General features: G+C 60.7%; 56 protein-coding genes, 4 pseudogenes and 2 other annotated features (1 of these 62 running past the window's edge). Of the genes and pseudogenes, 39 read left to right on the forward strand and 21 right to left on the reverse strand.

All coding sequences use genetic code 11. From position 1 onward, the window contains the following. Positions 1-352 precede the first annotated feature (352 nt). The 11 genes from JW805_20670 to JW805_20720 all read left to right on the forward strand — a co-directional run bounded on the left by JW805_20670 (position 353) and on the right by JW805_20720 (position 12,607). Complete coding sequence (locus JW805_20670; GenBank protein MBN2974408.1) at positions 353-1,318, forward strand: hypothetical protein; 966 nt, start codon at positions 353-355, stop codon at positions 1,316-1,318. Continuing rightward, positions 1,311-2,555: a hypothetical protein gene (locus JW805_20675; protein MBN2974409.1), complete on the forward strand. Its 1,245-nt coding sequence runs from the start codon at positions 1,311-1,313 to the stop codon at positions 2,553-2,555. Before JW805_20670 ends, JW805_20675 begins: the two co-directional genes overlap by 8 nt. Next, positions 2,552-3,562: a Gfo/Idh/MocA family oxidoreductase gene (locus JW805_20680; protein ID MBN2974410.1), complete on the forward strand. Its 1,011-nt coding sequence runs from the start codon at positions 2,552-2,554 to the stop codon at positions 3,560-3,562. Before JW805_20675 ends, JW805_20680 begins: the two co-directional genes overlap by 4 nt. Next, on the forward strand, positions 3,559-4,281 hold the full coding sequence (locus tag JW805_20685) for an acylneuraminate cytidylyltransferase family protein (GenBank protein MBN2974411.1): 723 nt from the start codon (positions 3,559-3,561) through the stop codon (positions 4,279-4,281). Before JW805_20680 ends, JW805_20685 begins: the two co-directional genes overlap by 4 nt. Positions 4,282-4,361: 80 nt before the next feature. Next, positions 4,362-5,081, forward strand: a complete 720-nt coding sequence (locus JW805_20690) for an SDR family oxidoreductase (GenBank protein ID MBN2974412.1) — start codon at positions 4,362-4,364, stop codon at positions 5,079-5,081. Positions 5,082-5,120: 39 nt separating this feature from the next. Then, positions 5,121-6,152 (forward strand): N-acetylneuraminate synthase, encoded by a 1,032-nt coding sequence (neuB, locus tag JW805_20695; GenBank protein ID MBN2974413.1) that lies wholly within the window; start codon positions 5,121-5,123, stop codon positions 6,150-6,152. 5 nt (positions 6,153-6,157) lie between these two features. Beyond that, the gene (neuC, locus tag JW805_20700; GenBank protein MBN2974414.1) at positions 6,158-7,279 is read left to right on the forward strand and encodes a UDP-N-acetylglucosamine 2-epimerase (hydrolyzing); all 1,122 of its coding nucleotides are present in this window, start codon (positions 6,158-6,160) and stop codon (positions 7,277-7,279) included. Next, positions 7,269-7,886 carry a NeuD/PglB/VioB family sugar acetyltransferase gene (locus JW805_20705; protein MBN2974415.1) on the forward strand — a complete coding sequence of 206 codons (618 nt, stop codon included), beginning with the start codon at positions 7,269-7,271 and terminating at the stop codon, positions 7,884-7,886. The genes neuC (JW805_20700) and JW805_20705 overlap by 11 nt, the downstream gene beginning before the upstream one ends. A 10-nt stretch (positions 7,887-7,896) precedes the next feature. Next, entirely contained in the window at positions 7,897-9,366 is a 1,470-nt protein-coding gene (locus JW805_20710; GenBank protein MBN2974416.1) for an aminotransferase class I/II-fold pyridoxal phosphate-dependent enzyme, read from the forward strand. Positions 9,367-9,507: 141 nt separating this feature from the next. Continuing rightward, entirely contained in the window at positions 9,508-11,445 is a 1,938-nt protein-coding gene (locus JW805_20715) for a polysaccharide biosynthesis protein (GenBank protein MBN2974417.1), read from the forward strand. Positions 11,446-11,467: 22 nt separating this feature from the next. Next, complete coding sequence (locus JW805_20720) at positions 11,468-12,607, forward strand: hypothetical protein (protein ID MBN2974418.1); 1,140 nt, start codon at positions 11,468-11,470, stop codon at positions 12,605-12,607. Positions 12,608-12,905: 298 nt separating this feature from the next. Here the strand turns inward: JW805_20720 and JW805_20725 are convergent. After that, positions 12,906-14,111: pseudogene (locus JW805_20725) on the reverse strand (IS256 family transposase). A 59-nt stretch (positions 14,112-14,170) separates the two neighbouring features. Next, a pseudogene (locus JW805_20730) lies at positions 14,171-14,799 on the reverse strand (IS3 family transposase). Then, positions 14,405-14,519, reverse strand: a sequence feature (AL1L pseudoknot). It overlaps the preceding pseudogene by 115 nt. A gap of 108 nt (positions 14,800-14,907) precedes the next feature. Between JW805_20730 and JW805_20735 the strand changes: the two are divergent. After that, positions 14,908-15,096 (forward strand): annotated as a pseudogene (locus JW805_20735) (IS3 family transposase). A gap of 61 nt (positions 15,097-15,157) precedes the next feature. Here JW805_20735 and JW805_20740 read toward each other — a convergent pair. The 3 genes from JW805_20740 to JW805_20750 form a co-directional block, all read right to left on the reverse strand. Further along, complete coding sequence (locus JW805_20740; GenBank protein ID MBN2974419.1) at positions 15,158-15,427, reverse strand: hypothetical protein; 270 nt, start codon at positions 15,425-15,427, stop codon at positions 15,158-15,160. Further along, positions 15,424-16,080 (reverse strand): AAA family ATPase, encoded by a 657-nt coding sequence (locus tag JW805_20745; GenBank protein MBN2974420.1) that lies wholly within the window; start codon positions 16,078-16,080, stop codon positions 15,424-15,426. The genes JW805_20740 and JW805_20745 overlap by 4 nt, the downstream gene beginning before the upstream one ends. Positions 16,081-16,403: 323 nt before the next feature. Further along, positions 16,404-16,616: a hypothetical protein gene (locus tag JW805_20750; GenBank protein ID MBN2974421.1), complete on the reverse strand. Its 213-nt coding sequence runs from the start codon at positions 16,614-16,616 to the stop codon at positions 16,404-16,406. Between JW805_20750 and JW805_20755 the strand changes: the two genes are divergently transcribed. The 4 genes from JW805_20755 to glmS all read left to right on the forward strand — a co-directional run bounded on the left by JW805_20755 (position 16,597) and on the right by glmS (position 21,489). Then, positions 16,597-16,827 (forward strand): hypothetical protein, encoded by a 231-nt coding sequence (locus tag JW805_20755; protein ID MBN2974422.1) that lies wholly within the window; start codon positions 16,597-16,599, stop codon positions 16,825-16,827. The genes JW805_20750 and JW805_20755 overlap by 20 nt on opposite strands. A 632-nt stretch (positions 16,828-17,459) precedes the next feature. Next, positions 17,460-18,515 (forward strand): dTDP-glucose 4,6-dehydratase, encoded by a 1,056-nt coding sequence (gene rfbB / locus JW805_20760; protein ID MBN2974423.1) that lies wholly within the window; start codon positions 17,460-17,462, stop codon positions 18,513-18,515. A 35-nt stretch (positions 18,516-18,550) separates the two neighbouring features. Next, positions 18,551-19,471, forward strand: a complete 921-nt coding sequence (gene rfbA, locus JW805_20765; protein MBN2974424.1) for a glucose-1-phosphate thymidylyltransferase RfbA — start codon at positions 18,551-18,553, stop codon at positions 19,469-19,471. Positions 19,472-19,665: 194 nt separating this feature from the next. Beyond that, a complete protein-coding gene (gene glmS, locus JW805_20770) occupies positions 19,666-21,489 on the forward strand; it encodes a glutamine--fructose-6-phosphate transaminase (isomerizing) (GenBank protein ID MBN2974425.1) in 1,824 nt (607 codons plus the stop codon). A 52-nt stretch (positions 21,490-21,541) separates the two neighbouring features. On the opposite strand, the gene JW805_20775 is transcribed toward glmS, so the two are convergent. From JW805_20775 to JW805_20795, 5 genes are all read right to left on the reverse strand, one after another. Next, positions 21,542-22,066: a hypothetical protein gene (locus JW805_20775; GenBank protein MBN2974426.1), complete on the reverse strand. Its 525-nt coding sequence runs from the start codon at positions 22,064-22,066 to the stop codon at positions 21,542-21,544. Positions 22,067-22,108: 42 nt separating this feature from the next. After that, on the reverse strand, positions 22,109-22,630 hold the full coding sequence (locus JW805_20780; protein MBN2974427.1) for a hypothetical protein: 522 nt from the start codon (positions 22,628-22,630) through the stop codon (positions 22,109-22,111). A gap of 108 nt (positions 22,631-22,738) precedes the next feature. Next, positions 22,739-22,984, reverse strand: coding sequence for a hypothetical protein (locus JW805_20785; GenBank protein ID MBN2974428.1), 246 nt, complete (start codon positions 22,982-22,984; stop codon positions 22,739-22,741). Between the two features lie 339 nt (positions 22,985-23,323). Then, on the reverse strand, positions 23,324-23,929 hold the full coding sequence (locus JW805_20790) for a hypothetical protein (protein MBN2974429.1): 606 nt from the start codon (positions 23,927-23,929) through the stop codon (positions 23,324-23,326). Next, positions 23,865-24,362: a hypothetical protein gene (locus JW805_20795; protein ID MBN2974430.1), complete on the reverse strand. Its 498-nt coding sequence runs from the start codon at positions 24,360-24,362 to the stop codon at positions 23,865-23,867. The genes JW805_20790 and JW805_20795 overlap by 65 nt, the downstream gene beginning before the upstream one ends. Before the next feature lie 444 nt (positions 24,363-24,806). Here JW805_20795 and JW805_20800 point away from each other — a divergent pair, with 444 nt between their 5' ends. Next, complete coding sequence (locus tag JW805_20800; GenBank protein ID MBN2974431.1) at positions 24,807-25,631, forward strand: hypothetical protein; 825 nt, start codon at positions 24,807-24,809, stop codon at positions 25,629-25,631. A 10-nt stretch (positions 25,632-25,641) separates the two neighbouring features. On the opposite strand, the gene JW805_20805 is transcribed toward JW805_20800, so the two are convergent. Together JW805_20805 and JW805_20810 are read right to left on the reverse strand one after the other, a co-directional pair. Then, a complete protein-coding gene (locus JW805_20805) occupies positions 25,642-26,175 on the reverse strand; it encodes a hypothetical protein (GenBank protein MBN2974432.1) in 534 nt (177 codons plus the stop codon). 1 nt (position 26,176) lies between these two features. Beyond that, positions 26,177-27,022, reverse strand: a complete 846-nt coding sequence (locus JW805_20810) for a hypothetical protein (GenBank protein ID MBN2974433.1) — start codon at positions 27,020-27,022, stop codon at positions 26,177-26,179. Between the two features lie 88 nt (positions 27,023-27,110). Between JW805_20810 and JW805_20815 the strand changes: the two genes are divergently transcribed. Beyond that, positions 27,111-27,596, forward strand: coding sequence for a transcriptional regulator (locus JW805_20815; GenBank protein MBN2974434.1), 486 nt, complete (start codon positions 27,111-27,113; stop codon positions 27,594-27,596). Positions 27,597-27,603: 7 nt separating this feature from the next. On the opposite strand, the gene JW805_20820 is transcribed toward JW805_20815, so the two are convergent. The 4 genes from JW805_20820 to JW805_20835 all read right to left on the reverse strand — a co-directional run bounded on the left by JW805_20820 (position 27,604) and on the right by JW805_20835 (position 30,829). Further along, a complete protein-coding gene (locus tag JW805_20820) occupies positions 27,604-27,717 on the reverse strand; it encodes a hypothetical protein (protein ID MBN2974435.1) in 114 nt (37 codons plus the stop codon). A gap of 36 nt (positions 27,718-27,753) precedes the next feature. Beyond that, positions 27,754-28,146, reverse strand: a complete 393-nt coding sequence (locus tag JW805_20825) for a response regulator (protein ID MBN2974436.1) — start codon at positions 28,144-28,146, stop codon at positions 27,754-27,756. A gap of 255 nt (positions 28,147-28,401) precedes the next feature. Then, positions 28,402-29,295, reverse strand: coding sequence for a replication initiator protein A (locus tag JW805_20830; protein MBN2974437.1), 894 nt, complete (start codon positions 29,293-29,295; stop codon positions 28,402-28,404). Between the two features lie 181 nt (positions 29,296-29,476). Then, positions 29,477-30,829 (reverse strand): hypothetical protein, encoded by a 1,353-nt coding sequence (locus JW805_20835; protein MBN2974438.1) that lies wholly within the window; start codon positions 30,827-30,829, stop codon positions 29,477-29,479. Positions 30,830-31,609: 780 nt separating this feature from the next. On the opposite strand from JW805_20835, the gene JW805_20840 reads away from it, so the two are divergent. The 3 genes from JW805_20840 (at position 31,610) to JW805_20850 (ending at position 32,526) form a co-directional block, all read left to right on the forward strand. Continuing rightward, a complete protein-coding gene (locus JW805_20840; GenBank protein MBN2974439.1) occupies positions 31,610-31,888 on the forward strand; it encodes a WGR domain-containing protein in 279 nt (92 codons plus the stop codon). A gap of 48 nt (positions 31,889-31,936) precedes the next feature. After that, positions 31,937-32,170 carry a hypothetical protein gene (locus tag JW805_20845; GenBank protein ID MBN2974440.1) on the forward strand — a complete coding sequence of 78 codons (234 nt, stop codon included), beginning with the start codon at positions 31,937-31,939 and terminating at the stop codon, positions 32,168-32,170. Positions 32,171-32,232: 62 nt separating this feature from the next. Then, a complete protein-coding gene (locus JW805_20850; GenBank protein MBN2974441.1) occupies positions 32,233-32,526 on the forward strand; it encodes a hypothetical protein in 294 nt (97 codons plus the stop codon). 253 nt (positions 32,527-32,779) lie between these two features. On the opposite strand, the gene JW805_20855 is transcribed toward JW805_20850, so the two are convergent. The 5 genes and pseudogenes from JW805_20855 to JW805_20875 all read right to left on the reverse strand — a co-directional run bounded on the left by JW805_20855 (position 32,780) and on the right by JW805_20875 (position 38,289). Further along, positions 32,780-33,469: a recombinase family protein gene (locus JW805_20855; GenBank protein ID MBN2974442.1), complete on the reverse strand. Its 690-nt coding sequence runs from the start codon at positions 33,467-33,469 to the stop codon at positions 32,780-32,782. Between the two features lie 675 nt (positions 33,470-34,144). Then, positions 34,145-35,371, reverse strand: a pseudogene (locus JW805_20860) (IS3 family transposase). Continuing rightward, positions 34,977-35,091 (reverse strand) — a sequence feature (AL1L pseudoknot). It overlaps the preceding pseudogene by 115 nt. A 139-nt stretch (positions 35,372-35,510) precedes the next feature. After that, positions 35,511-36,158 (reverse strand): imidazole glycerol phosphate synthase subunit HisH, encoded by a 648-nt coding sequence (gene hisH / locus JW805_20865; protein ID MBN2974443.1) that lies wholly within the window; start codon positions 36,156-36,158, stop codon positions 35,511-35,513. Beyond that, positions 36,155-36,931, reverse strand: coding sequence for an imidazole glycerol phosphate synthase subunit HisF (gene hisF / locus JW805_20870; protein ID MBN2974444.1), 777 nt, complete (start codon positions 36,929-36,931; stop codon positions 36,155-36,157). Before hisF ends, hisH begins: the two co-directional genes overlap by 4 nt. A gap of 35 nt (positions 36,932-36,966) precedes the next feature. Next, a complete protein-coding gene (locus JW805_20875) occupies positions 36,967-38,289 on the reverse strand; it encodes an N-acetyl sugar amidotransferase (GenBank protein MBN2974445.1) in 1,323 nt (440 codons plus the stop codon). Positions 38,290-38,483: 194 nt separating this feature from the next. On the opposite strand from JW805_20875, the gene JW805_20880 reads away from it, so the two are divergent. From JW805_20880 to JW805_20965, 18 genes are all read left to right on the forward strand, one after another. Continuing rightward, a complete protein-coding gene (locus JW805_20880; GenBank protein ID MBN2974446.1) occupies positions 38,484-39,869 on the forward strand; it encodes an O-antigen ligase family protein in 1,386 nt (461 codons plus the stop codon). Between the two features lie 197 nt (positions 39,870-40,066). Next, a complete protein-coding gene (locus JW805_20885) occupies positions 40,067-40,618 on the forward strand; it encodes a polysaccharide export protein (GenBank protein MBN2974447.1) in 552 nt (183 codons plus the stop codon). Positions 40,619-40,629: 11 nt separating this feature from the next. Beyond that, on the forward strand, positions 40,630-42,831 hold the full coding sequence (locus JW805_20890; protein ID MBN2974448.1) for a polysaccharide biosynthesis tyrosine autokinase: 2,202 nt from the start codon (positions 40,630-40,632) through the stop codon (positions 42,829-42,831). 71 nt (positions 42,832-42,902) lie between these two features. Then, complete coding sequence (locus JW805_20895) at positions 42,903-44,075, forward strand: hypothetical protein (GenBank protein ID MBN2974449.1); 1,173 nt, start codon at positions 42,903-42,905, stop codon at positions 44,073-44,075. Next, positions 44,072-44,452, forward strand: a complete 381-nt coding sequence (locus JW805_20900) for a hypothetical protein (GenBank protein MBN2974450.1) — start codon at positions 44,072-44,074, stop codon at positions 44,450-44,452. The genes JW805_20895 and JW805_20900 overlap by 4 nt, the downstream gene beginning before the upstream one ends. Before the next feature lie 98 nt (positions 44,453-44,550). Then, a complete protein-coding gene (locus tag JW805_20905; protein MBN2974451.1) occupies positions 44,551-45,378 on the forward strand; it encodes a hypothetical protein in 828 nt (275 codons plus the stop codon). A 1-nt stretch (position 45,379) separates the two neighbouring features. After that, positions 45,380-46,855, forward strand: coding sequence for a hypothetical protein (locus JW805_20910; protein MBN2974452.1), 1,476 nt, complete (start codon positions 45,380-45,382; stop codon positions 46,853-46,855). A gap of 10 nt (positions 46,856-46,865) precedes the next feature. Beyond that, positions 46,866-47,492 (forward strand): sugar transferase, encoded by a 627-nt coding sequence (locus JW805_20915; GenBank protein MBN2974453.1) that lies wholly within the window; start codon positions 46,866-46,868, stop codon positions 47,490-47,492. A 1-nt stretch (position 47,493) separates the two neighbouring features. Then, positions 47,494-49,257, forward strand: a complete 1,764-nt coding sequence (gene asnB / locus JW805_20920) for an asparagine synthase (glutamine-hydrolyzing) (GenBank protein MBN2974454.1) — start codon at positions 47,494-47,496, stop codon at positions 49,255-49,257. Between the two features lie 5 nt (positions 49,258-49,262). Further along, positions 49,263-50,336, forward strand: coding sequence for an acyltransferase (locus JW805_20925; GenBank protein MBN2974455.1), 1,074 nt, complete (start codon positions 49,263-49,265; stop codon positions 50,334-50,336). 40 nt (positions 50,337-50,376) lie between these two features. Then, positions 50,377-51,342: a hypothetical protein gene (locus JW805_20930; protein ID MBN2974456.1), complete on the forward strand. Its 966-nt coding sequence runs from the start codon at positions 50,377-50,379 to the stop codon at positions 51,340-51,342. Next, positions 51,335-52,579, forward strand: a complete 1,245-nt coding sequence (locus tag JW805_20935) for a hypothetical protein (protein ID MBN2974457.1) — start codon at positions 51,335-51,337, stop codon at positions 52,577-52,579. Before JW805_20930 ends, JW805_20935 begins: the two co-directional genes overlap by 8 nt. Next, complete coding sequence (locus JW805_20940; GenBank protein MBN2974458.1) at positions 52,576-53,586, forward strand: Gfo/Idh/MocA family oxidoreductase; 1,011 nt, start codon at positions 52,576-52,578, stop codon at positions 53,584-53,586. The genes JW805_20935 and JW805_20940 overlap by 4 nt, the downstream gene beginning before the upstream one ends. Next, positions 53,583-54,305, forward strand: coding sequence for an acylneuraminate cytidylyltransferase family protein (locus JW805_20945; protein ID MBN2974459.1), 723 nt, complete (start codon positions 53,583-53,585; stop codon positions 54,303-54,305). The genes JW805_20940 and JW805_20945 overlap by 4 nt, the downstream gene beginning before the upstream one ends. A gap of 80 nt (positions 54,306-54,385) precedes the next feature. Then, positions 54,386-55,105, forward strand: a complete 720-nt coding sequence (locus JW805_20950; protein MBN2974460.1) for an SDR family oxidoreductase — start codon at positions 54,386-54,388, stop codon at positions 55,103-55,105. A 39-nt stretch (positions 55,106-55,144) separates the two neighbouring features. Further along, positions 55,145-56,176, forward strand: a complete 1,032-nt coding sequence (neuB, locus tag JW805_20955; protein ID MBN2974461.1) for an N-acetylneuraminate synthase — start codon at positions 55,145-55,147, stop codon at positions 56,174-56,176. Between the two features lie 5 nt (positions 56,177-56,181). Further along, positions 56,182-57,303, forward strand: coding sequence for a UDP-N-acetylglucosamine 2-epimerase (hydrolyzing) (neuC, locus tag JW805_20960; protein ID MBN2974462.1), 1,122 nt, complete (start codon positions 56,182-56,184; stop codon positions 57,301-57,303). Beyond that, positions 57,293-57,671, forward strand: the 5' portion of a protein-coding gene (locus JW805_20965; GenBank protein MBN2974463.1) for a NeuD/PglB/VioB family sugar acetyltransferase. Its footprint extends 239 nt past the window's final position; the window shows 379 of its 618 coding nt (coding positions 1-379); it begins with the start codon at positions 57,293-57,295; its stop codon lies beyond the right edge, outside the window. The genes neuC (JW805_20960) and JW805_20965 overlap by 11 nt, the downstream gene beginning before the upstream one ends.

The following is a 57,671-nucleotide window of genomic DNA, read 5'->3' on the forward strand; positions in this document are numbered from 1 at the left end:
TCGGAGTGGATGAACTGGCGGCCGTGACTGGATTGCGACGGCTCGCGCTAGTACCCCTGTCGATTCTACTAGTTATCGCTACGTCACGGATCCGGATCGGGTCGCCTGTCGCTGATTGCCTCCCTAAGCGGCGGTGCTAGCTATCCCCTGTACCTGATACACCCCCTATTCTTCTTCCTGGCGGCCCGTCTTCTTCCAGCAAACTCAATATTTTTTAGCCTAATCCTGCTTGGAGCAATCATAGTCGCAGTGCTTATCGATTATATGATCGACAAGCCACTGCAACGACGGATCAAAGCGGCGGGCTGGTAATATGAATCCTGCCCTTAACTCGATACCGCCACAACTTTTCATGGCATCGACTATTGCCCGGATGTGGCGGACAAACATCTTTGCAAGCTACCTTATTCTATCGGTGGCATGCGCAATCTATGCGCAGTCGATCGGTCGCACTTTTCTATCGAACGATCTTCTTGATGGGTTTACCATTCAAGTTACCTATATCTGGAATTATTTTTCCGGCGGAAACTCGATATTTAAATTAGAGCCCCTGTTATGGATTCACTCCGCTCGAGCATTGATCGCTTATATTTTTGTCAGTGTTGAAGATATTTTTGGAGTTGGATCCACCTCATTTTTAATACTTCTAATGTATTTGCCGATTGTCAAGGAGTTCGCCAACGCAAAGAGAGGTTTTTTTGTTTTTGCACTTCCTTTATCGATTTTAGTTTTTAGTCCCAGAACTGCGCTGGTCATTGTATCCGTAGCATATCTGCTGATGTTTATATTTCGCGGAAAGGCATATCTTTATCTTTTGCCTTCTTTATTTCTGTCGACGTTAAGCTCGGGAGTTGTTCTTAGTAATTTGATTATTACACTACTTTTGGTTCGGAATTATCGCCGAAGGTCGTTCGCGTTGTATCTATATGCCTCTACGTTAGCTATATCTTTGTTGATATCTGTTGGCGATAAGTATATCGGATTTAATGAACAGAGAGCAGGATATAATTCAACGGTATATGGCGCGTCAGGAATCAGCGCGATTATTTCCCGTAGCACGATTTTTGTTTCTTTGCAGGAAGGAAATTTTGTGCGCTTTTTTGCCTATATAGCACTCGCCGTACTAGCGATGCTCTTGTTGTTTGTGTCGATACGGATGCGTCGCTATCGTGGCTACGCTGCGATCCTGCTGGCGGCGGTCCCATCTGTGTTTCTGGAAGGGCTGGGTTTCGTTTCGCTGCTTGTTCCGGTTCTTTTGCTCATGGCAGGGCGCCCGCTGCCCTGGCGCCCTGAGCCCGTGGAGCGGACCATTGGCTGACATTCTCGATGCGTTGCGCGACCGAGTTTTGTTCGTGTCTTATGGCGGTGGCCATGCGGCTTCGCTGGCACCGGTGGCGAAGGAGTTGGAGCGTCGCGGCGTCCCCTTCTCGATCCTCGGACTGACGACGGCGGCGTCCTATTTCGCGCGTCATTCGCTGGAGCCGCTGGGCATGGCCGATCTTGTCGGCCGCGTCCCGGGCTATGAACATGCCGTGAAGACCGGCGAACGCCTAGCGGCGGGGCAGCCACGGCATGGTGCCGTATCTGCAACGGAAACCGCCGCCTATCTTGGGGCGGGATATATCGCGCTGGAGAGGATGTATGGCGCCGAGGAAGCGCAACGACGCTACGACAGGTTCAACCGCCAGAGCTTCCGTCCGCTTGATTTCTTCGACCGGCTGTTCGCAGCTGTCCGGCCGCGCGTTTTGGTGGCGACTAATTCGCCTCGCTCGGAACAGGCGGCGTTGAGTGCAGCCGGCTCCGCGGGGATCGCGTCGCTGTGTCTGGTCGACCTGTACGCAGCCTTCGAGATCGAATGGTGTGCGGCGCCCGGATATGCCGACCGCGTCTGTGTTCTCAATGAAACGATCGCCGAGCGTTTTCGCACGCGAGGCGCAGATCCCGCTGCGGTCCGGGTCACGGGCAATCCGGCGTTCGACAGGCTGGGCCTGCTCGACCGGCACACCGTGCGTGCGCGTCATCGTGCGGCACTGGGATTGCGCGATGGCGACCGACTGATCGTCTGGATTTCGCAGCCCGAACCGCAGCTTCACCCTTTTTCTGGCGTCCGTGGTGATCCCAGCCTGCCGGCACGGATTGAGACGGAACTGGCGCAAGGTTTCGCCGATGCGTCGAATGTGTACCTTGTAATGCGGCTTCATCCGAGCGAGGATCGCGGCCCGGCGGTGACGGGCGACAGGCTGCGTTACGGCACGGCGAGCGAGCCGCTGGACGACCTGTTGTGCGCGGCGGACTGCGTCGTGACGTGCAGTTCTACCGTTGGGGTGGAAGCAGGCTTGCTAGGAATTCCAGTGGTCCAGGTCATGCGCTCGATCTTCTCCCGCGACCTTCCCTTGGCCGATATGGGCTATGCGACCGCAGCGACCGGCCCGGAAGATTTGAAGGCCCGCATCGTCGACGCCTTCGCGACGGGATTGCGCGATCCCGCTCGTGTCGGCATCACGTTCGATGCGGCTGGGCGCGTGGCCGACGAGATCGCCGGACTGAGGCGATGACTCGTCATTTCGTCGTCGCCAGCCTGGGCAGCATCGGGCAGCGCCATTTGCGCAATCTCCGAATCCTGCGCCCGGATGCCCGGATCACTGCCTTGCGGCGCCCCGAAAGCGCCCCCGTCACCTGTGACGGCTGCGACGGCGAGGTCACCTCGGTCGAGGCGGCGCTGGCGCTTCGCCCCGACGGGGTGATTCTCGCCGGACCCGCGCCGACCCATGTCCGGCTCGCTCGGGCCTTTGTCGAACAGGGCATTCCGGTCTTCATCGAGAAGCCGCTTTCGCACGATATAATCGGCCTGGACGAACTGGCGGCTGTCGCGGCGCGGGGCGCGATACCAGTGATGGTCGGCTACAACCTGCGGTTCAACCCTTCGCTGAACGCGCTCAGGCAGGACCTGCTGGGCGGTGCGATCGGCAAGGTGCTGGCGGTGCGCGCGGAGGTCGGACAATATCTTCCGGACTGGCGATCAAATGCGGACTACCGCCAGGGCGTGTCCGCCCGACGGGCGCTGGGCGGCGGGCCGATCTTGGAACTGAGCCACGAGATCGACTATCTCTACTGGCTGTTCGGAATGCCGGCGTGGGTGACCTGCCGCGGGGGGCGCTATTCCGATCTCGAGATGGATGTCGAGGACTGCGTCGACATCTGCCTCGAATATGCCGAGCCGCGGCGCCTAGTGTCGGTGCATCTGGATTTTCTGCAGAGGCCGGTCGCTCGCACCTGCAAGTTCATCGGATCCGGCGGGACCATCGTTTGGGAAGCGCTGCGGGATCGCCATATCGTCGAGGCCATGGATGGTGGACGTCGCGTCGTGGAATCCCCGTTGCCTGATCGCAACCGGATGTATTTGGACGAACTCACCGACTTCCTCGGCGCGATCGAAGACGGGTGGCCCGTTTCTATTCCGCTGTCCGACGGCATCGACGTCATGCGGATCATCTCGGCCGCCGCCCGATCGCTGACGATCGGTCGGTCCATATCACTCCTTGAAGTGGAGCCTTACGCATGAAAGCGCGCGCCTTCATCTTCGCCCGCGGAGGCTCGAAGGGGGTGCCGCGCAAGAACGTGCGGGCGCTTGGCGGAGTGCCGCTGATTGGCCATGCCATCCGGGTCGCGCGCGCCTGTCCATCCTTGGACGAAGTCATCGTATCGACCGACGACGAGGAAATCGCACAGGTCGCGCTCGATCTTGGTGCTGAGGTTCCGTTTCTCCGTCCCCCCGCGCTGGCTTCCGATACTGCATCGGAATGGATGGCGTGGCGTCACGCCATCGAATGGGTGCGGCGACATCGCGACGACTTCGATATTTTCGTCAGCCTGCCCGCGACCTCGCCATTTCGCGCCGTGGACGACGTGGAAGCCTGCATCGACATCCTGCGCCGCGACCCGCGGACCGACGTTGTAGCCACCGTCAAGAAGGCGGAACGCAGCCCTTATTTCAACATGGTCAGCCTGGATCCGGACGGTATCGCGCGACTGGTCATCCAGCCCCAGGGGGACGTGACGCGGCGACAGGACGCACCGGTCGTGTACGACATGACGACGGTCGCCTATGCGGTACGGCCCGACTTCGTGATGTCACGTGCCGGCCTCTTTGACGGTCGGATGCGCGTCGTCGAAATTCCGCCGGAGCGCGCACTGGACATAGACACGCCGTTCGATTTCGCGGTCGCGCAATATCTAGCAGAGCAAAATGCCGGAAACGGCTGGGACCCGATAGGAATTTGATGCGCACCATAGCACAGTTGAGCGATTTGACAGGCAGGATCGCTCTTATAACCGGCGGGGCTGGGCATATCGGTCGGGCCATGGCAGGGGCGCTTGCCGAACAAGGCTGCGGCCTCATCTTGGTCGACCAGGATCAGGCGGCCCTATCCGACACTGCCGCTCCGCTGGGCGAGGCTGGGCTGCCGATCCACATAATTCCCGCCGACCTTGAGGATGAAGCGCAGCGGATTCGAATGATCGAGCGTGTCGTCGGCGATATCGGGCAACTCGATATCCTCGTCAACAATGCGGGGTTCGTGGGAACCAACCAGCTAGAGGGTTGGGCCGTCCCGTTCGAGGAGCAAAGCCTGACGACCTGGCGTCGTGCGGTCGAGGTCAACCTCACCGCCCCATTCCATCTCGCCCAGGCATTCACCCCGCTGTTGCGGCAAAGTGGTCGCGGCACGATCGTCAACGTGGGATCGATCTACGGCATCCTCGGCCCTGACCTCGATCTGTACGCTGGCACCCGGATGGGAAATCCCGGCGGCTATGCCGCAAGCAAGGGCGGGCTCCTGCAGTTAACCCGCTGGCTTTCGACGTCGCTCGCACCGGCGGTCCGCGTCAACAGCGTCAGTCCGGGTGGCCTTGCACGGGGGCAGGCCGACAGTTTCGTCGAACGTTACGTCCGACGGACACCTTTGGGTCGGATGGGCACCGAAGAGGATTTCAAGGGCGTCATATTGTTCTTGGCGAGTGATCTGTCAGCATGGATGACGGGCCAGAACATCATGGTGGATGGCGGATGGTCCGCATGGTAGAGGCGCGGTGTTTTGTGATCCTGGAGCGCCCAGAACGCCGTGAAAACCTTTATTATCGCCGAAGCTGGCGTCAATCATAATGGTCGAGAAGAACTTGCATATGCATTGGTCGAAGCCGCGGCCGGAAGCGGTGCCGATGCGGTCAAGTTCCAGACCTTCTCTGCCGACCGGCTAGTCCGTCAAGGCGCGGCGACGGCTGACTATCAACAGCGGCAAACCGGAACCAGCGACCAGCATGCGCTGTTGAAATCGCTCGAGTTGCCGCTCGCCCTTCATGAAGGGCTGTTTCGCCGATGCGGTGAACTGGGGATCGAGTTCATGTCGACACCGTTCGACAGGGAGTCCGCCGATTTCCTCGCCCAGCTAGGCATGCGGCGGTTCAAGATTCCTTCGGGCGAGATTACCAACGAGCCGTTCCTGGCCCATCTGGCGCGATATGGGCGACCGCTCGTCCTGTCGACCGGAATGGCGGACATGGACGAGATCACGCGAGCGGTCGAAGTCATCGGACAAGCGCGCGCGGACAGCGGACAGGCGCCCATCGGGGGCGAGGACCTGACGATCCTGCACTGCACGTCCAACTATCCCGCCGCCTATGCTGACGTGAATCTGCGCGCCATGGCCAAGATTGGGCAGGCAACCGGACTTCCGATCGGCTACTCGGACCATAGCTTGGGTGTCGCTGTTTCAACCGCGGCTGTCGCCTTGGGCGCGGTCGTCATCGAAAAGCATTTCACCACTGATCGCGACCTGCCCGGTCCGGACCATCGCGCATCGCTGACAATTGCGGAACTGACCACCATGGTGGACCAGATCCGTGCGGTAGAAATGGCATTGGGATCGCCAAACAAGCGTCCGACGGAATCCGAATTGCCCGTGCGATCGCTGGTTCGGCGAAGCGTGACGACCCTGCGACCGATTCCCGCCGGCGCCTACATAACACCGGAAGATATCGGTCTACTGCGCCCTGGAACCGGAATCCTTCCGCGCGACAGTGGAGCCGTCGTCGGCAAGCGAGCCCGTCATGCGATCGACGCCGGAATGACGTTGCAATGGTCGGATATAGAATGAGCCGATTGATCTGGTACGTCTCGGGCACGCGAGCAGATTACGGTCTGATGCGTGCGGTCCTTCAGGCGATTGATCGTCATCCTGACCTACGACTCGGAATATTGGTGACGGGCATGCACCTCGAACCAGCCTATGGCAAAACGGTGGACGAGATTGCGGCGGACGGGTTTGACATCGTCGCGAAATTTCCCTCCGGAGAGGGGACGAGCGGCGGTGCCGAGATGGCTCGCGGCATATCGCGCATGATTTCGGGCTTTACCGACGCGATGGAGCGTGGGCGACCGGATATCGTGCTACTGCTCGGCGATCGGGGAGAAATGCTCGCCGGGGCCATCGCGGCGATACATTTGGACCTGCCGATTGTGCATATCCACGGGGGGGAGCGGTCGGGGACCGTCGACGAACCGATCCGCCATGCGATTTCGAAATTGGCGCACTATCACTTTGCCGCGACCGAAGAATCCGCGGAACGCTTGCGCCGTATGGGCGAGCACGCCGACGCCGTCCTGACCGTCGGCGCGCCTGGGCTGGTTGGTCTTGGCGATGCCGTCATGCGATCGAAAAACGAGTTGGCGGCAGAGGTTGGGTTCGACCCGTCACGCCCGATCGCGTTGTTCGCGTACCACGCCGTCCTCCAGGAAGCCTATATGGCAGGCACGATCGCGGGAGCCATTCTTGAGTCTTTGGTCGCGCGCGGTTTCCAGACGATCGCGCTCAAGCCGAACTCGGACAGCGGCGGCGACCGTATCCGCACGGAACTGGACGCCCGTACGGGTCAGCCTGGCCTCGTCGTGAAAACCCACCTTACGCGATCGCTGTTTATCAATTGGATGGCGGTGGTCGACCTGATGATTGGCAATTCCAGTTCCGGCATCATTGAGGCTGCGACGTTCGGCACGCCTGTAATCAACGTCGGTCCTAGGCAGAACCTGCGGCAACGCAACGGCAATGTGATCGACGCTGCCTCCACTCCCGAAGCCATCGACGCGGCGATTGCAACTGTCGCTAGCGGCACGCGCTTTCCAACAGCTAACATCTATGGCGACGGCGCATCGGACGAACGCATCGCCGCGCTGCTCGCGACTCTGCCGCTCCAAGGCGTGACATGGAAATCTAATGCCTATTGAACCGCTTTTAGTAATCGGCGCAGGCGGGCATTCCAAGGTCGTTCTGGATGCATTAGCGTTGACGACCCCGCGCGCCGTACGTCTTTGTGACGACGATCCGCGCTGCGTCGGCCAGGTCGTGATGAACACTGTAGTGGAGGCTCGGCCGGCGATCGCGACGCAACGGGGCATTCCCTTTCATATCGCGATCGGGAACGCGTTGCATCGCAGGTCACTCCAGAAGGCGCTGGTCGAAGCTGGCGCAATTCCAACGTCGGTCATCCATCCGGCGGCCGTAGTATCCGCATCGGCGGCAATCGGTGCAGGCAGCTTCGTGGCTGCGCGGGCTGTGATCGCGCCAGATACGGGCGTCGGCGATAGCGTTATCGTAAATCATGGTGCGATTATCGACCATGATTGCGAAGTCGGCGATTTTTCGCATATCGCACCGAACTCGACACTATGTGGGGGTGTCCGTATCGGCGTAGCGGTCCTGATTGGAGCGGGAGCGACAATCCTGCCGGGTGTCCATATCGGCGATGCCGCCATTATCGCCGCCGGTGCCACGATCGTTCGTGACGTGGCCCCGAATGAGAAGGTAATCTTCGCCTTGGCTCGTAAGAATTGAAGGTTTGCGCGTGGACATAGAAGCGATCTTTGTGACCCGTTCTGTATCTTTGCGCCACGCGCTGGAACGGATGAATGCCGGAGGCAAAGGGCTGTTGCTCCTAGTCGACGGAGACGGTCGTTTTGAACGAACGATCACCGACGGCGACCTGCGCCGCGAGCTTCTTGCCGGTCGGTCGCTTGATGACGACCTTCGGCAACTCGCGTCGTTCCACTCGCTCACGATCGATGAGAACACCACGCGCCGGCAAGCTCTGGCGCTCATGAACGAACATTCCATCAATCACATGCCGGTGATCCGGCCCAATGGAACCGTCGCAAGCCTGCTGGATCGCCGTGAGGTCGACAGCCAGATCCTTCTGTCAACCCCGCATATGGGTGATACCGAACAGGCCTTCGTCGAAGAGGCTTTCCGTACGAATTGGATTGCTCCTCTCGGCCCCCATGTCGATGCTTTCGAGCAGGAATTGGCCGAATTGGTTGGGATGGGACATGCCGCAGCGGTTTCTTCGGGGACTGCCGCGCTCCATCTGGCCTTGCGGCTGCTCGACGTCGGCCCCGGCGATCGCGTCTTCTGCTCGACACTGACCTTTGCCGCCAGCGCCAACCCCATTGTCTATCAGGGAGCGACCCCGGTCTTCATCGATTCCGAGGCCGAAAGCTGGAACATGTCGCCTATCGCTCTCGAACGCGCATTCGCCGCAGCGAAGGCCGAAGACTGGTTGCCCAAGGCTGTGATCGTGGTCAACTTGTACGGCCAAAGCGCTAATATTGATCCGATCAAGACTATTTGCGACGCGCACGGCGTTCCTATCGTCGAGGACGCAGCGGAATCACTTGGTGCGACCTACAAAGGTCGCGCGAGCGGTTCTTTCGGATTGCTCACCGTCTTCTCCTTTAACGGAAATAAGATTATTACGACATCGGGCGGTGGCATGCTACTGTCGAACGACGATCATCTGATCGAGCGCGCTAGATTTCTGGCGACACAGGCTCGCGATCCCGCCCCGCATTACCAGCATAGCCAGATCGGCTTTAACTACCGTTTGAGCAACATCCTGGCTGGTGTCGGTCGAGGGCAACTAAAGGTTCTGGGTGATCGCGTGCGCGCGCGCCGGGACGTGTTCAGCCGGTACGAGCATGGTCTGTCCGACATAGCGGAGATTAGATGGATGCCTGAACCGGAGTGGAGCCATGGGACGCGCTGGCTGACGGCCTGTACCGTTGACCCGGCGGGGCCGATCAGCCGCGAGGGCCTGCGCCTTCATCTCGCGGAGGATCTGATTGAGGCACGCCCCGTGTGGAAGCCGATGCATCAGCAACCCGTATTTGCCGGTGCAGCCTATTACAGCGCCGAGGAGCAGTCGATTTCTGACCGTCTGTTCGATGACGGCCTGTGCCTGCCATCAGGGTCGAACCTGTCGGATGTACAGATCGATCGAACAATCTCGTCGATCAGGGCGGCATTCGGACGCTCATGACGATCATTAGGGCCACGATATGGTCTGCGTCGGGGATTGTTTCGCCGTTGCGCGAAACGCTGTAGAGCCGCCTCCCAAGCATGAACCTATACTATCGGTGCCGTCCAGGCGCGATGCATGCCCGGGGGCGAAAGGATTAGAATGCGTAAGGTTATCGCTCCGTTGTTGCGGATGCCGCATACCGGAAGGGGGCTTCTGGCGCTCTTTGCGGACATTCTGATCTGTCCGATCTCGGCATGGCTGGCATTCTACCTGCGCCTTGGAGAAATCTCCGGTTTCGCGGCTGGCTTTCATGTGGCGTCGCTTGTCAGCCTGGCGATCGCCCTGCCTATATTTTACGTCTCGGGCTTGTACAGCGTCATCCTGCGCCACGCGACTTGGAACGTTCTGATCGATATCGTGCGTTCGGTCGTGATCTACGGCGTCGTATTTGCGTTCATCTTTTCAGTTGTCGGCGTGCCGGGCGTACCCCGCACTATCGGCCTAATCCAACCTATTCTGTTGTTCTTGGGTATAGGATGTTCACGTGCGATCGTCGGATATTGGCTTGGCAACACATACCGACGGCAGCATCGCGACGAGTCGAAGATCAGTATTCTGATCTATGGCGCTGGTGCATCGGGACGGCAGTTGGCCAGTGCGATAAGCTATAGCGGTGCTTTTCGGCTTGTCGGGTTCGTAGACGATGCACCGACACTGCGCGGTCGCCGATTGGGCAACGTCCGCATTCATGGACCCGACGAATTATCAGCTCTCATCCGCAAGCACGATATCGAGGAAGTGCTGCTGGCGCTGCCGTCTGCTCCGCGCAGCCGGCGAAACCAAATCATGAAACTGCTCTACGACTTGGATATTCGCGTTAGAACGCTTCCAGGACTGATGGATTTGGCGAGTGGTCGGGTCGAGGTGACAGATCTTCGTCCTTTGGAGATCGAGGACCTGCTCGGTCGCAACGTCGTGGCACCGGACCCGATCCTGCTCGCGCATGATATCAGGCGAAAGACTGTCCTGGTGACAGGGGCTGGTGGTTCGATCGGAAGTGAACTGTGCCGGCAGATTCTGCAGGTGCAGCCTGCGACGTTGCTGCTTGTCGAAAGCAGCGAGTTTTCACTGTATTCCATCAATCAGGAACTTGAAAAGGCAGCCCTATCCCAAGGCGCCACCGAAGTATCGATCGTCCCTCTTCTCGCATCGGTGCGTGAAACGCGACGGATCGACGAGATTATCAGGACGTGGCGGGTCGATACCATCTACCATGCAGCGGCCTACAAGCATGTTCCACTAGTCGAACATAATCCGACTGAAGGCGTCTTGAATAACGTATTCGGTACTTTGTCGACGGCGCGGGCTGCACATCGCCACGGGGTCGCAAAATTCGTTCTCGTCAGTACAGACAAGGCGGTTCGTCCGACTAACATCATGGGTGCCAGCAAGCGTATTGCCGAAATGGTGCTGCAGGCGATGGCGGAGGAGCCTACCGACACTTGCTTCACCATGGTCAGGTTCGGTAATGTCCTAGGATCGAGCGGATCGGTTGTGCCCCTGTTCCGCCGCCAGATCGAGGAAGGCGGCCCGATCACTATCACCCACCGCGACATCAATCGATATTTCATGACAATCCCTGAAGCTGCCCAACTCGTCATCCAGGCTGGGGCGATGGCGCATGGTGGTGAGGTTTTCGTCTTGGACATGGGCAAACCGGTGCGCATTGCCGACCTTGCGCGCAACATGGTGGAACTTTCCGGCTTGACAATCAGAGACCATAACCATCCCGACGGTGATATCGAGATTCATGAAGTCGGCTTGCGCCCTGGTGAGAAGCTCTATGAGGAGCTATTGATTGGCGACAATCCCGAGATGACATCCCATCCCCGGATCATGAAGGCTAACGAGCAGTTTATACCCTTGCTCAAAATCAATGATGAACTTGAGTTGATGATGCATGCGATAAATGATGATAACGCTATCTTGCTCAAGGAAATACTTTGTAGGATTGTTCCCGAATATAACACGACCAGTGATGTTGTTGATTGGGTAGGAATAAGACGTGCTGCGATCGTCGTAGATAGTGAATTATAGATTGATTTGGCGAGCAACTTCATTGGCCATTAACATCAGTAAGATCGTGCGGATGTTTTCTGGAGTAATGATCTTCATTCTGACATCTACGGTTTTGCTGTCATTTAGTAATGATGTTTCAAAGGCTGAACAGCCTGTGAGCCGTGATCAGAGCGGTTTTGTTGACGGTGTGGCCGATGTGCGCTCGCCAGCGTTCGGTGCGAAGGGCGATGGTCGTGCTGACGATACCGTTGCCATCCAAGCTGCAATTGATCGATATGCTCGCGTATATCTTCCGGCTGGTGTGTACCGCATTAATTCGAAAGTCGGCCTGTCGTTGCGAACCGGGACGCAACTGCTAGGAGACGGGCGCGCAGCGACTTTGCTCGTCGCAGTGCCAGGCGGTGGAACCCTTGCGGATTTGGCGTCATACAGAACGGGATCTCTGATACGCCGCAAGTTCGACCCTCATCATCAAAATTCCTATGTCAATTATGTGAGACTGGCCGATTTTAGTGTTATCTTGAATCATCCCAGAGATGCAGTGACGGCAGATAGAATTCAGATCGGAATTGATTTTCGGAATATCAGTCGCTCCATAATAGAACGCGTGCACGTTGGAAATTCTCTACCAGAGGGTACAGTACTGCGTAAAGTAGCGGCGCACGTGTACGATAGCCAGGGTTATGGTATTGTCTTGGGTTCAGTGCCGAGTGGCTTGATATCTTATGCGGGCGGCGAACTCAACGTTGTTAGAGATTCGAGTGTCTGGGGCGCTTACAAAGCTATCGTTCAGGACGATTTACGATTGAGTCCGCGCTCGGCCGCTCATGCGACCAGGATAGAGCGAAATGACCTTCAGGGTGCGCAATATCTTTTGTCTCAAGAGAGCCGATACATGCACGGAAGTGTATGGCGCGACAATATCCTGCAAAATGTCGTTCCCAGGCCCGATGGGGTAGAAGACGCGGCCGTCATTCATGTTGATGGGCAGGATTCCCGTGTGGACGGGGGCTATGTCGAAGCTGGCGGATTAAGTAAATATCTTATTTATTTAGGGAAGTTTACCAAACGCGTTTCAGTACATCTCGACTATACAAGCTGCACCAATACAACAAAGATAGTCAACTTGGGGAACGACAATAAGATATCGTTGAGTGATGCTTGTCTTACCTATAGATAGACATCATTTATCGTATGTTCTAAGTGACTGATCATCCCTCGGCTTGACGGACACCCATGATAGGCTCAGCGGGCCAAGAGGTGTGTTGATGGCAAGTACGACGAAGCGTCGTTTTACGGAGGAGTTCAAGCGCGAGGTTGTGGTGTTGTGAGAGACGAGCAGCCGCACACAGGCCGAGATAGCGGCTGAGTTAGGTATCGTGCCTGCGTTGCTGGCAGCGCAAGCAGCAGGAGGGCAGCGCTCCGCCGGCCAGCCCGTGGGAGTGGCAGGAATTCTGTGCGGGAGGCCGTTATCGTCATCAGATGACGAGCCGCTCGCCGAAGATGACGGCGAACTGGGTCTTTGCCTCGGACCACTCGCGGGGTGGACGTTTTCTACTCCTGAGCGGCGGTATTGAGTACGATGTATAGCAGCTTCATCGCGGCATCGTCACCGGGGAAGTGGCCGCGGGTCCGCACAGCCCTTCGCAGTTTCGAGTTCAGCGCCTCGATGGCGTTGGTGGTGTAGATGATCCGGCGGACGCCCTCGGGGAAGGCAAAGAACGGATCACCTGGTCCCAATGGCGCCGCCAGCTCTGCGCGATCGCCGGGTACCGCTTGCCCCAGGGACCGGCCTCGAAGGCGTCCAGCGCCGCCAGGCCGGCTTCGACCGTCTCGGTGCGGTAGACGCTGCGGAGTGCCTGTGCGATCGGCTTGCGGTCCTTCCACGACGCAAAGCTCATCGAATTGCGCAGCAGGTGGACGATGCAGAGCCTGCCCCGGCGAAGGCCGAAGTCTGGACGACCGTCGCCGGGAAGGCTGCGTTGATCGCCTCAGGAAATCCCTTCAGGCCATCGACGACGGCGATCAGGATGTCGGCGACGCCGCGGTTCCCAAGCTCGTTCATCACCGCCAGAATTTGGCGCCCTCGGTCTGGTCGATCCAGATGCCGAGGATGTCCTTGGTGCCATCGGGCAAAATGCCAAGCGCGATGTATACCGCCTTGTTGCGCACGAAGCCCTCGTCGCGGATCTTTACCCGGATCGCGTCGAAAAGACGAGATCGCAGGTGTCGAGCGGGCGGCCCTGCCATTCCGAAACTGTTTCCAGAACCGCGTCGGTCACCGTCGAGATCAGGTCCGGCGACACGTCGATGCCGTACAGCTCCTCCAGATGCCCGCGGATCTCGCGCACCGTCATCCCGCGCGCGTACATCGAGACGATCTTGTCATCGAGGTCCGGAAACCGGCGCTGGTACTTGGCGATGAGCTTCGGGTCGAACGTGCCCGCCCGGTCGCGCGGAATGTCCAGCGTCACCTTCGACGTGCCCGTCAGCATCGTCTTGCGCTACGAGACGTTACGCCGATTGTCGGCACCTTCATTCCCGAGATGATCGTTGAGCTCAGCCGACAGCATGCGCTCCGAAAGCGCCTTCTTCAATTCGTCGAGCAGCCCGTCCTTCGCAAACAGTTCCTGTGGGTCACGGCCAGCCAGCAGCTGGTCCAGAACGTCCTTGTCGATTGCCATATCGATGGTCCTTCCTCTCCATCATTATGGCCTCCCGCACAGAATTCCTGACACTCCCGCTTGCCCCGGATCACACCCTGTAGACCCATATCGCGCATCAGCCGCTCGATGGTGCAGCGGGCGACCGGGAAGCCCTCGCGCATCATCTGCCGCCAGACCTTGCGGACGCCGTAGACCGCGAAGTTCTTGGCGAACCCGCGAGCCACTTCGGGCTTGAGAACTTGATCCCGCTGCGCCCGCGCCGACAGGCGCATTGGATTTCGTCGTTGCGCGACATGCTCGAAATACGTCGATGGGGCGATCGACAAGACGCGGCAGATCGGCTCGACCCATAGACATCGCGGTGATCATCGATAAAGGCGAGCATCACCGGAACGGGCGGTCGAGCTCCGCTGGACAAAATACGCGGACGCCTTGCGCAGGATCTCGTTGGCTTGGCGCAACTCACGGACTTCGCGCTCCAACGCCTTCATCTTGTCAGCAACCTCGGTCGGAACGCCAGCGCGCCTGCCGCTGTTCACCTCAGCCTTCTTCACCCACTCATGCAGCGTCTGCGGCACGCACCCGATCTTCTCCGCAATGGAAACCACCGCCGCCCATCGCGATGGGTGATCGCGCTCGTGTCCAGCACCATCCGTACCGCCCGCTCGCGGACCTCAGGCGCAAACTTGTTCGTCGTCTTGCTCATACAGGCTCCACCTTCTCAGGAGTTGGAGCCTCCGATAAACCCGGCACGGTTCAAATCGTCACTACAGCCTGGTTCCAGCTGGATGAAGAAACTGGGGTCACGTCACCAAATGCCCCGATGGAGAGCTTCTTCCACACCCTCAAGGTCGAGCTGGTCCATCAATGCCGATGGGCGCCCCAGTCAAAAGCCCGACAGGCGCTGTTCGGATACATTGAAGGATACTACAACCGGCACCGCATGCACTCGGCCCTCGGGTATCTGACACCCGAGCAAGCCGAGCAGCGCATGACCGGCTAACCCCGCGTGTCCGCCAAAACGGGGAATGATCAATCTCGCGCCTAGTTAACTTCCCCACTGCTCAATCGCCCACCGGACTCTCTCCGTGCTTCCTGAGCACGTCGTTGAAAGCCTCGGTCATCAGAGCCTGCAGGCTTCGTCCTTGGCGGCGCGCCAGCATGTGCATGGCAAAGGACATTTCAGGCGAGAAGAAGCCGGCGATCTGTTTGCGTCCCTGACGGCTTAGGGGTGTCTTGTCGATGGCCTCCCCTGCTCCGGGCGTTCCCGCTGCAGTCTGTTTCAACGCCGGGCTTGTCCCGCGCAGATTGGCGAAGCTGGGTTTACGGCTCATGCGGTGGCCTTTCCTTTGCGCTTACGTGTGGGCAGGCCGACCTGTCGACATGTCCAATCGTAGATCTGCCGGATTTCCTCGGCCGCCTTGCCCGATGGCTCGGCCTCCAACACGCTTTTCCCTTCGGAACTGGCGTGACGATATGCTGCGCGGTCGGGGAGGAGGATCGGGCATGGCGGCGTGCCGTAGCTTTCGACCAGCTCGCCCGCTTCGGCATAGATGCGCGGAGCGTTTGGGCTGCCGGCGATGAAGACGACATAGGCCGGTCTGCGCAGCAGTTGGACGAGTTTCGCCGTCGTCTGGATCGCAGCCAGATCGAACGCGCTCGGGCGGCACGGGATCAGCACTAGGTCGGCGACCTCGACCGCGGCGCGGGCGGCGCTGTCGGCGTGGGGGGGCGTGTCGATGATGATAAGCTCGGCTCCCTGCCCGCTCGCCTGCGCGACCTTCGCGGCCAGGCGCGGTGGGGGTGAGTCAATCACTTCGGGCGGCGCGTCCTGACGCCAGGCGGCCCATTGGCTGGCGGTCGCCTGCGGGTCGGTGTCGATGACCAGCGCGACGCGGCCCGCTTCCTGCGCCGCGGCGGCCAGGTGCAACGCGAGCGTGGTCTTGCCCGCCCCGCCCTTCTGGCTGATGACCGCGATCGTCGGCATGATCGAATTTCCTACATGTCTACATGGCGACTCGCCGAGATTTCGACGATGCCGTTTAGGCGGCTTGTCGTCGCCCTAACCCGATCACGGTTGGACAGCTAGTCCCATCGACATGTCGACGTGCAAAGCATGCAACATGTCTGCGGCATGATCGAAGGGCGGCACCATCCGTTTGGTCTCTTCGAAAGCATTTGGACCGCGGAGCCAAGCCGTCCTGTCTTGGCCGTCGGCAATCGATCGAAGGTTGCCGAGTGACTTTTCCCCGACCGATTGGTCAGGCGGAACGCAGTCGGCCAGCGAGGCCGACGTCCGCTTGCGCAGGATCATAAGACATGGAGGAACGGTTGCGCATCGGGTTGAGACTCATGCTTTTGGGCGTCGAGCGCGGCGCCCCGACGGGCGAGCACTTGGCTGAGCCATCCGCCCACCGTAACCACCGCCAGTTCGCGGGCGCTCAGGCTCGCCTTCATCGCAGTGAACTCGGCGGTGCGGGTCTTGGAATAATGCAGCCGCGCTTTGCTGAGCCACGAGAACAACCCCGCCTCCCCTTCCCCCGCCGGCTTCAATATTGGTTTCGATCTGCGTGACCAGCAGCCGTTCGAGCGCCACCGATACCGCTGGTACGGTCGTGCCGACTGGTTGCCACCAGCCATCGAAAAACCGGTCGTGCGCAGTGAAGACGAAGTCCTGGCCGACATCTGCCCCTTGCTTGACCAACTGCCATCAAGCTGGCGATGTAGAGCATGACTTCCTTGTTACAGGTCGTCGCGACCCCGGTCGACGACGGCTGCATCTCGATCGAGACGGGCCGTGGTCGCAGCTCGACAGCTTCATCCAGGCGTGTTTGCGAGCGCGAAGAACGGAAACGCCATCAGCGACCGCTCGCGGCGGTCAGCGGGCTATCGAGCTGGAACAGGGCTTGGGGGCTTTGCGCGGGACTGGGCAGGAGACCTGAGATGTTGGATTTCATACCCCAAAGCACGAATTTTCGGCAGTGAGGCGCGATTTTACCGGGGACAGGGGGCAGAGCGGGGTCCCGAGATCGTGCTTTTGAGTAGGAATTGAGGCGGGGCTTCCAGAGCCGGGGCGATTGCTCCCACCGTCTCGACGCGTTGATTTGTCGACACGTCGACAATCAACGTTTCACGTTACCATTGCGGCGTCACGACCGGGCGCCGGACATCCCTTGCCCGCATTTCAGCCCGCAGGGCGGTTGTGTCTCTCCGATCTGCGCCGGCGATCCGTCGCGACACTCACCCCCGCCTTCATGGCAATATGTCTGAATGTCTACGCGTCTTCACGTCGATGTGTCGCAGAACGAGTGGATGATTGTGTGGTGGAATCTCAACGTTAACGCAGCCCATGCTAAGCACGCGCCCATGAAGATCCTCGTCACCGGCGGCGCCGGGTTCATCGGTTCGGCGCTGGTCCGGCATCTGATCGCCAACACCGCGCATGACGTGATCGTGCTCGACGCGCTGACCTATGCCGGAACGCTCAGCGCGCTCGCGCCGGTCGCCGATAGCCCGCGCTATCGCTTCGTCCGCGCCGATATCTGCGATGCGGCCGTGGTGCGTACGGCGATCGAGGAATTCCGGCCCGACGTCATCACGCATCTGGCGGCCGAAAGCCACGTCGACCGCTCGATCGACGGACCGCGAGCGTTCATCCAGACCAACCTGATCGGGACCTATACGATGCTGGCGGCGGCGCTCGAATACTGGCGCAGGCTGGATGCGGACGGGCAGGGGGCCTTCCGCTTCCATCATATCTCGACCGATGAGGTATTCGGGTCGCTCGGCGAAACCGGCCTATTCACCGAAGACACACCTTACGACCCGCGATCGCCCTATTCGGCGTCGAAGGCGGGCAGCGATCACCTCGTGTCGGCGTGGGGCCATACCTATGGCCTGCCAGTGCTGATCACCAACTGCTCGAACAACTACGGGCCCTATCACTTCCCGGAAAAGATGATCCCGCTAATGATCGTCAAGGCGCTTAGCGGCGAGACATTACCCATCTACGGCCAGGGCGAGAACGTCCGCGACTGGCTGTATGTCGAGGATCACGTAACCGCGCTGACCGCAGTATTCGAACGCGGCGTGGCCGGTCGCCGCTACAACATCGGCGGAAATGCTGAGCGGCGGAACATCGACGTGGTTGAGGAGCTGTGCCGCATCCTCGACCACCTGCGCCCGCGCTCCGACGGCCGGTCTTATGCGCAGCAGATTGGCTTCGTCGCCGACCGCCCCGGCCACGACCTGCGCTACGCGATCGACGCCACGCGGATCCGCGACGAACTGGGCTGGGAACCGCTTCAGAGTTTCGAGAGCGGGTTGGAGGCGACAGTCCGCTGGTATCTCGACAACGAGCGATGGTGGCGTCCGATCCTGGCCGAACGCAGCGCCGACGTCCGCCGCGGCCTGTCCGGCTAACCGCTTCTTCAGCCCGATGTGCTAAGGCCGCTCCCATGAAAGGCATCATCCTCGCCGGCGGTACCGGTTCGCGGCTCCATCCGGCGACGCTGGTCGTCAACAAGCAGCTGCTGCCGGTCTACGACAAGCCGATGATCTATTATCCGCTGTCGGTGCTGATGCTGGCCGGCATCCGCGACATATTGATCATCTCGAGCCCCGACCATCTGCCGCATTACCGCACGTTGTTCGGCGATGGCTCGGCACTGGGGCTCGACATCGCCTATGCCGAACAGCCGCGGCCCGAGGGTCTGCCGCAGGCCTTCACCATCGGCCGCGAATGGATCGCCCGCGCGCCGGTTGCGCTGGTGCTGGGCGACAATATCTTCTTCGGCAACGGCCTGTCGGACATGCTGCAGCGGGCTGCGCTGCGAAGTGAGGGGGCAACGGTCTTTTCCTACCGTGTCGACGACCCCGAACGCTATGGCGTGGTCGAATTCGATGGGGAGGGGCGGGCGATTTCGATCGAGGAAAAACCCGTGCATCCGCGCAGCAACCATGCGCTGACGGGCCTGTATTTCTTCGATCACCACGTCTGCGACTATGCCGCTACGCTGACCCCGTCGGCGCGCGGCGAGCTGGAGATCACGGACCTGGCGCGGCGCTACATGGACGCCGGCACGCTTCAGGTCGAACCCATGGGCCGCGGCTATGCCTGGCTTGATACGGGAACGCACGACAGCCTGCTCGAAGCCGGCGAATTCGTCCGCACGATCCAGCACCGTCAGGGCATCCAGATCGCGTGTCTCGAGGAAATCGCGTATCTCAATGGCTTCATCGACCGCGACACGGCGCGTGCTCGAGGCGAGAGCCTGGCCAAGACCGCCTATGGCCGCGCGATCCTGAAGGCGATCGAGGAAACGCCATCACCCAGGTCACAGGCCGAACGTCGCTTTGCCGACCGCCGCAAGGCATAGATTGGCATTCTACGATTCGAAGGCCGCAATTACTCAGCGCCATTTAGCGTCAACGCGATGAAATTGTAAGAAACCGCGCGATCAAAGACCTGGAATCAGTGACTGTGACTTGCGCCAACACCAATGATCCGTAATGACGCCGGCAACATGCCCGGCCGTATCGCCGGGCATCTTTGTTTCGGGGCATTCAGCACATGTGTGGTATTGTTGGGATCGTCGGCAACGACGCGGTTGCCGATCGGCTGCTCGATGGACTGAAGCGGCTCGAATATCGTGGCTATGACTCCGCCGGCATCTGCACGATCGACGATGGTGCGTTCGACCGGCGACGCGCGTCGGGCAAGCTGTCCAACCTCGCGCAGCGCCTGCAGGAAGCGCCGCTCGCCGGTGACATCGGCATCGCGCACACGCGCTGGGCGACGCATGGCGCGCCGACCGAGGACAATGCGCATCCGCACATCGTCGGCGACGTCGTGCTGGTCCACAACGGCATCATCGAGAACTTCAAGCCGCTGCGCGACGAACTCCTCGCCGAAGGTCGCGAATTCAAGTCGCAGACCGATTCCGAAGTCGTCGCACATCTGATCTCGCGCGAAATCGAGAATGGGGCCGAGCCGCGGGCGGCGCTTGCCGCCGTGCTGCCACGGCTCCACGGCGCCTTTGCGCTGGGCGTGCTCGTCCGCACTCACCCTGACCTGCTATTGGGCGCGCGGCTCGGTGCGCCGCTCACCGTCGGCTACGGCGAGAGGGAGAATTACCTCGGCTCGGACGCGCTGGCGCTTGCCCCGCTCACCCGTCGCATCGCCTATCTCGAGGAGGGCGACTGGGTCACGATCACTCGCGACGGCGTCGAAATCTTCGATCGCGACAACGCACCTGCAACGCGTCCGATCGTGGATTCGGGCGCTTCGGGGCTGCTGATCGATAAGGGCAACCATCGCCATTTCATGCAGAAGGAAATGTACGAGCAGCCGGTCGTCGTCGCCCAGACGCTGCGCTCGTACCTGCGTCCGGTCGAAAACCGCGTCGCGCTGCCCGACATGGACTTCGACCTGGCCGCGATCAAACGCGTGACGATCGTCGCCTGCGGCACTGCCAGCTATGTCGGCATGATCGGCAAATACTGGATCGAGAGCTTCGCGCGGATCGGCGTCGAGGTCGATGTCGCCAGCGAATACCGCTATCGCGACCCCGTCCTGCTGCCGAACACGCTCGGCGTCGTCATCTCGCAATCGGGCGAAACCGCCGATACGCTGGCCGCGCTGCGTCATATGAAGGCCGCCGGTGTCACGACGGCCGGCATCATCAACGTGCCGACCAGCTCGATGGCGCGCGAGGTCGATCTGCTGATCTCGACCCATGCCGGACCGGAAATCGGTGTCGCATCGACCAAGGCCTTCACCTGCCAACTGGCGGTGATGGCGGCGCTCGCGGTCAATCTCGCGCGCGCCAAGGGGCGGCTGAGTGCGGCAGACGAAGCCGATATCGTCGCTCATCTGCGCGAAGTCCCCGAAGCGATCACCCAGGCGCTCAGCCACGACGCCGACATCGAGGCGATGGCCGGCACGATCGCCGGTGCGCGCGACGTCCTCTATCTCGGCCGCGGCCCGGATTACCCGCTTGCGCTAGAAGGCGCGCTGAAGCTGAAGGAGATCAGCTACATCCACGCCGAGGGCTATGCGTCGGGCGAGATGAAGCATGGGCCGATCGCGCTGATCGACGATGCCGTACCGCTGATCGTGCTGGCGCCGTCGGGACCGCTGTTCGACAAGACCGTCAGCAACATGCAGGAAGCCCGTGCGCGTGGCGCCAAGGTCGTCCTAATCTCTGATGCGGAAGGCATCGCTCAGGCCGGCGAAGACACGATCGCGACGATCGAAATGCCGCGGGTCCACCCACTGATCGCCCCCATCGTCTATGCAGTGCCAATCCAGTTGCTGGCGTACCATGTGGCGGTCGCCAAGGGGACCGACGTCGATCAGCCGCGCAATCTGGCGAAGTCGGTTACGGTGGAGTAAATCCTATAGACATGTCGCTTTGTCGACATGTCTATAGGATTAAATGTGTGCGTTAACCTCTCAGCGCCGTCGTGTGATGGATAGGCATGCACAACTGCGTCTCATCGAAGTCCTCCGCGATACGATACAACCGATCGATCGCCCGCTGCATACCCTCGACCTCCGCCTCGAAGCTGGCGACCGGGGTCGGGCGGCGGTGCATGCGGTGCTTTTTCGACATTTGGAAGGCGACGTCGTAATCGTTGCGCAGGATGCGGACAGGTTCGTGGTCGTTCGCGGCCCACAACACGCAATCCTCGTATACGGTCACCACGTCACCTTCCCGGTGAGCAAAGGTCACCAGCGGCACGACCGGGTTATCGGGCGAGAAGCGGAGATGGGCGACATGGCGCCGGTTCGTGCGCGCCATAGAGGCCAGCCACATCGACCCCAGCGGCCCGAGATCGCCACCGACGATCAGCATCAGTTCGGCATCGAATGCGCGCCCTTCGGGATCGCCGTCGCGGCCCGCAATCAGTCTGGCGGTTGCGGTCATGATGCGGCGAACATAATCGCTCGGCTGCGGTGCTTGGGTCATGGTCGGGTCCTTTTTCATCGCGTGATTGCGATCACCCTCCACTCACCCGTCTCCCTTCTCACCTTTCCCCGGTCCGGCGAGCGTCAACCGTTTGCCGACCATCCCGCGCGCGATGCCGGCGTTGCGGTCGGCCGGATCGTGGAACGGCATCGTTTCCACCGGGATCAGCGACGTCCGCCCCAGCACGACCGCCGGACCTTCGCCCCGTGACGGGACAAACGCCGGCATGCGATCGGGGAGGGACCAGAACCGCAGATCGGACACGATCTCGATTCTGTCCGCCTCAACGAACAGCACGTCGTAGCGGACCGCCTGGTCACAATCGCTGACGAGCACCACGTCGCTCGCAAGCGCGCGGCCGACAGCTTCCGCCTCCGCCCACGCCAGGCTCGGGGCGCCATCGGTGCCGGCGATGACCAGGCGAGCCGCAGGCAGATGCAGACACCCTGCCGGCAGGTCCGGCGCTGGCGATAGGGTGACCGGTGGCGGGCAGTGCGGGAGCAGGCTGAGCATCGCATGGACGATCGGTGCGGTGAGGTCGAGATAGTCGATCAACGAAGACATTGTGGATCCTTGGGCTGGAGCGCGGCCTCCAGCGGTCGGACTTTCCTGTCCTTGCCGGGAGAACCGCCCGGCGTTCCAATCTCCATCCCGCTCGGTTCGTGACAGCTGTCACGAAGCCGGTCCGGCCATCTCCAGCAACTCGGTATCGCTCGCGCTGTCGGTCGCCATCAGGCAGCATGTGGCGACATACCAGCGCATCAGGCGCTGGGCGTCGTAACGTCCCATGCCCCGGACAGATTTCAGGAAGCGATCCAGTTGCGCGATGGCCGCAGCCCGCGCGTTGGCGACCGACTGTGCGATCGCCAGGCCATCGCTTCCTCCGCTGGCACCGAACTGCGCCAAGACTTGCAGCACCAGCGCCGGCACACTGTGCTCGCGACGCAGATAGGCGAGAATGGTCCGATGGATATCAGCGGGAGGCGGGGGGCAGCTTCGGCATACGGCAAAAGGGCGGTCAGGAGTTCGTCGAACGCCGCCTCGATGACCGCCTGCTTCAGCGCAATATTAGGGAAAATCCGCTGGATCGCCGTCCCCGTACGCCCGACGTTGGCGCCGACGTTTCGGACACTCAGCATCGCCCACCCTTGGTTGACGACGATGTCTATCGCGGCCTCGACGCATAGCGCCTTCAGGTCAGCCCACTGCTGCGACGTATAAGCATTCATAGCTTAGGATTAGCATGCATGACAGCTGTCATCCATTGCAATTATGAGCGAGATGTGCCGCCCATTCAGCCGCAAGTGTCGCGCGATCCAACGTCACGAACGCCCCGAAACAACCGTGAAGGACGCGAGGAAAATAGAGGGCGTGGACGTGCGGCTTGTGTGCCCGCGCCGACAGGGCGGGGACATGCTGAACCAGCACGACGGCCAATCCGCGGGCGTTGAAGCTGGTGCGGGCCCAGCTGCGTGCGCATTCCCATTGCACATGGAAACGCTCGCCGTGATGGAATCGCACCGTCGCGATCCCGAGCAGATCGCGCTGCCCAGGAAGCTGCTGCTCCTCATAGGTAACGACCAGGCGGTGCAGCTTGCGCAGCTCGTCGGGCGCCGATGCGGGCAAAAGTACTTCATGGTCGAAGCAGCCGGGCTCGATCGACCCATGCGGCGACAGGCGCCGGACGATGGCCTGACCGGCAGTGGTGACGACGCCGCGGTGCTCGCGCCGGATCATGCCGTGGGTGAAATCAACCGCGAGTTTCGGACCCGTTTCGGGCGTATAGTCGGCCATCGCCTTACCGCGCCCGCAGGAGGCGGCGGACGGCAGCGTCGGCACGCGCGAAGCCCAGATCGCGATCACCGGCATCGCGCCACGGCGCGCCCTCGTGCACGACGATCTGGCCGGTTTCCAGCCAGAGATGCCGGTCCCCGGCCCACGGCACCAGGCAGCACCGTCCGCCCAGATCGTCGCGCCACAACCGTAGCGGCGCATGCCACACCATCCGCCCCCACAGCCGCATCCCGGCGCGCAAGCCGATGGGCACGCCGTTTGCGGAAATGTCGGCGACGATCAGGTCGCAGCGCAGATCATGGGCGGTTCGCTCAAGATCGACCGGGACCGCCTGGTCCGGCAATGTGCTGCCGAAGACCAGCCAGTCCCGGCGGCGGCAGCCGTCGGTCAGGCGAATGGCGCCGCCCAATGCGGCATGGGTGGTAGCGGCCACCAGAATATCGAGCGCGCGATCGCGCAGGCGCAGATCGGGCGTGGGTTGGTAGTGCAGGGCTGCAGGCAAGATTTAAGTCCTTCCGAAGGGTCGACGATGTCGTCCGCCCATCCGGTCTTTCACCCTTCCTGGCGGAGCATTCCGCCGTTCCTCATCTTCCACTTTGTCATGGCGGGGCTCGTGTGCCGCCGGTGCCTTCCGGACCCGTATCGACAGTGCGGGGGAGGACCTGATGCGGGCCTGCCGGCATCACGCGCGCCCACGCGCCGCCAAAGCAAAAGTGGCGCCCCACTTTTGCGGTATTGCGCCTTTCCTTCGCGGGCGGTTTGGGACCACGATCTGTCGTGGCTGCGAAGCACGAACCCGCGTCCCTGATACCGGATATGTCGTGGATGGTACGAAGCTTGCCATCCGCGCTTCCCGGAACGACATCCGGTCCTTCGGACGAGCCCATGCGCAGACCGTCAGAAGGCCGAGTTTGTCGTGGCTGCCGCGTGAGGGGAGGAGGACACGATGCCCGGTGAGAATGACGAAGACCAGGATGGTCTGGCCGAGTTGCGGAAGCGTCTGGCGGAGATGCCGACAGTCGCGGGCGATTTCGAGGCGCTGGCACGGCTGATGATCGATCAGCTCGTGCCGCACAAAATCGATCGCCGCTTGTGGGAGGATGTCGCCGCCGGCGCCAACGTCGCCTTGCCGGCGAGCGACCAGTTCGGTCCGGTCGCCGACCGGCTGAAACCGCCACCGCGGACAGGTGCGCCCAAGGGGAACGACTATGGCCGGGTCCATGCCAAGGGCACGATGGAGCCGTCGCGGTTCCTGAAGCGGCAGAGCGACTTCATCGCCGGCCGCGCAGGGCGGATCGCCCGGATCGATCGCCAGATCACCGAGCTGGAGCGCCAGCGTGCCGATGAAGAGGCGCGTCTGGCAGAAGCGGAACATGGTGAACGGCTCTATGCGGTCACGCTATTGCTGACCGCGATGCGGCGCGCGATCGCGCCGGTCTTCGCGATGGGTCCGGCCTGGACGCTGTTGCGCGCGATTGCCGAAAACGTCGGCGACGAAGCCAAGACAGGCGATCGCGAGCGCGATACCCAGAGCATCCTGAAGGTGCTGTTCAAGCTGCGCGACGATGCCGGGTTTCGTCGCCAGCTGAAGCGGGCCGTCCGCGATGTGTGCCTTACCCACGAAGCGGCGGCGGACCGGCAGGTCGCGGACCGCGAGTGGGACGGCCCCTATGATATCGACCACATCCTGTCGGAGCTGGTTTGGCCGGCACCGTCACGGGACGAAGCAAAGTCGCCCGATCCGGACGACGACGACTTCAGGCCGTGGTGACGACGACGCGCTAACGCTTGCGCGCCTTCGCCACTGCGGCGGCAGAAGCGGCGCGCGTACGCTTCGGTGCGGCTCGGGCATCGATGATCGCCGCAATCGCCTTGATATCGCTCGGGTCGAGTGCCGCGAAATCCCCACGATCGATCTGGTGATCGCTGAACAGCAGATCGGCGAACCCGGCGGCTTCTGCATACATGCCGGTCGCCTGACGGACGTCGCGTTCCGCCTGCACGATGGCCTCGGTGCGGCGATAATCCGCCAGCTCCTGCTCGGCGAAGGCAAGCTGCGTGCGCTTGACCAGCACCTGCTCGACCAGCGGTGCGAGTTCCGCCCGCAGATCGGCGACCAGCTTTTCGAGCGTACGGATGCGGTCGCCGTTATAGGTGCTCTTGAGCGTCAGTCCGCCCAGATGCCGGCGGCATTGCTCGATCAAGCGATTGACGCGCAGGAGCACGACCGTGTCGAGAACATCGTCGCGCCGGGCGACATAGTCGGCCACGGCCTGTTCGAGCACAGCAGCGAGAGCGGTGATCTCCGAGTCCATCTCAGATCCCCGTCCCCGACGAACCGGCCGCCCGCAGCGGATAGCGCAGAGCATGATACAGTTCGACGATCTCAGCTTTCGCCAAGCTAGGAATTCCTGCGACGTCAGCTGCAACGGTGCGGAAGTCGATCTGCGCCATGAAGTGTTCGACATCGCCGCGAATGAAATAATTGGACGAATCGCTTGCAGTGAAGTCGTGATGCAAGCGCCCGGCTAGAGCGCCAACTCTTCGGATCACGAAATCGGCCAAATCCGGCGTCACGAATTCGAAATCAGGATGCCACGTGATGTCGGGACGCACCGGCCGGGGGTAGGAGCGCCATTCCCAGACCTGAAAAAGCGCTGGCACGTTGAACGGTTTCCCCCGGAACAGGAAGGCGTCGTGCGGCACCGGTTCCTCGCGGATCAGGTGAAAGTAGCGGTGCAGGCGGTTTTCGATCGATGCCTTGCGAAACGATCGCGGCAGGATGAATGCGATGACACGCGCTTGGGCGGCGGCATGCTCGAAGAAGCGAACCGCCATGCTGGCGTTCCGACCAAAGGGCGGATTGCCGATGATTGCGACGGGACGGTCGCTGTCGATGCGCACGGTCAGAAAGTCCGCCGTCTGGATGCCCGGATATTTCGGTTCGACATCATAGCTGACGCTGCCGACAGGCATCACCTTGAGGAAAGACCCGGTTCCGCCACTGGGTTCGACGAGCAGGAATACGGCGGGATCGAAGTGCTCGCGGAAGATCGCATAGAAATATGCGGCCACATCCGGGTGAGTGTAATATTGGTCGAGGCGTTCGTCTGATGCGCGGTTATCGTTAATCGCCGCTCCGGCGCATTCTTTCTTCTTCATCACGTATCTCCCCCATTTTGACTTCAAAATGTGAGATTGGGATAAAGTAGCGATAGCCGTCGCAAGGCAGATATGACAAAAATGTCATATGCCAATCGAAAAAAAGACTAAAATTTGTTGCACTTCGGCAAGTCGCTCAGTTCCCGAAGTCTGCAAGGCCGTCCGATCCGCGCGCGACGCACGGGGACTGACGCAGGCACAACTGGCAGATCGCACCGGCCTTGCGTCGCGAACCATAGCGCGCATCGAGGCGGGCTTCGTTCCCAAGGATCTGACGCTGGCCAAGCTCGAAACAGCGCTTGACGTTCCCCTCAGGCAACCTCCCGCTGCACCGACACGCACCCATGGCGCGGCACTACGCGAACTCCGCCTTCAACATCGCTGGACCGTGGCCGAATGCGCGGAAAAGACGGGATTAACCGTTTCCCGCATCAGACGGTTGGAAAAAGGAAATTACGTTCCAAGAGGTGGCTGGGATGCTTTTTTTGACGACGACAGTCTGGCTCTGTACTTCGATTTCAAGGATGAACAGGCACTCTACGCCTCTGTAAACCTATGGCTCGATGGCAACTAATTTGCCACTACCCTGCCAACGCGATTAGCTGCGCCAGCCCACTCGTTCCCGTTTTCGCAATCATCGCGGCGCGGTGGTCCTCGATCGTTTTCAGCGACAGCCCCAATCGGTCGGCGACCACCTTATTCGGGTGCCCCTAGACCAGCAGATCGAACACTTAGCGTCGCGCGGGGTAAGGGTGGCAGGGCGGCGGCGATGGCGCGGCGGGTGCGGCTCCAGGCGGAGCCTTCAACCGCGGCGAGCAGACAGGCTTCGTCAATCGTCTTTTCGAGATAGTCGAGCCCGCCGTAGCGGAGCACCGAATCCACCGCATTCGCGTCGTCGGCCAAGCGGTTATGAAGATGATCGCGACTGCGGGACCGAGCGCGCCGAGGCGGTCGACGAAGGCGTCGATGTCGCCCATCATCACGTCGGTGACGATGCACTGCACCATGCCGGCCTTGTACACATCAATGAGCACTGCAGAGTTAAGGAAGGGCTCAGCCGCGAAGCCTTGCCGCCGGAGCAGCCGCGCAACGCTCGCGCCCAGGTCGCGGTCGTCGTCGACCATGAAGACGGATGGGCGTCGGTCATTCCGAGCCCTCCCATCAGGGGCAGAACAATTTCAGCGCAGCCACAGTCATACGTGTCGACATGTCGGGAAAGCGTACCACCAATGGCGCAATGCGGTGGCGATCGACAAGCGTCAGGAAGCGTACCCAAGCGATGCGCCCGCTATCTGTTTGATACTCGTCAGGATAGCGCGGTGTTGCTCAGACGACGCACGCGCCGTTGCGGCGACGAGCAGATTGAGAGAGCAGGGGGCCTACGCTACCGCCTGTAGCGGCGCTGCAACCGCACGTTGCCGCGGGCGCAGCCGGACGGTCGTCGTCACCGACTTGCGCCGACGGCCGATCGTGTCGGTGTGCTCGCCACTCACGGTTTCGAGCAGGTCGACGTCGTATTCGGGCAGGCGGTTCTCGCTCTCGATGGCCTTTACCAGCTGCTTCAGCCGCTTCACCGGTCCCATCGACCCGATCTTGCGGTGAAGATCCCCCAGCGTGATCTCAATCGGCCCGTTTTCGCAGTAGCAATGAGCGATCTCGTACATCCGCCGCTCGATCGCGCTCAGCCGGAAATAATCGTGGTGATAATGGTAGATGCGCTGATCGCGCTTGATCGCGCGGTAGAGCCAGTTGCACGGGCGCACGCGGACGTAGCGGAGCAGCTCGTCACCGTTCGCCATCTTCTCATATTCAACCTGGGCTTCCGACAGCCACGAAAACCATCCGCGATCGATCTTCGAGCCGGTTTCGATATTGGTCTTGATCTGCGTGCCCTGGAGTCGTTCGAGCGCCTCGGCGAACCGCCGATAATCACGGGTCGACGGACGCTGGACACCGGTGATGCGGAAGAAATCGTGCGCGGCAAACGTCACTTCCGCGTCAGCATCCTGCCCCTCGGCGATCGCTTGGGCGACCAAGGATGCGACGTAGAGCAGGATTTCCTTGTCCCACATCGTCGCGACACCCGTCGCGCTCGGCCGGATCTGGATCGTCACGCCATCATGGTGATATTCGATTGGTTCGAGATGCGCGTTCTTCGACAGCGAGAAGAACGGAAAGTCCATGATGCTACGTTCGCCACGGACCTTGCCGTGCAGCGGGCTGTCCATGTCGAACAGCGAAATGCGCCGGGACTGGGCAGGGGACTTCGCCATCATCGCTCCACTATCAACCTTCGCTATCATAGCAGGTCTGGCCGGCTTGGCATCCGTATCGCCACATAGGGTAACTGAAAGCACGAGGATCGACCGGTTTTGTAAAAATCAGCGCCGCTTCCCTTCCCGGTGGCATCGACGCTGGACGGCAGGTTCGTGCTTTCAGTTACCCTATCTCCGCTCACAGCAACCGGCCCGATCCGCCACCCCGGGCCAACCGCAATGCGGCCGCCGCGATCTGGCCGATGGCACGCGGTTCCGCACCAGCAGCAAGCGAGCGCATGCCCTCGGTCCTGCCATTCTCCTTCAGGCCGTGGAACGTCCGACCGAGGTTGAGCAAGCCGGCAGCAGCGTGCTTGTTCATGCCTCGCAGATAGGCGCCGGGGCGATCGACGTCGCCGCGCAGATGCTTGTGCGCCGTCGCCAGCACCGAAGCGGCCGCCCCCTTCTGCCCCATCAGCCGGCAGGCTTCCTGCCAGACATTCCGCTGGATCGAGGTCTGATCGACGATCCGCTCGGCCGTAGCGATGAGCGTGCCCCAGGTCGGTCGCTCGATATCGGACAGGATGAACTCGGGCGTCACCGCGGCGACGAAGTCCGGATCGACGCCGTAGCGTGCCAGATCAGCTTCGACCTCGGTCTGAGGTTCCTCGTCCCGGACGTCGTATCCGGCCCCACTACTCTTTTTCGGAAAGCAGCTACTGTAATCTGCTTTAGCAGTTATGGGTTGGTTTGTAGTTGTAAAGAGGGTGTCCTCAGAGTCGTCCGAGGGTGACCTTTTCCTCTCACATTGTTGCCCATTACAGGCCTCCAACGCATCGGCGACCGTGCGTCCCAGCGTCTCGGCCCGCTCCTCGATTTGCTCCACGCAGGCGCCCAGCAGCTCCTCGTCCCGGACCATCCGCATCTGCCGGGTCGCCATCTGCGCGATCTCGACGACGGTTTCCGCGTCGATCCCGCTGATGTGCTCGTCTTCGACCAGCTGGGCGAGGCTGCGGATGCGCCGCCGCGCCGCCGTCAGCCGCTTGCGCAGGACGTCGATCCGACCGTCAGCGGCGCTGCCCTCGCTCGCCGTTCGGACAAACTCCTCGTAGCGCGCGCCGAGCGGGCTGAGATCGATGCCGTAGGCATAGATCAGCCGCCCGTCCTTGCCGCGCGCGCCGATCCGGTTTCCGTTGGCGCTGTCGCGGTGGGTGATAAGCCCATACCGTGTCGCGCTGGTCAGCATCTTCTGTAGCTGCCGCACACCGATGCCGAGCTTGCCGGCGAGCGTCTCATTCGACGGGAAGACGATCGGCCGCTGCCCCTCCAGCCAATCGACCGCGCGGGACCAGCTCATCAGCGTGTCGATCGCATGGACGAGGCGCGGGGGGATGCCCAGATACGGCGCCGCGCGTTTGAACATGGTGAGGACCTGACGATGCGTCACGTCCTGCGGCAAGCCGGCAAAGCCGCGGGCAAGCTGATCGGTCGCAGCCGATCGTTCGTCGAGCCGGCGGTGGCCGGCCCCCGGTGCATAGGCGTAAGTCATCATTCGGCAAAATCCCCCTGGGGATTCCGTGCGGACGCAAACATCCGTGGCGCGAAACGCGGCGCTTTGCTTGCTGCGTGACTGGATTTCGGCTAGAGGATCGTTGCTACACGGCCTCTATCGAGAGTCCTGAAAAGCCCGGCCTGGTGTCGGGCTTTTCCTTTATGCACGGCATCCCCTGTTCATGGTTTCCCACAGCCGGTCGGCAGCGAGGCGGCCTCCACCGGGCCTGTCCCGGTTTAAGCGGCGCCGGCAGCGTAGGCGGCGGATGCGCCCAGAGTCGCGCTTCGTGACACGTGCTTTCCGTTACCGTGTGCGGGAAATCCTCGTGCTTTCAGTTTCCCTGTGGTCGTTTGAAGGCCATCGGTGCCCGACGTCGGACATAGGGTAACCGAAAGCACGAGCCGAACGGTGGTGGCGCGCCTCTCGCCATCAAGATCTGGCGAATCTCGTGCTTTCAGTTACCGTATCTTTCCGCGCCGGCAGGCCCCCCGCTAAGCCTTCTAATTTCGATAGTTAGACGTATCGACACGGCTGAACGGCATGTGTCGCAACGATCCAACCGCGACGGCTGCGCCTGCGGTCGCAGTGCGCGATCTCGCTCCGACGCCGGCAAACGACCTGTAAATGCAGAAAGGGGTGCGGTCCCTCTACAGCCGCGCTAGTCTCTTGTTATATGTCGACATGACAACCTGCATACTGATCGACACTTGAAATCACGACTGCCTGACTGATTCAGACAAGTCGTAAGACAGGGATTCCGCGCGCGCGTAGACCGTTGCCATGGACACGCTGCCTCTTGCCCCGATCGAGCTCGTTGCGATCGATGCGGCCCGTAACATCCATCGCCGCTGGTCGCTGGTCGCCGGGCACGACCTGTTCGACGACGTGGTAGTGGAGACCGACTGGGGTCGCATTGGTCAGCGCGGGCAGCATCTGGTGCGCAGATTTGCCGACGAACGGGCGGCGCTGCGTCATATCCGTACGTTGCTTGCGCGCCGGCGGAGTGCCGAACGGCGCCTGGGCGTGGGGTATGTTGCTCGACCATCGGCACGTCCCTGAGGACGGCCCGCGTTGAGAACACGCTGCGTGTTGCAAACAGCCGGTTAGGTGCTGCTCGACCAGGAACGCGCCGAAACACGCAGCGTCCGCGCCGCCGCCCAGCGGGTCGCGGGCCACGAGATCGATCCGAACGCGCTCGACACCCAGGCGCTCGCCGCGATCAGCCTGGGCGCCCCGGTCGAGCCGACCAAGCCCGCGACCCCCGATCCGGCGGCGGCCGCGACCAGCGATGTGGTGAGTCAGATCGTCGAGGCCGTGCAGTCGATGTCACCGAAGTTCTAGGAAGATGACGTGCGCCGTCTTTTCTACGCCGCAGCTGTCGCTGCCTTGCAGGATCTCCGTTGATGGCCAGCGATACCCCCAAACCCGTCCATCTCACGGTGCAGGAAAGTCCGGACGGTGTCGAACTGGTCGTGCCCGGTGCGGCCGACGATGCGCGCTCCGACCTAGAGGTCGACAGCAAGGGCGCCGGCGGAACGACCCGGACGGTGCAATCGGGCACGAACCGCGCAGGCGGGGCAGGGGGCGTGCTGCTGCGCTCGACGATCCGCACCAGCGGCCTCACCCAGTGGACCGCACGGATGTGGGTCCACTCCGCCGGCGGCGAATACAGCGAGACGTGTTCGAGCGGGGGGTGAGGCGCGGACGGATCTTCGTCGTCGAAGACCTCGACTTTCACATCCGACCGCGCGTCTAGGTGTCGACACGAAGACACGTATAGCTGCGGCACATTGCGATTGGCACTCGCACACACAGGTGCTCCACGATCCACGGTGACCGGCTGTGCTCCGACGAAAGCTGGAGCCTTGGCAGTGGCAACCCGTCGCGGTTCACCGCTCCCGCCCCCCGCCGGAGCAACTGCTTCAAACCCGACTGCCCGCCAGATCGTGCTTACCCCTGTTCCGTCCCGACCGCAGTCTCCGGAGCCGAGCGCCGCCGATGCGCCGCCGTCACCCGCTTGACCTGGGCGATACTGCACCCGGCGAGCTCGGCGGTCCGCGCGATGCTCATCCCCGCCTCGCGCAGCGCGATGATCCGACGGTGCTGCGCGACGTCGGCTTTGCGCCCGATATAGCGCCCGGCACTCCGTGCGATTGCGATCCCTTCACGCTGGCGTTCGCGCCGCGTCTCATATTCATCGCGGGCGGTCTGAAGCGCCACGCGCAGCAGCATGTCCTGGACCGCCTGCAAGACGATCCGCGCGACACCGCTACTGTCGGCGACCAAATCGGTCAGGTCGACGATTCCCGCCACTGCAAGCCGCGCGCCCTTCTCCCGGATCGCGGCGACGAGACGTTCGGCCTCGGGCAGCGGCAAGCGGCTGATGCGGTCGATCTTCTCGGCGATCACGACCTCGCCCGCCTGCAGATCGTCGATCATCCGCAACAGCTCGGGCCGATCCGGCCGCGCACCTGACGCCTTCTCGCGGTAGACGGCCGCCACATAGAAACCCGCACATCGCGCATTCGCGACAATCGCTTCCTGGCGGGCGAGGTCCTGCTCGTCGGTACTGACGCGCAGATACACGCGAGCGGCGCGGACCGGAGGCGGGGCAGGGGTGGCGCTTTCGGGTATACCCATCGGAGCCGATGGTAGCGCCGGTGGCTCGGAGTAGCAAGGCGCGATGTTTGTTGGCCTGGCCAAACAGAAAGAGGTAAATTAGCTAGGTGGGCCCGACATAGATTGCTCGCCTCTCGTGGATGAATGCGTCGACCACTGCCAGCGCCCGCAAGCACCGTCTCTCGAGCAGCGATCTGAGACAAAGTCCATCGACCATATCTCCTTGGGTGCCGAGGTCGCAGGTTGGCGCTCGCGGTTCGCCGCCCTAGAGCGGTTTCCGACCGATCTGCACCATCGCGACGAAGCCGATTTTGGTTCGTGGATGGGAGTGAGGAGGGAGCGGGGCTGTGCCCCCGTGACGGACGAGGGACGCCGCCATGGGGCTAAATCGGCCCGCGCCGAAGGGGTTGCGTCAGGAAGGCCGCTGGACGTTGTCGCGACGCTTGCAGGGGCAGATCAGCCCCTGCTTCGCGCCGCTCTTCGCCAGCAGCCTTCCTGACACAATCACGATGATGCAGATCGGTCGGAAACCGCTCTAAATCCGGAAATAGCTATAGCGCCCCCGGGCTGATGCCAGATCGTGGATGCGCAGCTGCAGCTGCAGCTGCAGCGGCTCCTGATTTGGCTTGTGCGCGATGTACCGCACCGACGTGCGGTTGAACCGCCCCGGATTTGTTGGAGGCCATGGTTTGTGATTCACGCTGCCATATCGATGATGTCCGTGGCAGCATAATATCGCTCTTCGGCTTCGGCAGGCGGGATGTTGCCGATGGGCTCCAGCAGCCGGCGATGATTGAACCAGTCGACCCATTCGAGCGTGGCATATTCGACGGCTTCAAAGCTGCGCCACGGTCCACGCCTGTGAAACACCTCGGCCTTGTAGAGACCGTCGATCGTTTCGGCCAAAGCGCTGTCGTAGCTGTCGCCGACGCTGTCGACCGATGGCTCTATCCCGGCTTCGGCGAGGCGCTCGGTGTATTTGATGGACACGTATTGCGACCCGCGGTCGCTTGATGGATGAGGCCGCCCCGATGGGCCGGCCGGCGATCATGGAGAGCCTGCTCCAGGGCATTGAGGACGAAGCTGGCATGCGCCGTTCTGCTCGCCCGCCACCCCACGATCCGCCGGGCGTAAGTGCCTATGACGAAGGCGACGTAGACGAAGCCCGCTTAAGGCTCGCGACGTAGGTGAAATCCGACACCCAGAGCATGTTCGGCGCTGGCGCGTAGAACCTGCGGTTGACGTGATCCAGCGGGCACGGCGCTGCCTTGTCACTCATCGTCGTGCGAACCCGCTTGCCCCGGATCACACCCTGTAGACCCATATCGCGCATCAGCCGCTCGATGGTGCAGCGGGCGACCGGGAAGCCCTCGCGCATCATCTGCCGCCAGACCTTGCGGACGCCGTAGACCGCGAAGTTCTTGGCGAACCCGCGAGCCACTTCGGGCTTGAGAACTTGATCCCGCTGCGCCCGCGCCGACAGGCGCATTGGATTTCGTCGTTGCGCGACATGCTCGAAATACGTCGATGGGGCGATCGACAAGACGCGGCAGATCGGCTCGACCCATAGACATCGCGGTGATCATCGATAAAGGCGAGCATCACCGGAACGGGCGGTCGAGCTCCGCTGGACAAAATACGCGGACGCCTTGCGCAGGATCTCGTTGGCTTGGCGCAACTCACGGACTTCGCGCTCCAACGCCTTCATCTTGTCAGCAACCTCGGTCGGAACGCCAGCGCGCCTGCCGCTGTTCACCTCAGCCTTCTTCACCCACTCATGCAGCGTCTGCGGCACGCACCCGATCTTCTCCGCAATGGAAACCACCGCCGCCCATCGCGATGGGTGATCGCGCTCGTGTCCAGCACCATCCGTACCGCCCGCTCGCGGACCTCAGGCGCAAACTTGTTCGTCGTCTTGCTCATACAGGCTCCACCTTCTCAGGAGTTGGAGCCTCCGATAAACCCGGCACGGTTCACCGCCGTCATCTTCTGGTCGATTATCTGATTTTTACCCTAGCAGAGCATCGGCGCGTTATCCGTCAAATTCTATCATTCAAATTAATTAGATTTCCAAGAAGGCGCCTAAAACCTTGTGGCCTACCTCACCACTTCTTTCAGGATGAAATTGTACGCCGAAGATATTATCTCGATGAATAGCCGCAGTTATCTCTATGCCATCATAGTCCGTTGTAGCAAGAAGTTCATCGCGGTTAGTTGGATTACAGTGATAAGAGTGAACAAAATAAACTGAGTCGCTCTCCGGGGACAATTTAGAAAGCGGCGTATCATTCCACGCCTCGTCTTCGTTGCTGTAGCGAAGACCTGCCCAGCCGATGTGAGGAACGCGGCGGGTCATACCCGTGGGGCCAGATTCCTCGACACGTCGAACTTCACCCGCGACGAAGCCCAACCCGGGGTGATCGCCAAATTCGGTTGATCGTTCCATCAGCACCTGCATGCCGATGCATATGCCCATGAACGGTCGTTCGGTAGCGACGAAATCCCGCAACGCATCCGCAATGCCGCCCGCCTGAAGCGCATCCATTGCGCGCGCGAAAGCGCCGACACCGGGAAGCAACACTCTATCGGCCTTGCGTATCGCGTTCGGATCGCTGGTCAAGACGGTGTCGCCGCCAATCGCGCGCAACGCATTGCAGACGGAAAATACGTTGCCGATCCCGTAATCGACTACTACGGTCCGGCCAGTCATGCGACGAACTCCTGCACCGATTGGCGAGTCGGGATGCTGGCATCCAAACATGCCTGACGATAATCAGACAAAGTCGCGCGATTGTTGTGAAGGTCACGCGCGATCGCGACGGCACTAACGTCCGGATTTCGCAAAACATCGACGACATGACGTCGATCACCGACCCCTCCTGACGCGATTACAGGAATGTCGACTTCACGCGCTACTTCGCTGATCAACGCTACATCCATGCCCCGACCCGTGCCGTCTTGATCAATCGACGTCAAAAGGATTTCACCGGCGCCCAACTTTTGGCCCTCGGCCGCCCAAGCGACGACATCGCGCCCAGAATGGTTGCGGCCGTTCTCGGTCATCGCCTCCCACCCGCCGTTCGGCAGCCTCTTTGCTTCGATCGACAGCACCGTAGCCTGCGAGCCGTAGGTATCGGCAATCGCGGTGATGATGCTAGGGTCGAGCGTCGCCGCGGTGTTGATCGCTACCTTGTCGGCACCGACGGCGAGCATAGCTCGTACAGCTTCTAGCGTCCGGATTCCGCCACCAACGGTAATCGGAATGAAGACCTCCGCAGCGACTTCTCGTACCATGTCGTACAAATTGTTACGGCCGTAAAGGCTGGCCACTACGTCCATGTAGAGCAATTCGTCCGCGCCTTGAAGGTAATATTGCTCGGCCCGCTCTTTTGGGTCCCCCATCTTGCGCCATCCCTCGAGATGGACGCCCTTGATAAGGTGCTTCATCTTCACGTCAAGACGAGCGATCAAACGTCGGTTCATGGCATTGGCTACTCGTGAGGCTTGGGCCTGAAGTTTTAGTTCTGGTCGAAGACGGTATGGCGAAGACGCCAGACACCATCGTCAAACGCCCACAAGTGAGGCGAACGGAACCTGTTGGCGAGTGCATCGAAATACGCGCGATCCATGATTGGATCCTCGAACTGGCTTGCGGCCTCAGGAAACATCGCCGGCGGCAGGCTCAAATATTCGAAGAGTTCCTCGGCAAAACGCTCCGGAAACTCGCCATCGTAGCGGCGGACCAAGGCAACGCCTTCTTCACGTTCGATGTCGCCTGAACGAATTTCCTGAGCCGCATCGTAGCTGGTCCGACCAATGCCAAATTTCACATGGGTCGTATAATAGTGCAGGTCGTCGATCCGATCGTCGATCGAATTATATTTCGAATAGGTGCCAGGCGTCCGCTCGGGCGATGCTTCGAAGCCGCCGTTCTCCACAGCAAAATAGTAGGCGGCCTGCGGGTGCCATTTGAGATAATAGCCTAGATAGTGGACTTCTACACCCTCTTGCTCAAGTTCACGCGGATCGGACGGCATATAGGCAGCAAGGTCAGATTTGCGAACGCCGAAGCGGTCGATCAGGTCGGCGACCGAGACACCGCCCAGATAAGTTTCTTCATCCGATGCCATGGAAAAATAGTCGTAATCGCGCTTGGCGCTTTCGTTATCGGCGATCGGATTGCCATATTCGGCTTCGTTCTCACCGTAGAAGATTAGCGGAATGCCCATCTTCGCGGCGAACCCTGGCGCAAAACCTTTTTGTCCGATGATAAAAGGCTGGAACGGATGGAACAGGTTCTCGACCGCAAGCCGTGTCATCAATCGCTTCACCCGACCGTTGGGGGTCAGGAGGTAATTATCGAACCCGGCGTGGATCCAGCGGTTGAAATTGCGCCAACCCCAGTCGGTGTAAATATGCGGTGCCCAAGTGCAGGTGAGCGGATTCATTCCAAACTCATATTTGAGCATCCAGGACTGGTAGAAGGAATCCTTACCGCCCGAACCCGGGACCAGGCAGTCATAGGATCCGTTGCGTGACCGGTATTTATCGCACAGCGCACTCAGTTCCGCACGGCGACGATCCCAATCGATCACTTCGTGCTTTCGTTCGGCGTTGCGGCACGCATCGCAGACACCCTGATCATCGAAGGCAATGACGGATTTCTTGCTTTCTGTGGTATGCCTGTACTCGACCGCGGAATTCGGTCGCTGGTTCGAGATGACGCATTTCCGGCAGAAAGCGACGTGGGGGGGAAGACCGTACTTGGTTTCGGTCGGCGCCACGTTCGGACCATAACGCCCTAAATCTATCGCTTCCTTCCGCGGGTCCGCGTAGGTCATCTTTGATCTTTCTTTTTGATTGCCTTGCCACGCTAGTGGCCAAGGTGTGCCGGATTGTCAATTTCGGCGCGTACCGCAGCGCCGGACATGGGATGCGATGGCCACATGGATCGATGATTGCGATCCTTGCCCGGGGCTGATGGATAGGAAAAACGCGGTTCCGCTCGATGGCGAAATGACCTAAGCTACCATTGATGCGTCGTTTTCCCAATCTGCCTGACAAATATCGCCCAGATCCTTCTTTCACGATGTTGGCAATCTTCCTTTGCATCCTTTGGGTGGCGGGAGGAGCATCCCGTGCTGATGTGATGGGGCAGGCCATCGTTCGGTTCGGCGGATGGACCGTCATCGCGTTGACAGTCGTAAGAGGGGACAGGCCATCATTTTCGGACGTCCAACCGGTTGGATATCTGCTGCTCGCAATAATTAGTCTTCCGTTGGTGCAACTGCTGCCGCTTCCACCGGCATTGTGGGAGCATTTGCCCGGACGCGACCTGTTCACGACAATCGACCCGATCCTCGGCCAGGCGCAGCCATGGCGGCCGTGGTCGATCGTACCTGGCAACACGCTCAACGCCCTGTTCTCACTGATCGTACCAGTCGCCGTTTTGATTTTGATGGTACAGATGTCCGAGGCGCAAAGATCTTGGATACCCGGCCTGCTTCTGGTGCTGATCGCGGCTTCGACGATCCTGGGTCTGCTGCAATTCTCCGGCGCAGGTTTCGACAACCCATTCGTGAACGATTCGCCTTGGTACGTCGGCGGCATCTTCGCTAACCGCAATCACTTCGCGCTCTGGCTTGCGATCGGATGCGCCATTGCGCCGGTGTGGGCATTTAGAGATCATCGGGCTCGTCGCTGGCGGGCTTTGGTTGCCCTAGGGCTGGTGCTCCTCTTTTCTCTCACTCTTCTCGCCACCGGGTCCCGTGCCGGATTGCTGCTCGGAACCGTCGCCCTCGGCTTCGCGCTGGCGATGTCATGGTCTAGCCTGAAGCAGCAGCTGCGGCATGCTCCACGATGGGCCTTTCCCGCGCTGATCGTGGCCGTCGTCACCTCTGTCGGGTTTCTGGTGACGATCAGCATATCGGCTGATCGTGCCATCTCCATTCAGCGTGTGTTTGCCCTTGATGCCGGACGAGATCTGCGGGCGCGGGCATTACCGCATGTATGGTCGATGGTCCGGGCCTATTTTCCAGCAGGATCGGGAATGGGCAGCTTCGAACCCGTTTTCAGGATGCGAGAACCGTTCGAGCTGTTGAAGCCGACCTATTTCAACCACGCACATGACGATTTCCTCGAACTGCTCTCCGACGGCGGGCTTCTAGCCGGTCTGTTGATGGCGGTGGCAATGGGGTGGTGGGCCGTGGCGACCATCCGTGTCTGGCGGGGCGGGGCCGATGCCCGCCTGGGCCGGCTTGGATCGACGACGATCCTGCTGGTGATAATCGCCAGCGTGTTTGACTATCCGGCCCGCGTGCCGACGATTATGGCGGTCATCACGATTGCGGCGACATGGCTGAGCCAGGCGCAAAGGTCATATCCGCGACCTGCTTTACCCACTGACGCCCAGCAATTATAGGCGCCGAACTTCCCTCATCGGTCGGATACACGCAGAATATGCGCACGATTTGTATATTAATCTTTGCAGCCACCGTCCTCACCGGCTGCGTGGGAAGGCAGCCGCTATCATCCACTGAGCGACTTACCGTCGTTGAGGGAAGCGCCGCGCTCCCCCCTCCAGAGCGTGACGATTTGATTGCCGGAGACCGCCCGTCGTTGATCGGGCCGCTCGATACAATCGAGGTCGATGTGTTCGGTATCCCGGACCTGGGCCGTGAAATGCAGGTAGACGCTAGTGGTCGTATCGCCATGCCGCTCGCCGGCACAGTCGATGCAAGGGGTAAGACATCCGAGGAACTGGCCCGCGCTGTGGAGGCGGCTCTTCGCGCCCGGTTCGTTCGCAACCCGCAGGTCACGATCAACATCAAGAATTCAGTCAGTCAGGTCGTCACGATCGACGGCCAGGTGGTTGAGCCCGGACTGTATCCCGTCACCAACCAGATGACGCTGATGCGCGTGATCGCGTCGGCGAAGGGATTGAGCGAATTCGCCCGCCAAGACGACGTGATCATCCTGCGGACTGTCGGTGGACGCCGCATGGCGGGCCTCTACAACGTCGCCGCGATCCGTCAGGGGGTCTATGACGATCCCGCCATCTACGCGAACGACGTGATAGTTGTCGGGGATTCGCCGCAACGTCGCCTCTTCCGAGATTTGGTCTCGGTATCCCCGCTGCTTGCAGCGCCGCTGATCGCTATTCTCCAGTAAGGCCTGCTTCAATGAACATGGTCATTCCCAACCTGCGCGACGACATACCGAACGGGCGCGCGCCCATGGTCGGACCGGGTGAGCGCCTTCCCCTGGTCAGACAGTATCTACGTATAGTCACTCGGTGGCGGTACGTCATTCTGGGAGCCACGGCGGCCTGCTTGTTGCTGGGGCTGATCGTCACGCTGTTGATGACACCCCAATATACGGCGACATCGCAGATCGAGATTTCCCGCGAAGCCAATCAGGTTACGAACTTTCAGGGCGTGGAACGCGAAACCAGCATCGCCGACCAGGAGTTCTATCAGACGCAGTACGGGCTTCTGCAGTCTCGCTCGCTCGCCGAACGGGTGGCACTGCAATTGCGTTTGATCGATGACCGGGCGTTCTTCGAGCGTTTCGGGGTCGCGGACAGCGAGCCAGATCTAACAATCGCCAATGGTCGCTACCCAATTTCCGGTCGGGCGGGGCGGCAGCGGATCGCTGGCGAAATCCTTTTAAGGCATTTGAAGATCACTCCGATTCGCCTCTCGCGTTTGGTCGAGATCAGTTTCACAAGCCCGGATGCAGTTTTTTCGGCCCGGGTCGCCAATGCGTGGGCAGACAATTTCATTAATATTAATTTGGAGCGAAAGGTTCAGGCTACGTCATACGGTCGGAATCTGCTTCAGCGCGAGCTTGCACAGGCCAAGGAACGCTTGGATGAATCTCAACGGCAGTTGGTCGGCTATGCGACAAACCAAAGGATCATCAACCTGCCGGGGCAGACAAACGCCAACGGCACGACATCGGAACGGTCGATCGTCGCGGATGAACTTGCAACGTTAAGCAACACGCTTTCGCAAGCGACCGCAGACCGGATCCAGGCCGAAGCCCGCTACAGGGAAGCCGGACGTGCGGGGGCGTCCTCCGAAGCCTTGCGCAACCAAGCCATCAATTCGCTGCGTCAGCGCCGTGCAGAGCTCTCGGCAGACTATGAGCGCCTGATGGTGCAGTTCGAACCGGAATACCCCCAGGCGCGCGCGCTCAAGTCTCAGATCGACCAACTCGATCGATCGATTGGTCGTGAAGAGAACCGAGTATCAGGATCGCTGCAGACGGATTATCGCCAAGCCTTGGAACGCGAAGGGGCTCTGCGGGCACGGGTCGAAAACCTAAAGTCCAGTTTCCTGGATCTGCGCCGTCGCAGCATCCAGTACAATATCTATCAGCAGGAAGTGGATACCAACCGTACCTTGTACGATGGCCTGCTACAGCGTTTCAAAGAGATCGGTGTCGCCGGCGGGGTCGGGGTCAACAATATCGCGATCGTGGATCCGGCCGACACGCCCCAGAAACCATCTAGTCCGCGCCTGATTCTCAACTTGGCAATCGCTTTCATTCTGGGGATCGCACTGGGCAGTGCGCTGGCGTTCGTACTGGAGCAGATCGACGAGGCAATCGCGGATCCGGAGGAGGTTGAGCGGCGACTTGGGCTACCGTTGCTGGGGTCGGTTCCGAAGGTCGACGGCGTCACGCCCAAAGAGGCGCTGTTGGATCGGAAGTCGGAACTGGTGGATGCTTATCTCACGATCCAGACCAACCTCGCTTTCGCGACCGAGCATGGCGTGCCGCGGTCGCTGGCGGTCACATCGACACGACCGGCCGAGGGAAAATCGACGACTGCCCTAGCCGTCTCAACCATGCTCGCACGGGCTCACAGGAAGGTCATCTTGGTGGATGGCGATATGCGCTCGCCCTCGATCCATCACTTGGGCGATGTTAATCACGATCATGGCCTGAGCAATTTCCTGGCCGGACAAGATGCAATTTCACCGCTCATTTTCGAAATGCATGACCTCGGCTTCTCAGCGATGTCAGCCGGCCCCATTCCGCCAAATGCAGCGGAATTGCTGACCGGATCACGACTGCCGCTGCTTATTTCGCGACTTCTCGAAACCTATGATCATGTTGTGATCGATTCTCCACCGGTGATGGGCCTAGCGGATGCGCCGCTGATTGCGAGCCGTGTGGAAGGCGTGATCTATGCCATCGAGTCCCATGGGATAAGGTCCAGCCTGGTTAGGACAGCACTCGGTCGCCTTTCCGCCGCTAATGCCCGCATCTTTGGCGGTGTCCTGACTAAATTCGAGTCCCATAAGGCGCATTACGGCTATGGTTACGAATATGGATATGGGTACGGACGCGACACCAAGTCCGGCAATAAGCGTTGATGGTTTGTTATCATCGGTTCGAGGAGCAGTCGCGGCCGTTCCGGAAATGGATAGTGCGAGGATCACTGGCGTTGGCTGTGGTGGCGGTAGGATCTGTCTCGGTCACGCATTCGCTGGCTATGACGTTGAAGGACGAGGCTCCTGAGCGTGCCTATGTGATGGCACCTTGGGATGGTCAGGTGGCGGCGCTCTTCGCCCGCACATTGTTCGGCGTCGATGCGTCTCCCGCTGCCCAGACACGGGCGGGGCAGATCGCACTGGCGGCATTGCGATCGGACCCTACAGTAGTTCCTGCCGTTACGACGTTAGCCATTCGCGCTCAAGTCGAAGGCGATACTGGCAAGACCCGCAGATTGTTCGCCTACGCGCAAAGCTTGTCCCGTCGCGACCTGGTGACCCAGTTGTGGATGATCGAGGACGCCGTCGAACGAGGGGACATCCCCGGCGCGATGAGAAACTATGATATCGCGTTGCGAACGTCGCGGTTCACGCCGCAACTGCTCTATCCGACCCTAACCACCGCGATGGACGATCCGGCAATCCGGCGGGCGCTGGTCGAAACCTTGTCGAGACAGCCGCTCTGGATCACAAGCTTCGTCGAACATGTCGCCAACAACGGGGAGCCGATGACGGCGGCCCAGCTTTTCCAGGATCTGTCTGCCGTGCAGGTGCCGATCCCGCAAGATGCGAGGGCCGACGTAATTGAGGCGCTAATCAGGAAACAACGCTTCTCTGCGGCCTGGAATTATTACCGATCGATCCGCCGCGGTACGGACCCGCGGATGTCGCGGGATCCGGAATTTTCAGCTGCGCTGGAAAGCCCCACTGCTTTTGATTGGCGACCAGTAATCGACAACGCGGGAATTTCGGCCGTGATCCAGCCGGGCGAGCAGAATGGGGTTTTCGATTTCGCGGTTCCGGCAACGATTGGCGGTACGGTCCTCCAGCAGATGCAATTGCTGCCGCCGGGCAGATATGACCTGACGGGGAGGAGCGAAGATCTTGAGCAGCCCGCGGACACTCGGCCATATTGGGCGCTCCAGTGCGACACCGGGCGTGAGTTGGGCCGCATCGATATGCCCAATTCTGCCGAGGACGGTGGCAGATTTGCCGGAAGCTTTACCATTCCGAGCGATTGCAGAGCCCAAAATCTGAAGCTGGTTGTCCGACCATCGAATTCGGTGGCCGGCGTGACCGGAAAGATTCTCAGCGTCCAGCTGCATCCATCGGGATCCACGCGATGAAGACCAACCCATTTATCTGCAAATGCCGTGCACCGGTATCCTGCGCCGCCGTCCTGGCGCTGGCCGTCCCGACCTGGGCTGCAGCGCAGAATCGACAGGCGCAGTTCGATACCGACATCGTCAGTCGGGATGTGCCCCCACGACCCGTTCAGGATGGGCAAACAGCGGAGCTCGGCGCAAACCGGGTCGGCCAGCGACAAAGCGTGACCCAGGCGGCCGAGGAAGCGCGGGTGACGCCAATGGCGCGTCTCAATGGGCGTATCCAGAACCGGGTGCAAGCAAGGATCCGAAACCGCATCGATCGTTACTATGACCCTACGGCGAATGCGACATCACCTTTCGTCATCGCCGGCCAAAAGGTACAGCGTCAACGCTGACCGGCCGGTCGGTGGTTTCGTCACCGCTGCCTTGTATGTTGCTTGAGAACCCGGCATGTGGCGCCGACACGTTACTCCAATAAAACAGGCGTGGACCCGTGCGCTTTTTCTTTATTACGAATTCTCCTGTTCTCGCGCGTTTTGTTTCGGACAACGGTGCCGATCGCATTTTCGTTGATCTCGAACTGATCGGCAAAGTCGAGCGACAGGGACATCTCAATACAGTAATCAGCCGACATCACATTGATGATGTCCGCCTCGTCCGCGCTGCAGTTCCCGATAAGGAACTGATGGTCCGCCTCAATCCACTCCATGAAGGATCGCAGCAGGAAATTGATCTGACGGTCGAATCCGGTGCCGATATCATCATGCTACCGATGTTCCGGACGACGTCCGAAGCCTGCCAATTCGCGGACATGATTGCCGGACGATGCCGTCTGTGCCTGCTAGTCGAAACGCGCGCTGCCATGCAGGTAATTGGCGAGTTGGTATCGATCCCTGGCGTCGACGAGTTTCATATCGGCCTTAATGATCTTAGCTTGGATCTGAGACTGAACTTTATGTTCGAGCCGTTTCCTCTAGGCTTGGTCGATGCGATGGCGACCGAATTGACAAAGGCTGGCAAACCGTTCGGGATCGGCGGCCTGGCTCGCGCCGATGAAGGGCTGTTGCCGGCACGACTGCTGATTGGCGAGCATGTCCGGCTCGGTTCGTCGGCTGCCATCCTGTCGCGCACATTCCATCGCCAGCACGACAACGTTGAGGCGATCCGCGCCGAAATGGATTTCGCGGCTGAAGTCGCGCTACTGCGGGAAATCGAGCGTGACTGGCAGCAGGCGTCGAGCGACGCGATTGAGAAGAACCGGATCGAGGCGTGGCAGCGAATCGCCGACATAAGGGCTCGGCGCTCGCTTCCGAATAACTGAGATGCCTTCGCTGACCCGTGTCCGATCGATCACGCTAGGTGCCAGCGGACTACTCGCGACCGCGCTCATGGCAGGTCGATTGTCAGGGTTGGGGCGTGAGCTAATTCTGGCATCGCGGTTCGGCATCTCGACGCAGGCGGATATCGCCGTCGTGCTTCTGACTGTGCCCGACCTGCTGGTGAACCTACTCCTGTCGGGCGGGCTGAGTGCAGCACTCGTTCCCCGGCTGCGCGCCTTGCCGGCGGAAGCGGCGGCAGAATTGTTTTGGAACGCCTGCTTGTGGGTGACGTCTGCGTTCGGGCTTCTGGCCCTGATCATCGCCATCTGGCCGACGGGCGTCTTCGCAATCTTCGCTCCTGGCCTATCCCATCCGGCCGGGGTGGCTGGTAGGGGCGCAATGACCCTAATGGCGCTTTCGATCCCGTTGACGGCCCTGTCCGGCATCACGGCGGCGTACCTCAACGCACGCGAACGCTTTTTCATCGCGGGCCTCGGAACTTTAATCTTCAATCTCGTAGTCATCGCGGCCCTAGTCGGATGGGCCGGAGAGGATAGCTTGCTGGTTCTGACAGGCGCGATCCTTGCCGGTGCGACGATCAGGCTCATGTCGCAGATCGCCGCCTTGCCACGATCAGCGCTAGTTCGGGGGAGGGGATTCACCCGCTTCGATCGCGCTTTCTCGCTGGCACTGGCTGCCGGAATCGCCGCGAGCAGCCTAACGCTTATTCCCCCGGCTCTTGTCCGTGCAGCGGCCTCGCTTCTGGGTACGGGCAATGTCGCGGCGTTCAACTATGCACAGAAGCTGGTGGAGCTCCCACTGGGTATATTGATCACGACGATCAGTACGGTCGCGCTCACCAGACTGAGTGGCCATTATGCCGAAGGGCGGGAGGACGATGCTCGCGACACGCTGCGCAGCGGACTTCGACTGTCGCTGTTGCTGGCAATCATGGTCGTGTTCTTCGGCGAACTGCTCGCCGAGCCAGTCGCGGCTCTCGTCTTCCTGCGTGGCGCGATCGACGAGCGGGATGTCGTGCAGATCGCGGAACTGACGCGCATCATCCTGATCGGCGTGCCTTTCGTGGCCATCAGCAGCTTGGCCATGGCGAGCCTAAATGCGCAGATGAGGACCTCAGAAGTCTTGCGCTCAACGGGGGCGTCGATCGGCGTTCTGGTCGTACTTGCCGTTCCCGGACTGCTGGCATCGTCGGGGCCGTTGCTAATGGCCGCGGTGACGGGATCGCAAGCTACGCTGGCGTGGTTTCTTGCCAGGCGGGCAGGAATATGCTTGTGGGGCCGCGCTGGAATAATCGACCACCAGTCTCTGAAGGCGATCGGCTTTGGTCTGGTGGTAGCGATGATTTTTGGAGGTATCGCGTTCTTTTTCGACCGGGAAAAAGGTGTCGTAGCAATTGCCTTAGGCGTTGCCGGCTTCGCGGCGGCCATCGGCACGTCCGTATCGGTCGCGCGTCGTTGACGAAGCTCCCATGATTACCGGCAGACATCCGGATCCGTCACCCGAAGACGAATATCCTGACCGCGGTCTCGTCTGGGTATTGGGGAAGCGAGCGCTCGACGTCCTGCTTGCCGCCGCCGCGCTTGTCGCACTGGCGATCCCGATGGGACTGGTGGCGTTCGCCGTACGGCGGCATGACGGCGGCCCAGCCTTGTATCGACAGATACGCGTGGGGCGCGGTTGCCGGACATTCCGAATGTTCAAGTTCCGGAGCATGGTCATCGATGCCGACCGCGTCGGCGGATATGCGACGGCGACCGGCGATGCACGAATCACGCCGATCGGTCGCTTCATTCGCCGGACCAGTCTGGACGAGTTGCCGCAGCTGTTGAACGTGTTGCGCGGCGACATGAGCATCGTTGGCCCCCGCCCGGACGTACCCGCGCAGGAGCATCTTTATGCTCCGGACGAATGGCGGCTGCGGCATTCGGTGCGGCCCGGTATCACGGGGCTGGCACAGGCCGTGTCGCGTTCTGTTGCGACGGCGGAGGCGCGTAAGGAACTGGATCTTTCGTATGCGCGGGAGGCCTCAGTCGCGCTCGACCTCAAAATCATCCTGATGACGGTTCGTCAGCTAACGGGAAAGACGGGTAACTAACGTGTGTGGCATATTCGGCTATTTCGATCGTTCGGGCGAAAGCCTCCCGCAGGACGCGATCCGCGCGATGGGCAACGCCATCCGCCATCGCGGACCCGATGACCACGGTATCTATAGCGAGGCCGGCATCGCACTGGGCAATCAGAGGCTATCGGTCATCGACATCCAGGGCGGGCATCAGCCTTTTGTGTCGGATGACGGGCAGATCGTCGTCGTCCAGAACGGCGAGATCTTCAACCATGTTGAACTGGCCGCCGACTTGGCGGGCACGCCTTATGCCTGCCGTACCCATTCGGATACCGAGGTGCTGTTGCGTCTGTATGAACGCGAGGGGTTGGCGTTCCTTGACAAGCTGAACGGCATGTTCGCAATCGCCATTCTCGACCGGCGCGAGGGGGCGGTCTATCTTGTTCGCGACCGCATAGGGGTCAAGCCGCTGTACGTGGCTGACGACGGGCGCAGGATGGTGTTCGGGTCGGAAATCAAGGCGATCACACCCGCATTGCCAGGGTCGGCTACTCTCGACGTCGAGGCGCTGCATCATTTTCTAACGTTCAATTACGTTCCCGCACCGTACACAATGCACGCCGGCGTACGTCACGTGATGCCGGGCCATGTAATGAAGGTCACCAGGTCCGGAACGCGGAACTGGCGCTGGTGGGATCTGGCGAAGACCGCGCCGGTTCACGACCGTCCAGAAACCGACTGGATCGACGAATTCATTGCGATCCTGGACGATGCCGTCCGCATCCGGATGCGTTCGGACGTGCCGTTCGGCGCCTTCCTGTCGGGCGGCGTCGATTCCAGCACGATCGTCGGGATGATGGCGCGTCACGCCGCCGAACCCATCAAGACGTTTTGCATCGGTTTCGACGATCCACGCTACGACGAATCCCCCTTCGCCGAAGCGGCTGCGCGCCGATTCGGGACGGAGCATGTCATGCGGCGCGTCAACCCCGACATGCTGGCCTTATGGCCGATAGCGGTGCATCACTGCGATCAACCGCATGGTGACATTTCTTTCCTTCCTACCTATCGCGTATCGGAACTGGCCGCCGACCATGTGACGGTGGTGCTGACCGGCGATGGCGGCGACGAACTCTTCGCCGGATACGATAAATACGCCGCATTCTTCGCGCAGCCAGACGTCGCGACGCTTGATGACGAAACGTTCCAGCGGCGCTATTTCAGCAGTATCTCACTGTTCGACGACGATCGCAAACTGGCCCTGCTGGATCCGGAGATCCGCCAACAGGTCGCAAGCATCGATTCCTTCGATATCGCGCGGTCCTGGTTCGATCACGTGCCGCATCAGGACCGAATCAACCAGGCACTCTATCTCGACATGCAGCTGCTGTTGAGCGGCAACAACCTGGTCAAGCCGGATCGTATGGGCATGGCCGTTTCGATAGAGGCGCGGACGCCGTTTCTCGACTACCGCATGATGGAATTTGCGTTTCGGATGCCCGGTGACCTCAAGTTGAAGGACGGGATCACCAAATATCTCTATAAACAAGCTGCGGCACCACTGATCGGAGACGACCTGGCCTATCGCAAGAAACAGATGTTTACCGTACCGGTCGGAGACTGGTTTCGTGGCCGTCTGAGCGGATATTGTCGCGAGCATATCGAACGACTGGCGCAACGAAGCGCGCTGTTCGACGCCGATCATCTGCGCACGCTTCTGGAAGACCATATCTCGGGAAGTGCCAACAATACCCGTGAGTTGCGCAGCCTCATCGCGATCGATCACTGGCTGCCATGACGACTATGGCGACCGTCGCCGCATCCGACGCGGAGCCGGCTACCGGCGCGACCTATCCTGCGGTCACGCGCCTAGATTCGCTGGATTTGTTACGTGGGCTGTGTGCACTGGCGGTTGCGGTTTTTCATTATCATTCATGGGGCGGTCTTCAGTTCCCGTCTGCGTTCGAAGGCTTTCTGGCGATCTGCGGCACCTACGGTGTGTCGGTGTTTTTCGTCCTGAGCGGCTTCAGCCTTGCCCACGGCTATGGCGATCGTTTCGGAGACATGGTCACAGCGAGCGCGCTTCTGCGGTACGGGCGGCGTCGCGTTGGTCGTCTGGCACCACTGTTCATGGCAGTGGTGCTGGCATCGCTGGCGGGCAAGCTTCTGAGCGGGAAAGACGTTCCTGACATTTATGCTATCGCGGCTAACCTGACGCTGGTGTTCGGGTTCATTGATCCGGCGCAGACGCCCGTCATCGGTGGATGGAGCATCGGTGTCGAGGTTGTGTTCTACGTCGTCTTCCCGATTCTGCTGCTGTTACGTCAACACATGAAAATCGTTGTGACGTTCTCGATTTTCCTTACCGCATGGACTAGCAGCCGTCTGGGGGGCCTTGAAACGCTTGAACAAGGATGGCGGCTCTACGTCGGTCCCGCTAACCACCTTGTCTTCTTTGCGACTGGGGCTTTTGCCGCATTGAAACTGCGCGATCGTGCGCCGATCAAGGATATTGTCGGGCTGGCTCTCGTCGCCGCCATTCTACTGGTTGTGGTGCTTCTATCCATCGGAGTGGATGAACTGGCGGCCGTGACTGGATTGCGACGGCTCGCGCTAGTACCCCTGTCGATTCTACTAGTTATCGCTACGTCACGGATCCGGATCGGTCGCCTGTCGCTGATTGCCTCCCTAAGCGGCGGTGCTAGCTATCCCCTGTACCTGATACACCCCCTATTCTTCTTCCTGGCGGCCCGTCTTCTTCCAGCAAACTCAATATTTTTTAGCCTAATCCTGCTTGGAGCAATCATAGTCGCAGTGCTTATCGATTATATGATCGACAAGCCACTGCAACGACGGATCAAAGCGGCGGGCTGGTAATATGAATCCTGCCCTTAACTCGATACCGCCACAACTTTTCATGGCATCGACTATTGCCCGGATGTGGCGGACAAACATCTTTGCAAGCTACCTTATTCTATCGGTGGCATGCGCAATCTATGCGCAGTCGATCGGTCGCACTTTTCTATCGAACGATCTTCTTGATGGGTTTACCATTCAAGTTACCTATATCTGGAATTATTTTTCCGGCGGAAACTCGATATTTAAATTAGAGCCCCTGTTATGGATTCACTCCGCTCGAGCATTGATCGCTTATATTTTTGTCAGTGTTGAAGATATTTTTGGAGTTGGATCCACCTCATTTTTAATACTTCTAATGTATTTGCCGATTGTCAAGGAGTTCGCCAACGCAAAGAGAGGTTTTTTTGTTTTTGCACTTCCTTTATCGATTTTAGTTTTTAGTCCCAGAACTGCGCTGGTCATTGTATCCGTAGCATATCTGCTGATGTTTATATTTCGCGGAAAGGCATATCTTTATCTTTTGCCTTCTTTATTTCTGTCGACGTTAAGCTCGGGAGTTGTTCTTAGTAATTTGATTATTACACTACTTTTGGTTCGGAATTATCGCCGAAGGTCGTTCGCGTTGTATCTATATGCCTCTACGTTAGCTATATCTTTGTTGATATCTGTTGGCGATAAGTATATCGGATTTAATGAACAGAGAGCAGGATATAATTCAACGGTATATGGCGCGTCAGGAATCAGCGCGATTATTTCCCGTAGCACGATTTTTGTTTCTTTGCAGGAAGGAAATTTTGTGCGCTTTTTTGCCTATATAGCACTCGCCGTACTAGCGATGCTCTTGTTGTTTGTGTCGATACGGATGCGTCGCTATCGTGGCTACGCTGCGATCCTGCTGGCGGCGGTCCCATCTGTGTTTCTGGAAGGGCTGGGTTTCGTTTCGCTGCTTGTTCCGGTTCTTTTGCTCATGGCAGGGCGCCCGCTGCCCTGGCGCCCTGAGCCCGTGGAGCGGACCATTGGCTGACATTCTCGATGCGTTGCGCGACCGAGTTTTGTTCGTGTCTTATGGCGGTGGCCATGCGGCTTCGCTGGCACCGGTGGCGAAGGAGTTGGAGCGTCGCGGCGTCCCCTTCTCGATCCTCGGACTGACGACGGCGGCGTCCTATTTCGCGCGTCATTCGCTGGAGCCGCTGGGCATGGCCGATCTTGTCGGCCGCGTCCCGGGCTATGAACATGCCGTGAAGACCGGCGAACGCCTAGCGGCGGGGCAGCCACGGCATGGTGCCGTATCTGCAACGGAAACCGCCGCCTATCTTGGGGCGGGATATATCGCGCTGGAGAGGATGTATGGCGCCGAGGAAGCGCAACGACGCTACGACAGGTTCAACCGCCAGAGCTTCCGTCCGCTTGATTTCTTCGACCGGCTGTTCGCAGCTGTCCGGCCGCGCGTTTTGGTGGCGACTAATTCGCCTCGCTCGGAACAGGCGGCGTTGAGTGCAGCCGGCTCCGCGGGGATCGCGTCGCTGTGTCTGGTCGACCTGTACGCAGCCTTCGAGATCGAATGGTGTGCGGCGCCCGGATATGCCGACCGCGTCTGTGTTCTCAATGAAACGATCGCCGAGCGTTTTCGCACGCGAGGCGCAGATCCCGCTGCGGTCCGGGTCACGGGCAATCCGGCGTTCGACAGGCTGGGCCTGCTCGACCGGCACACCGTGCGTGCGCGTCATCGTGCGGCACTGGGATTGCGCGATGGCGACCGACTGATCGTCTGGATTTCGCAGCCCGAACCGCAGCTTCACCCTTTTTCTGGCGTCCGTGGTGATCCCAGCCTGCCGGCACGGATTGAGACGGAACTGGCGCAAGGTTTCGCCGATGCGTCGAATGTGTACCTTGTAATGCGGCTTCATCCGAGCGAGGATCGCGGCCCGGCGGTGACGGGCGACAGGCTGCGTTACGGCACGGCGAGCGAGCCGCTGGACGACCTGTTGTGCGCGGCGGACTGCGTCGTGACGTGCAGTTCTACCGTTGGGGTGGAAGCAGGCTTGCTAGGAATTCCAGTGGTCCAGGTCATGCGCTCGATCTTCTCCCGCGACCTTCCCTTGGCCGATATGGGCTATGCGACCGCAGCGACCGGCCCGGAAGATTTGAAGGCCCGCATCGTCGACGCCTTCGCGACGGGATTGCGCGATCCCGCTCGTGTCGGCATCACGTTCGATGCGGCTGGGCGCGTGGCCGACGAGATCGCCGGACTGAGGCGATGACTCGTCATTTCGTCGTCGCCAGCCTGGGCAGCATCGGGCAGCGCCATTTGCGCAATCTCCGAATCCTGCGCCCGGATGCCCGGATCACTGCCTTGCGGCGCCCCGAAAGCGCCCCCGTCACCTGTGACGGCTGCGACGGCGAGGTCACCTCGGTCGAGGCGGCGCTGGCGCTTCGCCCCGACGGGGTGATTCTCGCCGGACCCGCGCCGACCCATGTCCGGCTCGCTCGGGCCTTTGTCGAACAGGGCATTCCGGTCTTCATCGAGAAGCCGCTTTCGCACGATATAATCGGCCTGGACGAACTGGCGGCTGTCGCGGCGCGGGGCGCGATACCAGTGATGGTCGGCTACAACCTGCGGTTCAACCCTTCGCTGAACGCGCTCAGGCAGGACCTGCTGGGCGGTGCGATCGGCAAGGTGCTGGCGGTGCGCGCGGAGGTCGGACAATATCTTCCGGACTGGCGATCAAATGCGGACTACCGCCAGGGCGTGTCCGCCCGACGGGCGCTGGGCGGCGGGCCGATCTTGGAACTGAGCCACGAGATCGACTATCTCTACTGGCTGTTCGGAATGCCGGCGTGGGTGACCTGCCGCGGGGGGCGCTATTCCGATCTCGAGATGGATGTCGAGGACTGCGTCGACATCTGCCTCGAATATGCCGAGCCGCGGCGCCTAGTGTCGGTGCATCTGGATTTTCTGCAGAGGCCGGTCGCTCGCACCTGCAAGTTCATCGGATCCGGCGGGACCATCGTTTGGGAAGCGCTGCGGGATCGCCATATCGTCGAGGCCATGGATGGTGGACGTCGCGTCGTGGAATCCCCGTTGCCTGATCGCAACCGGATGTATTTGGACGAACTCACCGACTTCCTCGGCGCGATCGAAGACGGGTGGCCCGTTTCTATTCCGCTGTCCGACGGCATCGACGTCATGCGGATCATCTCGGCCGCCGCCCGATCGCTGACGATCGGTCGGTCCATATCACTCCTTGAAGTGGAGCCTTACGCATGAAAGCGCGCGCCTTCATCTTCGCCCGCGGAGGCTCGAAGGGGGTGCCGCGCAAGAACGTGCGGGCGCTTGGCGGAGTGCCGCTGATTGGCCATGCCATCCGGGTCGCGCGCGCCTGTCCATCCTTGGACGAAGTCATCGTATCGACCGACGACGAGGAAATCGCACAGGTCGCGCTCGATCTTGGTGCTGAGGTTCCGTTTCTCCGTCCCCCCGCGCTGGCTTCCGATACTGCATCGGAATGGATGGCGTGGCGTCACGCCATCGAATGGGTGCGGCGACATCGCGACGACTTCGATATTTTCGTCAGCCTGCCCGCGACCTCGCCATTTCGCGCCGTGGACGACGTGGAAGCCTGCATCGACATCCTGCGCCGCGACCCGCGGACCGACGTTGTAGCCACCGTCAAGAAGGCGGAACGCAGCCCTTATTTCAACATGGTCAGCCTGGATCCGGACGGTATCGCGCGACTGGTCATCCAGCCCCAGGGGGACGTGACGCGGCGACAGGACGCACCGGTCGTGTACGACATGACGACGGTCGCCTATGCGGTACGGCCCGACTTCGTGATGTCACGTGCCGGCCTCTTTGACGGTCGGATGCGCGTCGTCGAAATTCCGCCGGAGCGCGCACTGGACATAGACACGCCGTTCGATTTCGCGGTCGCGCAATATCTAGCAGAGCAAAATGCCGGAAACGGCTGGGACCCGATAGGAATTTGATGCGCACCATAGCACAGTTGAGCGATTTGACAGGCAGGATCGCTCTTATAACCGGCGGGGCTGGGCATATCGGTCGGGCCATGGCAGGGGCGCTTGCCGAACAAGGCTGCGGCCTCATCTTGGTCGACCAGGATCAGGCGGCCCTATCCGACACTGCCGCTCCGCTGGGCGAGGCTGGGCTGCCGATCCACATAATTCCCGCCGACCTTGAGGATGAAGCGCAGCGGATTCGAATGATCGAGCGTGTCGTCGGCGATATCGGGCAACTCGATATCCTCGTCAACAATGCGGGGTTCGTGGGAACCAACCAGCTAGAGGGTTGGGCCGTCCCGTTCGAGGAGCAAAGCCTGACGACCTGGCGTCGTGCGGTCGAGGTCAACCTCACCGCCCCATTCCATCTCGCCCAGGCATTCACCCCGCTGTTGCGGCAAAGTGGTCGCGGCACGATCGTCAACGTGGGATCGATCTACGGCATCCTCGGCCCTGACCTCGATCTGTACGCTGGCACCCGGATGGGAAATCCCGGCGGCTATGCCGCAAGCAAGGGCGGGCTCCTGCAGTTAACCCGCTGGCTTTCGACGTCGCTCGCACCGGCGGTCCGCGTCAACAGCGTCAGTCCGGGTGGCCTTGCACGGGGGCAGGCCGACAGTTTCGTCGAACGTTACGTCCGACGGACACCTTTGGGTCGGATGGGCACCGAAGAGGATTTCAAGGGCGTCATATTGTTCTTGGCGAGTGATCTGTCAGCATGGATGACGGGCCAGAACATCATGGTGGATGGCGGATGGTCCGCATGGTAGAGGCGCGGTGTTTTGTGATCCTGGAGCGCCCAGAACGCCGTGAAAACCTTTATTATCGCCGAAGCTGGCGTCAATCATAATGGTCGAGAAGAACTTGCATATGCATTGGTCGAAGCCGCGGCCGGAAGCGGTGCCGATGCGGTCAAGTTCCAGACCTTCTCTGCCGACCGGCTAGTCCGTCAAGGCGCGGCGACGGCTGACTATCAACAGCGGCAAACCGGAACCAGCGACCAGCATGCGCTGTTGAAATCGCTCGAGTTGCCGCTCGCCCTTCATGAAGGGCTGTTTCGCCGATGCGGTGAACTGGGGATCGAGTTCATGTCGACACCGTTCGACAGGGAGTCCGCCGATTTCCTCGCCCAGCTAGGCATGCGGCGGTTCAAGATTCCTTCGGGCGAGATTACCAACGAGCCGTTCCTGGCCCATCTGGCGCGATATGGGCGACCGCTCGTCCTGTCGACCGGAATGGCGGACATGGACGAGATCACGCGAGCGGTCGAAGTCATCGGACAAGCGCGCGCGGACAGCGGACAGGCGCCCATCGGGGGCGAGGACCTGACGATCCTGCACTGCACGTCCAACTATCCCGCCGCCTATGCTGACGTGAATCTGCGCGCCATGGCCAAGATTGGGCAGGCAACCGGACTTCCGATCGGCTACTCGGACCATAGCTTGGGTGTCGCTGTTTCAACCGCGGCTGTCGCCTTGGGCGCGGTCGTCATCGAAAAGCATTTCACCACTGATCGCGACCTGCCCGGTCCGGACCATCGCGCATCGCTGACAATTGCGGAACTGACCACCATGGTGGACCAGATCCGTGCGGTAGAAATGGCATTGGGATCGCCAAACAAGCGTCCGACGGAATCCGAATTGCCCGTGCGATCGCTGGTTCGGCGAAGCGTGACGACCCTGCGACCGATTCCCGCCGGCGCCTACATAACACCGGAAGATATCGGTCTACTGCGCCCTGGAACCGGAATCCTTCCGCGCGACAGTGGAGCCGTCGTCGGCAAGCGAGCCCGTCATGCGATCGACGCCGGAATGACGTTGCAATGGTCGGATATAGAATGAGCCGATTGATCTGGTACGTCTCGGGCACGCGAGCAGATTACGGTCTGATGCGTGCGGTCCTTCAGGCGATTGATCGTCATCCTGACCTACGACTCGGAATATTGGTGACGGGCATGCACCTCGAACCAGCCTATGGCAAAACGGTGGACGAGATTGCGGCGGACGGGTTTGACATCGTCGCGAAATTTCCCTCCGGAGAGGGGACGAGCGGCGGTGCCGAGATGGCTCGCGGCATATCGCGCATGATTTCGGGCTTTACCGACGCGATGGAGCGTGGGCGACCGGATATCGTGCTACTGCTCGGCGATCGGGGAGAAATGCTCGCCGGGGCCATCGCGGCGATACATTTGGACCTGCCGATTGTGCATATCCACGGGGGGGAGCGGTCGGGGACCGTCGACGAACCGATCCGCCATGCGATTTCGAAATTGGCGCACTATCACTTTGCCGCGACCGAAGAATCCGCGGAACGCTTGCGCCGTATGGGCGAGCACGCCGACGCCGTCCTGACCGTCGGCGCGCCTGGGCTGGTTGGTCTTGGCGATGCCGTCATGCGATCGAAAAACGAGTTGGCGGCAGAGGTTGGGTTCGACCCGTCACGCCCGATCGCGTTGTTCGCGTACCACGCCGTCCTCCAGGAAGCCTATATGGCAGGCACGATCGCGGGAGCCATTCTTGAGTCTTTGGTCGCGCGCGGTTTCCAGACGATCGCGCTCAAGCCGAACTCGGACAGCGGCGGCGACCGTATCCGCACGGAACTGGACGCCCGTACGGGTCAGCCTGGCCTCGTCGTGAAAACCCACCTTACGCGATCGCTGTTTATCAATTGGATGGCGGTGGTCGACCTGATGATTGGCAATTCCAGTTCCGGCATCATTGAGGCTGCGACGTTCGGCACGCCTGTAATCAACGTCGGTCCTAGGCAGAACCTGCGGCAACGCAACGGCAATGTGATCGACGCTGCCTCCACTCCCGAAGCCATCGACGCGGCGATTGCAACTGTCGCTAGCGGCACGCGCTTTCCAACAGCTAACATCTATGGCGACGGCGCATCGGACGAACGCATCGCCGCGCTGCTCGCGACTCTGCCGCTCCAAGGCGTGACATGGAAATCTAATGCCTATTGAACCGCTTTTAGTAATCGGCGCAGGCGGGCATTCCAAGGTCGTTCTGGATGCATTAGCGTTGACGACCCCGCGCGCCGTACGTCTTTGTGACGACGATCCGCGCTGCGTCGGCCAGGTCGTGATGAACACTGTAGTGGAGGCTCGGCCGGCGATCGCGACGCAACGGGGCATTCCCTTTCATATCGCGATCGGGAACGCGTTGCATCGCAGGTCACTCCAGAAGGCGCTGGTCGAAGCTGGCGCAATTCCAACGTCGGTCATCCATCCGGCGGCCGTAGTATCCGCATCGGCGGCAATCGGTGCAGGCAGCTTCGTGGCTGCGCGGGCTGTGATCGCGCCAGATACGGGCGTCGGCGATAGCGTTATCG

It is taken from the genome of Roseomonas aeriglobus, assembly GCA_016937575.1.
In the GTDB taxonomy this organism is placed as follows: domain Bacteria; phylum Pseudomonadota; class Alphaproteobacteria; order Sphingomonadales; family Sphingomonadaceae; genus Sphingomonas; species Sphingomonas aerigloba.

What these genes read in the sequence shown, in the direction of transcription:
- JW805_20855 (MBN2974442.1), bottom strand. Translation starts at nt 33,469, where the DNA reads ATGGGTATACCCGAAAGCGCCACCCCTGCCCCGCCTCCGGTCCGCGCC.
- JW805_20940 (MBN2974458.1), top strand. Translation starts at nt 52,576, where the DNA reads ATGACTCGTCATTTCGTCGTCGCCAGCCTGGGCAGCATCGGGCAGCGC.
- JW805_20740 (MBN2974419.1), bottom strand. Translation starts at nt 15,427, where the DNA reads ATGAGCCGTAAACCCAGCTTCGCCAATCTGCGCGGGACAAGCCCGGCG.
- JW805_20685 (MBN2974411.1), top strand. Translation starts at nt 3,559, where the DNA reads ATGAAAGCGCGCGCCTTCATCTTCGCCCGCGGAGGCTCGAAGGGGGTG.
- hisH (MBN2974443.1), bottom strand. Translation starts at nt 36,158, where the DNA reads ATGACTGGCCGGACCGTAGTAGTCGATTACGGGATCGGCAACGTATTT.
- JW805_20810 (MBN2974433.1), bottom strand. Translation starts at nt 27,022, where the DNA reads ATGAAGAAGAAAGAATGCGCCGGAGCGGCGATTAACGATAACCGCGCA.
- JW805_20830 (MBN2974437.1), bottom strand. Translation starts at nt 29,295, where the DNA reads ATGGCGAAGTCCCCTGCCCAGTCCCGGCGCATTTCGCTGTTCGACATG.
- JW805_20930 (MBN2974456.1), top strand. Translation starts at nt 50,377, where the DNA reads ATGGCATCGACTATTGCCCGGATGTGGCGGACAAACATCTTTGCAAGC.
- JW805_20850 (MBN2974441.1), top strand. Translation starts at nt 32,233, where the DNA reads ATGGCCAGCGATACCCCCAAACCCGTCCATCTCACGGTGCAGGAAAGT.
- JW805_20835 (MBN2974438.1), bottom strand. Translation starts at nt 30,829, where the DNA reads ATGATGACTTACGCCTATGCACCGGGGGCCGGCCACCGCCGGCTCGAC.
- JW805_20780 (MBN2974427.1), bottom strand. Translation starts at nt 22,630, where the DNA reads ATGTCTTCGTTGATCGACTATCTCGACCTCACCGCACCGATCGTCCAT.
- JW805_20910 (MBN2974452.1), top strand. Translation starts at nt 45,380, where the DNA reads ATGCCTTCGCTGACCCGTGTCCGATCGATCACGCTAGGTGCCAGCGGA.
- hisF (MBN2974444.1), bottom strand. Translation starts at nt 36,931, where the DNA reads ATGAACCGACGTTTGATCGCTCGTCTTGACGTGAAGATGAAGCACCTT.
- JW805_20945 (MBN2974459.1), top strand. Translation starts at nt 53,583, where the DNA reads ATGAAAGCGCGCGCCTTCATCTTCGCCCGCGGAGGCTCGAAGGGGGTG.
- JW805_20890 (MBN2974448.1), top strand. Translation starts at nt 40,630, where the DNA reads ATGAACATGGTCATTCCCAACCTGCGCGACGACATACCGAACGGGCGC.
- JW805_20680 (MBN2974410.1), top strand. Translation starts at nt 2,552, where the DNA reads ATGACTCGTCATTTCGTCGTCGCCAGCCTGGGCAGCATCGGGCAGCGC.
- JW805_20690 (MBN2974412.1), top strand. Translation starts at nt 4,362, where the DNA reads ATGGCAGGGGCGCTTGCCGAACAAGGCTGCGGCCTCATCTTGGTCGAC.
- rfbB (MBN2974423.1), top strand. Translation starts at nt 17,460, where the DNA reads ATGAAGATCCTCGTCACCGGCGGCGCCGGGTTCATCGGTTCGGCGCTG.
- JW805_20805 (MBN2974432.1), bottom strand. Translation starts at nt 26,175, where the DNA reads ATGGACTCGGAGATCACCGCTCTCGCTGCTGTGCTCGAACAGGCCGTG.
- JW805_20815 (MBN2974434.1), top strand. Translation starts at nt 27,111, where the DNA reads ATGCCAATCGAAAAAAAGACTAAAATTTGTTGCACTTCGGCAAGTCGC.
- JW805_20950 (MBN2974460.1), top strand. Translation starts at nt 54,386, where the DNA reads ATGGCAGGGGCGCTTGCCGAACAAGGCTGCGGCCTCATCTTGGTCGAC.
- JW805_20800 (MBN2974431.1), top strand. Translation starts at nt 24,807, where the DNA reads ATGCCCGGTGAGAATGACGAAGACCAGGATGGTCTGGCCGAGTTGCGG.
- glmS (MBN2974425.1), top strand. Translation starts at nt 19,666, where the DNA reads ATGTGTGGTATTGTTGGGATCGTCGGCAACGACGCGGTTGCCGATCGG.
- JW805_20840 (MBN2974439.1), top strand. Translation starts at nt 31,610, where the DNA reads ATGGACACGCTGCCTCTTGCCCCGATCGAGCTCGTTGCGATCGATGCG.
- rfbA (MBN2974424.1), top strand. Translation starts at nt 18,551, where the DNA reads ATGAAAGGCATCATCCTCGCCGGCGGTACCGGTTCGCGGCTCCATCCG.
- JW805_20825 (MBN2974436.1), bottom strand. Translation starts at nt 28,146, where the DNA reads ATGGTCGACGACGACCGCGACCTGGGCGCGAGCGTTGCGCGGCTGCTC.
- JW805_20925 (MBN2974455.1), top strand. Translation starts at nt 49,263, where the DNA reads ATGGCGACCGTCGCCGCATCCGACGCGGAGCCGGCTACCGGCGCGACC.
- JW805_20915 (MBN2974453.1), top strand. Translation starts at nt 46,866, where the DNA reads ATGATTACCGGCAGACATCCGGATCCGTCACCCGAAGACGAATATCCT.
- JW805_20745 (MBN2974420.1), bottom strand. Translation starts at nt 16,080, where the DNA reads ATGCCGACGATCGCGGTCATCAGCCAGAAGGGCGGGGCGGGCAAGACC.
- JW805_20900 (MBN2974450.1), top strand. Translation starts at nt 44,072, where the DNA reads ATGAAGACCAACCCATTTATCTGCAAATGCCGTGCACCGGTATCCTGC.
- JW805_20715 (MBN2974417.1), top strand. Translation starts at nt 9,508, where the DNA reads ATGCGTAAGGTTATCGCTCCGTTGTTGCGGATGCCGCATACCGGAAGG.
- JW805_20880 (MBN2974446.1), top strand. Translation starts at nt 38,484, where the DNA reads ATGCGTCGTTTTCCCAATCTGCCTGACAAATATCGCCCAGATCCTTCT.
- JW805_20775 (MBN2974426.1), bottom strand. Translation starts at nt 22,066, where the DNA reads ATGACCCAAGCACCGCAGCCGAGCGATTATGTTCGCCGCATCATGACC.
- JW805_20705 (MBN2974415.1), top strand. Translation starts at nt 7,269, where the DNA reads ATGCCTATTGAACCGCTTTTAGTAATCGGCGCAGGCGGGCATTCCAAG.
- JW805_20670 (MBN2974408.1), top strand. Translation starts at nt 353, where the DNA reads ATGGCATCGACTATTGCCCGGATGTGGCGGACAAACATCTTTGCAAGC.
- JW805_20875 (MBN2974445.1), bottom strand. Translation starts at nt 38,289, where the DNA reads ATGACCTACGCGGACCCGCGGAAGGAAGCGATAGATTTAGGGCGTTAT.